At 48.7% G+C, this 57,671-nt stretch carries 46 protein-coding genes (1 of these 46 running past the window's edge); 20 read left to right on the top strand and 26 right to left on the bottom strand.

Features of this window, described 5'->3' with window-relative positions; genetic code table 11:
* The 12 genes from CHL74_RS03790 to CHL74_RS03735 form a co-directional block, all read left to right on the top strand.
* Nucleotides 1-581: the 3' portion of a glycoside hydrolase family 25 protein gene (locus CHL74_RS03790; RefSeq protein ID WP_094879838.1), read on the top strand. It extends 127 nt beyond the left edge of the window; 581 of the gene's 708 nt are visible here — the last part of the coding sequence; the start codon falls outside the window, past its left edge; it ends in the stop codon at nt 579-581.
* Between the two features lie 61 nt (nt 582-642).
* On the top strand, nt 643-1,749 hold the full coding sequence (locus CHL74_RS03785; protein WP_094879837.1) for a zinc ribbon domain-containing protein: 1,107 nt from the start codon (nt 643-645) through the stop codon (nt 1,747-1,749).
* Between the two features lie 240 nt (nt 1,750-1,989).
* Entirely contained in the window at nt 1,990-2,427 is a 438-nt protein-coding gene (locus CHL74_RS03780) for a Fur family transcriptional regulator (RefSeq protein ID WP_094879836.1), read from the top strand.
* A 35-nt stretch (nt 2,428-2,462) separates the two neighbouring features.
* Nucleotides 2,463-3,023, top strand: coding sequence for an NADH peroxidase (locus CHL74_RS03775; RefSeq protein WP_094879835.1), 561 nt, complete (start codon nt 2,463-2,465; stop codon nt 3,021-3,023).
* Nucleotides 3,024-3,247: 224 nt separating this feature from the next.
* Nucleotides 3,248-6,580: a glycosyltransferase family 117 protein gene (locus CHL74_RS03770; protein ID WP_094879834.1), complete on the top strand. Its 3,333-nt coding sequence runs from the start codon at nt 3,248-3,250 to the stop codon at nt 6,578-6,580.
* On the top strand, nt 6,577-7,188 hold the full coding sequence (locus CHL74_RS03765) for a polysaccharide deacetylase family protein (protein ID WP_094879833.1): 612 nt from the start codon (nt 6,577-6,579) through the stop codon (nt 7,186-7,188). Before CHL74_RS03770 ends, CHL74_RS03765 begins: the two co-directional genes overlap by 4 nt.
* A 142-nt stretch (nt 7,189-7,330) precedes the next feature.
* Nucleotides 7,331-8,287, top strand: a complete 957-nt coding sequence (gene ftsY / locus CHL74_RS03760; RefSeq protein ID WP_094879832.1) for a signal recognition particle-docking protein FtsY — start codon at nt 7,331-7,333, stop codon at nt 8,285-8,287.
* A gap of 15 nt (nt 8,288-8,302) precedes the next feature.
* Nucleotides 8,303-9,601 (top strand): 30S ribosomal protein S12 methylthiotransferase RimO, encoded by a 1,299-nt coding sequence (rimO, locus tag CHL74_RS03755; protein WP_094879831.1) that lies wholly within the window; start codon nt 8,303-8,305, stop codon nt 9,599-9,601.
* A gap of 14 nt (nt 9,602-9,615) precedes the next feature.
* A complete protein-coding gene (locus CHL74_RS03750) occupies nt 9,616-9,915 on the top strand; it encodes an HU family DNA-binding protein (RefSeq protein WP_094879830.1) in 300 nt (99 codons plus the stop codon).
* Nucleotides 9,899-11,227: an HU family DNA-binding protein gene (locus CHL74_RS03745; RefSeq protein WP_094879829.1), complete on the top strand. Its 1,329-nt coding sequence runs from the start codon at nt 9,899-9,901 to the stop codon at nt 11,225-11,227. Before CHL74_RS03750 ends, CHL74_RS03745 begins: the two co-directional genes overlap by 17 nt.
* 71 nt (nt 11,228-11,298) lie before the next feature.
* Nucleotides 11,299-11,667: a CidA/LrgA family protein gene (locus tag CHL74_RS03740; protein ID WP_094879889.1), complete on the top strand. Its 369-nt coding sequence runs from the start codon at nt 11,299-11,301 to the stop codon at nt 11,665-11,667.
* A gap of 35 nt (nt 11,668-11,702) precedes the next feature.
* On the top strand, nt 11,703-12,395 hold the full coding sequence (locus CHL74_RS03735; protein WP_094879828.1) for an LrgB family protein: 693 nt from the start codon (nt 11,703-11,705) through the stop codon (nt 12,393-12,395).
* A 97-nt stretch (nt 12,396-12,492) separates the two neighbouring features.
* On the opposite strand, the gene CHL74_RS03730 is transcribed toward CHL74_RS03735, so the two are convergent.
* The 6 genes from CHL74_RS03730 to CHL74_RS03705 form a co-directional block, all read right to left on the bottom strand.
* Nucleotides 12,493-15,042, bottom strand: coding sequence for an ATP-dependent Clp protease ATP-binding subunit (locus CHL74_RS03730; protein WP_094879827.1), 2,550 nt, complete (start codon nt 15,040-15,042; stop codon nt 12,493-12,495).
* 63 nt (nt 15,043-15,105) lie between these two features.
* On the bottom strand, nt 15,106-15,660 hold the full coding sequence (locus tag CHL74_RS03725; protein ID WP_094879826.1) for a tetratricopeptide repeat protein: 555 nt from the start codon (nt 15,658-15,660) through the stop codon (nt 15,106-15,108).
* Between the two features lie 68 nt (nt 15,661-15,728).
* Nucleotides 15,729-17,012: a M64 family metallopeptidase gene (locus CHL74_RS03720; RefSeq protein ID WP_094879888.1), complete on the bottom strand. Its 1,284-nt coding sequence runs from the start codon at nt 17,010-17,012 to the stop codon at nt 15,729-15,731.
* Between the two features lie 11 nt (nt 17,013-17,023).
* Nucleotides 17,024-17,431: a 2-amino-4-hydroxy-6-hydroxymethyldihydropteridine diphosphokinase gene (locus CHL74_RS03715; protein WP_176452161.1), complete on the bottom strand. Its 408-nt coding sequence runs from the start codon at nt 17,429-17,431 to the stop codon at nt 17,024-17,026.
* Complete coding sequence (locus CHL74_RS03710; protein ID WP_094879824.1) at nt 17,424-18,314, bottom strand: hypothetical protein; 891 nt, start codon at nt 18,312-18,314, stop codon at nt 17,424-17,426. Before CHL74_RS03710 ends, CHL74_RS03715 begins: the two co-directional genes overlap by 8 nt.
* Before the next feature lie 18 nt (nt 18,315-18,332).
* Nucleotides 18,333-19,109, bottom strand: a complete 777-nt coding sequence (locus tag CHL74_RS03705; RefSeq protein ID WP_094879823.1) for a TrmH family RNA methyltransferase — start codon at nt 19,107-19,109, stop codon at nt 18,333-18,335.
* Nucleotides 19,110-19,225: 116 nt separating this feature from the next.
* Between CHL74_RS03705 and tamL the strand changes: the two genes are divergently transcribed.
* Complete coding sequence (gene tamL / locus CHL74_RS03700; protein WP_094879822.1) at nt 19,226-21,442, top strand: translocation and assembly module lipoprotein TamL; 2,217 nt, start codon at nt 19,226-19,228, stop codon at nt 21,440-21,442.
* A 74-nt stretch (nt 21,443-21,516) separates the two neighbouring features.
* Here tamL and CHL74_RS03695 read toward each other — a convergent pair whose 3' ends face one another.
* The 4 genes from CHL74_RS03695 to CHL74_RS03680 are packed head-to-tail and all read right to left on the bottom strand — an operon-like array spanning nt 21,517 to nt 28,680.
* A complete protein-coding gene (locus CHL74_RS03695; protein WP_094879821.1) occupies nt 21,517-24,429 on the bottom strand; it encodes a PD-(D/E)XK nuclease family protein in 2,913 nt (970 codons plus the stop codon).
* Entirely contained in the window at nt 24,426-27,680 is a 3,255-nt protein-coding gene (locus CHL74_RS03690; protein ID WP_094879820.1) for a UvrD-helicase domain-containing protein, read from the bottom strand. Before CHL74_RS03690 ends, CHL74_RS03695 begins: the two co-directional genes overlap by 4 nt.
* A gap of 27 nt (nt 27,681-27,707) precedes the next feature.
* Nucleotides 27,708-27,953 (bottom strand): hypothetical protein, encoded by a 246-nt coding sequence (locus CHL74_RS03685; protein ID WP_094879819.1) that lies wholly within the window; start codon nt 27,951-27,953, stop codon nt 27,708-27,710.
* Nucleotides 27,943-28,680, bottom strand: coding sequence for a peptidylprolyl isomerase (locus CHL74_RS03680; protein ID WP_094879818.1), 738 nt, complete (start codon nt 28,678-28,680; stop codon nt 27,943-27,945). The genes CHL74_RS03685 and CHL74_RS03680 overlap by 11 nt, the downstream gene beginning before the upstream one ends.
* Nucleotides 28,681-28,841: 161 nt before the next feature.
* Here CHL74_RS03680 and CHL74_RS03675 point away from each other — a divergent pair, with 161 nt between their 5' ends.
* Nucleotides 28,842-32,717: an AlbA family DNA-binding domain-containing protein gene (locus tag CHL74_RS03675; RefSeq protein ID WP_094879817.1), complete on the top strand. Its 3,876-nt coding sequence runs from the start codon at nt 28,842-28,844 to the stop codon at nt 32,715-32,717.
* Between the two features lie 664 nt (nt 32,718-33,381).
* Here CHL74_RS03675 and CHL74_RS03670 read toward each other — a convergent pair.
* Entirely contained in the window at nt 33,382-34,290 is a 909-nt protein-coding gene (locus CHL74_RS03670; RefSeq protein WP_094879816.1) for an RluA family pseudouridine synthase, read from the bottom strand.
* 77 nt (nt 34,291-34,367) lie between these two features.
* On the opposite strand from CHL74_RS03670, the gene CHL74_RS03665 reads away from it, so the two are divergent.
* Both CHL74_RS03665 and CHL74_RS03660 read left to right on the top strand, forming a co-directional pair.
* Nucleotides 34,368-34,751, top strand: coding sequence for a rhodanese-like domain-containing protein (locus CHL74_RS03665; protein WP_094879815.1), 384 nt, complete (start codon nt 34,368-34,370; stop codon nt 34,749-34,751).
* Nucleotides 34,752-34,754: 3 nt separating this feature from the next.
* A complete protein-coding gene (locus tag CHL74_RS03660; RefSeq protein ID WP_094879814.1) occupies nt 34,755-36,407 on the top strand; it encodes an ABC transporter ATP-binding protein in 1,653 nt (550 codons plus the stop codon).
* Between the two features lie 101 nt (nt 36,408-36,508).
* Here the strand turns inward: CHL74_RS03660 and CHL74_RS03655 are convergent, their stop codons facing one another.
* Nucleotides 36,509-38,026 carry a DUF4301 family protein gene (locus tag CHL74_RS03655; protein WP_176452160.1) on the bottom strand — a complete coding sequence of 506 codons (1,518 nt, stop codon included), beginning with the start codon at nt 38,024-38,026 and terminating at the stop codon, nt 36,509-36,511.
* A 131-nt stretch (nt 38,027-38,157) separates the two neighbouring features.
* Between CHL74_RS03655 and CHL74_RS03650 the strand changes: the two genes are divergently transcribed.
* On the top strand, nt 38,158-40,377 hold the full coding sequence (locus tag CHL74_RS03650) for a RelA/SpoT family protein (RefSeq protein ID WP_094879812.1): 2,220 nt from the start codon (nt 38,158-38,160) through the stop codon (nt 40,375-40,377).
* Nucleotides 40,378-40,472: 95 nt separating this feature from the next.
* The gene (locus CHL74_RS03645) at nt 40,473-41,168 is read left to right on the top strand and encodes a DnaJ domain-containing protein (RefSeq protein ID WP_094879811.1); all 696 of its coding nucleotides are present in this window, start codon (nt 40,473-40,475) and stop codon (nt 41,166-41,168) included.
* An 84-nt stretch (nt 41,169-41,252) separates the two neighbouring features.
* Here the strand turns inward: CHL74_RS03645 and CHL74_RS03640 are convergent, their stop codons facing one another.
* From CHL74_RS03640 to CHL74_RS03600, 9 genes are all read right to left on the bottom strand, one after another.
* Nucleotides 41,253-42,191 carry a ribose-phosphate pyrophosphokinase gene (locus CHL74_RS03640; RefSeq protein WP_094879810.1) on the bottom strand — a complete coding sequence of 313 codons (939 nt, stop codon included), beginning with the start codon at nt 42,189-42,191 and terminating at the stop codon, nt 41,253-41,255.
* Nucleotides 42,192-42,217: 26 nt separating this feature from the next.
* A complete protein-coding gene (locus tag CHL74_RS03635) occupies nt 42,218-42,823 on the bottom strand; it encodes a thiamine phosphate synthase (RefSeq protein ID WP_094879809.1) in 606 nt (201 codons plus the stop codon).
* A gap of 97 nt (nt 42,824-42,920) precedes the next feature.
* Nucleotides 42,921-43,643, bottom strand: a complete 723-nt coding sequence (locus CHL74_RS03630; RefSeq protein WP_094879808.1) for a tRNA 2-thiocytidine biosynthesis TtcA family protein — start codon at nt 43,641-43,643, stop codon at nt 42,921-42,923.
* 15 nt (nt 43,644-43,658) lie between these two features.
* A complete protein-coding gene (locus CHL74_RS03625) occupies nt 43,659-44,024 on the bottom strand; it encodes a DMT family protein (RefSeq protein WP_094879807.1) in 366 nt (121 codons plus the stop codon).
* A gap of 120 nt (nt 44,025-44,144) precedes the next feature.
* Nucleotides 44,145-46,499, bottom strand: a complete 2,355-nt coding sequence (locus tag CHL74_RS03620; protein ID WP_094879806.1) for a bifunctional dihydroorotate dehydrogenase B NAD binding subunit/NADPH-dependent glutamate synthase — start codon at nt 46,497-46,499, stop codon at nt 44,145-44,147.
* Nucleotides 46,500-46,685: 186 nt separating this feature from the next.
* Nucleotides 46,686-47,975, bottom strand: a complete 1,290-nt coding sequence (gene serS, locus CHL74_RS03615; protein WP_094879805.1) for a serine--tRNA ligase — start codon at nt 47,973-47,975, stop codon at nt 46,686-46,688.
* Nucleotides 47,976-48,168: 193 nt separating this feature from the next.
* On the bottom strand, nt 48,169-48,432 hold the full coding sequence (gene rpmA / locus CHL74_RS03610) for a 50S ribosomal protein L27 (RefSeq protein ID WP_094879804.1): 264 nt from the start codon (nt 48,430-48,432) through the stop codon (nt 48,169-48,171).
* Nucleotides 48,433-48,450: 18 nt separating this feature from the next.
* On the bottom strand, nt 48,451-48,768 hold the full coding sequence (gene rplU / locus CHL74_RS03605) for a 50S ribosomal protein L21 (protein ID WP_094879803.1): 318 nt from the start codon (nt 48,766-48,768) through the stop codon (nt 48,451-48,453).
* Nucleotides 48,769-48,941: 173 nt separating this feature from the next.
* Nucleotides 48,942-51,986, bottom strand: a complete 3,045-nt coding sequence (locus CHL74_RS03600; RefSeq protein ID WP_094879802.1) for a C10 family peptidase — start codon at nt 51,984-51,986, stop codon at nt 48,942-48,944.
* A gap of 162 nt (nt 51,987-52,148) precedes the next feature.
* Here CHL74_RS03600 and CHL74_RS03595 point away from each other — a divergent pair, with 162 nt between their 5' ends.
* A complete protein-coding gene (locus CHL74_RS03595) occupies nt 52,149-52,907 on the top strand; it encodes an SDR family oxidoreductase (protein ID WP_094879801.1) in 759 nt (252 codons plus the stop codon).
* Between the two features lie 98 nt (nt 52,908-53,005).
* Nucleotides 53,006-53,548, top strand: a complete 543-nt coding sequence (locus CHL74_RS03590) for a hypothetical protein (protein WP_094879800.1) — start codon at nt 53,006-53,008, stop codon at nt 53,546-53,548.
* 8 nt (nt 53,549-53,556) lie between these two features.
* Here the strand turns inward: CHL74_RS03590 and CHL74_RS03585 are convergent, their stop codons facing one another.
* From CHL74_RS03585 to CHL74_RS03565, 5 genes are all read right to left on the bottom strand, one after another.
* Nucleotides 53,557-54,063: a methylated-DNA--[protein]-cysteine S-methyltransferase gene (locus CHL74_RS03585; protein WP_094879799.1), complete on the bottom strand. Its 507-nt coding sequence runs from the start codon at nt 54,061-54,063 to the stop codon at nt 53,557-53,559.
* Between the two features lie 7 nt (nt 54,064-54,070).
* Nucleotides 54,071-55,096 (bottom strand): CNNM domain-containing protein, encoded by a 1,026-nt coding sequence (locus CHL74_RS03580; RefSeq protein WP_094879798.1) that lies wholly within the window; start codon nt 55,094-55,096, stop codon nt 54,071-54,073.
* Nucleotides 55,097-55,302: 206 nt separating this feature from the next.
* Complete coding sequence (locus tag CHL74_RS03575) at nt 55,303-56,085, bottom strand: ZIP family metal transporter (RefSeq protein ID WP_094879887.1); 783 nt, start codon at nt 56,083-56,085, stop codon at nt 55,303-55,305.
* Nucleotides 56,086-56,170: 85 nt separating this feature from the next.
* Nucleotides 56,171-56,557, bottom strand: a complete 387-nt coding sequence (gene gloA2, locus CHL74_RS03570; protein ID WP_094879797.1) for an SMU1112c/YaeR family gloxylase I-like metalloprotein — start codon at nt 56,555-56,557, stop codon at nt 56,171-56,173.
* A 7-nt stretch (nt 56,558-56,564) separates the two neighbouring features.
* The gene (locus CHL74_RS03565) at nt 56,565-57,329 is read right to left on the bottom strand and encodes a YaaA family protein (RefSeq protein WP_094879796.1); all 765 of its coding nucleotides are present in this window, start codon (nt 57,327-57,329) and stop codon (nt 56,565-56,567) included.
* Between the last annotated feature and the right edge of the window lie 342 nt (nt 57,330-57,671).

Genomic DNA, 57,671 nt, shown 5'->3' with positions numbered 1-57,671 from the left:
GTCACTATCAGAGAGACGTGTTCTGGGAGACAATCGGCAACAACACCAAGATGGCATTCGTATACATCAAAGCCACGGAAGGTGGCGACAGAATAGACAGCCGATTCGAGCAGAACATACAGACGGCGCACAGTTACGGACTGAAGGTGGGCTCTTACCATTTCTTCCGTCCGAAGACAGACCTTACCAAGCAATTGCAGAACTTCATGACACAATGCCGTCCGAAGGAGCAGGATCTTATTCCGATGATTGACGTGGAGATGAAGCAGGGAATGTCCACAGACGAGTTCTGCGACTCCCTTCTCACATTCCTTCACATGGTGGAGAAGGCTTATAAGCAGAAACCTCTGGTTTATACCGGCACCAACTTCTACAACAACTATCTCTCTGGAAAGCTGAGGGGATATAAGCTGATGATAGCCCAATACTCATCACGTATGCCGGTGCTTAACGACGATGCCGACTACATCATCTGGCAGTATACGGGAAAGGGACACATCGACGGAATAAACGGATATGTGGACAAGAGCCGATTTGTGGGACGGCATAGTCTGAGGGAGATACGCTTCATACATCATTGACGGGGCGTGATGTTACAAAAGATAGATTAACACGAATTATCACAACAATACATACATATATATGGCAATGATTAAATGTCCGGAGTGTGGTCATGAGATTAGCGACCAGGCTCCATACTGTCCGTCGTGCGGCGTGGCTATCAAAGACAAACTGACGAAATGTCCTGCTTGTGGACAGGTTTACTTCAAAGATCAGCCCGCATGTCCGAAATGCGGACATCCAACCAATGGACAAACCGAAAACGCTGGCATAAATACGTCTGCGACTGTCACGGAAAATATGACGACGCCGACGAAGCGAAACAATCTTCTGGTAGCAGCCGTGGCTGTGTTTGCCGCCTTGCTGATAGGTGGCATCTGCTACTTCTTCTATCATCAGTCGAGCGTGGAGCGCGAGAATCAGGCTTACGAGTACGCCCTCTCGAGCACGGACGTGCAGGTGGTGCAGAACTATCTCGACACCTATATGGACGAAGCCTCAGAGGAGCACATCCAGAATATGGAAAAGCATCTTTCAGAACTGAAGCAGTCGGACGAGGAATGGACCAACGCCTTGGTAAGCGGTTCGAAGTCGGCACTTGAACAATATCTTGAGCAGCATCCCGACTCGCCCTTCAAGTCGCTCGCCATACATAAGATTGACTCCATCGACTGGGCTGCCGCACAGGCTGCCAATACCGTGGAGGCTATGGAAACCTACCTGGAGCAGCATGCTGACGGAGAGCACGTGGATGAGGCCAACCAGAACATAAAGGGCATCAATGCCAAGACCGTGCAGCCAGAGGACAAACTGATGGTAAGGAGCATTTTCGACTCGTTCTTCAGCAGTATCAACAACAAGGACGAGGATGCCGTAACAAGCGCATTCGGTTCGCTCATCAATTCGTTCCTTGGCAAGACCAACGCCACACGAAACGACGTAGTGACATTCTTGCACAAAATCTATAAGACGGATATTGCGTCAATGGACTGGAGTACTGTAGGTGACTATACCATCAACAAGAAGGAGGTGGGCGACGGACAATATGAGTATAGCGTAAGCTTTACGGCAGGTCAGAACGTGTCGCATACAGACGGCACAAATGTGCAGAACAAGTATCGCATTTCGGCAAAGATAAATCCCGACGGCAAGATAACGGATCTTAACATGGTGAAGTTGCTGGAGTAGGAGATACATGGCAATATATAAAGGAAAGACCATAAAAAATCAAGGCTAATACACTTTGTCCTTGGCTTTTATGGTCTTTTCGTGTATTATGTAAAGCCATTGGTCTGCTATATATAATAAGGAATACAACTATTGTTTAACAATTGTTACACTTTAAACTTTGTAATTTTTCCAACTTTTACTTGCACGGTAAAATATAAATGCTTACCTTTGCAATGTGAAATAGAAAAAGTGAATGAGATGAAACAGAAAGAAGCCTACACAAGACTTACAGATCATGGAATCAAGCCTTCTGTACAGCGCCTTGCCATCATGCAATATCTGCTTACTCATGCAACCCATCCTACGGTGGACGATGTGTATCGCGGCTTGTGCTCGAAGATTCCTACGCTGAGTCGCACGACGGTTTACAATACGCTACGTTTGTTTGCAGAAAACGATGCCGCGCAAATGATAACCATCAACGAACATCGTGTATGTTATGACGGTGATATATCGGCGCATGCCCACTTTTACTGCACCAAGTGCAACAAGGTGTATGACATCTTCGACGAAGTGTCGCCCCTCCTGAAGCAGGACTCTATAGCCGGGCATAAGGTCACGGACGTGCAGCTCTATTATAAAGGAATATGTAACGAATGTCTGGAAGAAGCAGCTTCTTCCGACGAAGTAAAATAACAATAACATTATTAATATACAAAACATTTAGCATTATGAAGAAGAAATTTATTTGCACAGTTTGTGGTTACATCTATGAGGGAACAGAGGCTCCCGAGAAGTGTCCGATCTGCAAGGCTCCCAAGAGCAAGTTCCAGGAGCTGAACGACCCGACTGAGGGTCCCGCTTTCGCAACTGTTCATACCCTTGGCGCTGCCCGTATGGAGGGTGCCACAGAGGAGATGATCAAGGATCTTGAGACTCACTTCCATGGTGAGTGTGGTGAGGTTGGTATGTATCTCGCTATGAGCCGCCAGGCTGACCGCGAGGGCTATCCTGAGATTGCTGAGGCTTACAAGCGCTACGCTTTTGAGGAGGCTGAGCATGCCAGCAAGTTCGCTGAGCTTCTCGGCGACGTATTGAGCGACACAAAGGCTAACCTTGCTGCTCGTATCGCAGCAGAGCGCGGAGCTTGCGAGGATAAGTTCAGAATTGCAAAGAACGCTAAGGCTGCCGGTATGGACGCCACACACGACACCGTACACGAGATGGCTAAGGACGAGGCTCGCCATTGCGCAGGCTTCATGGGCCTTTACAAGCGTTACTTCGGCGAGTAATCACACTCTAAGGCTTTCTTGGCGTCATTCTTGCGCCGGGAAATGACGAGATTTTTATAACGGATGCTGACGGATTGACAATAGACAATCTGTCGGCATCCGCTTTTTTATGTGCTAAAATTTATTAACTCTATATGTAAGCCAATACCCTTTAACGATATTTTTGTAACTTTGCATCTAATACATACGACAGAATATAAACAATTTCTTTTTATAACACTTAAATGAAACAGTACAATTTAGTGAACAATGTGCTTGGATGGCTGACGTTTTTCGTCGCCGCCTTCGTGTATTGTTCCACAATTGAGCCGACAGCCAGTTTCTGGGACTGTCCTGAGTTTATTACTACTGGTTACAAGTTGGAGGTGGGCCATCCGCCTGGAGCACCGTTCTTTATGCTTACCGCCAACCTCTTCTCACAGTTGGCAAGTGATCCGTCGCAGGTGGCCCGAATGGTCAATACCATGAGTGCGCTTCTTAGCGCCACAACCATTCTGTTCCTATTCTGGAGTATCACCCACCTTGCACGCAAGCTCATCCTTCGTGACTGGGAGGATCTTACAACAGGAAAGCTCATTGCCATTCAGGCATCCGGACTTGTGGGAGCGCTTATCTATACATTCTCTGACACATTCTGGTTCTCAGCTGTAGAAGGAGAGGTGTATGCTTATTCGTCAGCTTTCACAGCCATCGTGTTCTGGCTGATCCTGAAGTGGGAAGACCATGCAGACGAGCCTCATAGCGACCGCTGGCTTGTGCTTATAGCCTATATGACCGGACTCTCCATCGGTGTGCACCTGCTCAACTTGCTGTGCATCCCCGCCATTGTCCTCGTCTATTGCTATCGCAAGTTCCCGAACATCGAACTGAAGGGTTCTTTGTTGGCATTGGCAGCCAGTTTCGTCATCGTTGCAGGCGTGCTCTACGGCGTTGTGCCGGGCATCATCAATGTTGCAGGCTGGTTTGAGCTGTTGTTTGTCAATGTGCTTAGCTGTCCGTTCAATACGGGCGAGATCATCTATATCATCCTCCTTGTTGCTATCGTCATCTGGGCAATCTGGGAGTCATATACAGACCGTAACTTCAAGCGTCAGAACCTGGCGTTCGTGTTGTCTGTAGGTATGCTCGGCATTCCGTTCCGCGGCCTTGGCTGGGGAGCAGGTATTGTGGGTGTACTGATTCTCGTAGCCTTGTATCTCGGTCTTAACTACCGCAAGAAGGTGGACAAGAAGATGGTGTCTTACGTCAGCGCACGCTTCAAAAACACCACGCTCCTCTGCTTGCTGATGCTTATGATCGGCTATTCCAGCTATGCAGTAATCGTTATCCGCTCTTCTGCCAATCCTCCGATGGACCAGAACTCGCCTGAGGACGTATTCACACTCGGCTCATACCTCAGCCGCGACCAGTATGGCGACTCTCCGTTGCTCTACGGACAGGCTTACACGTCGCAGGTGGCATTCGATGTTGACGGCAACATGTGTGTGCCCAAGCGTACAGAGGGTGCCCCGATCTGGCAGCGTAAGGAGAAGGCCAGCGACACGGAGAAAGACTCTTACTTCATAGTTTCGCACAAGGATAAGCTCGTCTATGCACAGAACATGTTGTTCCCGCGTATGCACAGCTCGGCACACGCTCAGGCTTATGAAAGCTGGCTTGGCGGTGTGAAGGGCAATGAGGTGCATTATGACCGTTGCGGCGAAGACGTTATCGTAAAGGTACCGACACAATGGGAGAACCTCCGCTTCTTCCTCTCTTACCAATGCAACTTCATGTACTGGAGATACTTTATGTGGAACTTTGCAGGACGTCAGAACGACCTTCAGGGTTCGGGAGAACCTGAGCATGGCAACTGGATTACCGGTATTTCGTTTATCGACAACTGGATGCTCGGCGACCAAAGCAAGATGCCTTCTGACCTTAAGGCCAACAAGGGACACAATGTCTTCTATTGCTTGCCGCTTATCTTGGGTCTTGTCGGACTCTTCTGGCAGGCATGGCGTGGACGCAGAGGAATCCGCCAGTTCTGGGTGGTGTTCTTCCTGTTCTTTATGACAGGTCTTGCCATCGTCCTCTACCTGAATCAGACACCTCAGCAGCCACGCGAGCGCGACTATGCTTATGCAGGTTCGTTCTACGCTTATGCTATCTGGTGTGGTCTCGGAGTGCTCGCCATTTATGACCTTCTGAAGAAGAAGCTTAAGGGCAATGACGTGGCAGTAGCTGCTGTCGTAGGCGTGGCATGCCTCGCCGTACCTGTGCAGATGGCTTCACAGACTTGGGACGATCATGACCGTAGCGGCAGATACACATGTCGCGACTTCGGTCAGAACTATCTCAATACCCTGCAGGATAAGGGCAATCCGATTATCTTCACCAACGGCGACAACGATACGTTCCCGCTTTGGTATAATCAGGAGGTGGAAGGCGTGCGTACAGATGCCCGCGTCTGCAACTTGAGTTATCTCCAGACCGACTGGTATATTGACCAGATGAAACGTCCGGCATACGATTCGCCCTCTGTGCCTATCACATGGCCGCGTATTGATTTCTGCTCAGGCACCAACGACTACGTGGAGGTGAATCCGTCGCTCAAGCAGCAGGTTCTCAGCTTCTATGCCGAGCACCCGAAGGAAGCAGCCGAGCAGTTCGGTAGCTCACCATTCGAGCTGAAGAACATCATGAAGTATTGGGTTCGCTCAAAGGATGCTGACATGCACGTCATCCCGACCGATACCGTATACATCACCATTGACAAGGATGCTGTTCGTCGTAGCGGCATGATGATGGCAAGCGACACCATACCTGACCGAATGGTCATCTCGTTGGCAGGCAAGAGAGCACTCTACAAGAACGACCTTATGATGCTTGAGATGCTTGCCGAGTGTAATTGGAAGCGTCCTCTTTACGTAGCAACAACCGTAGGTTCGGACAACTATATGAACCTTGGCGACAACTTCGTGCAGGAGGGTCTTGCTTACCGCATCACACCATTCACCACACGCAACCCCGGCGTTCGCAACTTTGATACGGAGAAGACATATAATAATGTCATGAACCGCTTCAAGTTCGGCGGTCTGGAAACGCCCGGACTCTACATTGACGAGACCGTAATGCGTATGTGTCTCACACATCGTCATCTCTTCGCTCAGCTGGCTCTCGAGCTTATCGCCGAGGGTAAGAACGACAAGGCGCTGAAGGTTCTGCGTAAGGCAGAGAAGGTGCTTCCTGAGTATAACATTCCGCTTTCGTTTATGTCTGGAGCACCTGACATCGCAAAGGCTTACGCTCTCCTTGGAAAGAAGGCAGATGCAAAGCGTGTGCTCGACAAGGTATGGAACCGCGAGAAGGAGTATGCTGACTACTACATCCAGCAGACCGGTTCGCGCTTCGACATGTGTCAGGACAGCATGATGCGTCAGATGTATATTCTTAAGAACATCTCTGACATCACATCGCTCTTTGACGTGAAATCAGCCAAGAAGCGCATGGACGCTGTGGACAAGTACTACAGCATCTATCAGTCTAAGGGCGGAGCAATATACGAAGGCCAATGATAATCGAACAACCGGCAATATGGTTGAGGTGGCTGTTCCCACGTGCCACCTGGAGGATGGATCACAATGAGCGTTCCGTATATCTGACCTTTGATGATGGTCCGATACCGGAAGCCACGCCGTTCATTCTCCAGACGCTTGCACGTTATGGCATTCGTGCTACCTTCTTTATGGTGGGTGACAATGTCCGCAAGTATCCGCACCTATATCAGCAGATAGTGGACGCCGGACATCAAGTGGGCAATCATACCTTCCACCATCTTGGAGGTTTCAAGCACCTTACCAAGACGTATATTGACGATACGGAGAAAGCCAACGAGCTGATAAAGGCGCATCTCTTCAGACCTCCACACGGATGTATGACACACATGGAGTATCTGTTTCTGCGACGTCGTTATCGCATCGTGATGTGGGATCTGGTGACGCGCGACTATTCGAAGTGGATGACCGCTGACGATGTAGTGGCTAACGTGAAGAAATATGCCAGAAACGGCTCAATCATCACTTTCCATGACTCGCTTAAGAGCATCGAGAAACTGCATAAGGCACTCCCAGAATCGTTGGACTGGCTTATAAGCCAAGGCTACACTTTCAAGGTATTTGATTGATATAATACTGAAATTTATAATTATAATAAACGCCGGGACTGATTCTCTCGGCGTTTATTATGTATATACACCACTTTTTTGAAAAAACAGGCGAATAATTCACCAAATTTATGTAAGTTTGCAAGATAATTAGAAATCGCATATGGGAATATTTGGACTTTTTAGTAAAAACAAGAAAGAAATCCTCGATAACGGACTTGAGAAGACCAAGCACAGCGTGTTTGATAAGATTGCGCGTGCCATTACCGGCAAGTCTACCGTAGATGAAGAGGTGCTCGACAATCTTGAGGAAGCCCTTATCACGTCAGATATAGGTGTAGAGACAACATTGAAGATCATCAAGCGTATAGAAGAACGTGTGGCTCGCGACAAGTATATCTCCACAAAGGAACTTAACGGCATTATGCGTGACGAAATTGCGGCTCTTCTTACTGAGAACAATACTGGTGAGAATGACGATTGGGACATTCCCTCTGACCATCGCCCGTACGTCATCCTTGTGGTTGGTGTTAACGGAGTAGGCAAGACCACTACCATCGGCAAGCTGGCTTACCAGTTTAAGAAAGCCGGCAAGAAGGTTTATCTCGGAGCTGCCGACACTTTCCGTGCTGCTGCCGTGGAGCAGATATGCATCTGGGGCGAGAGAGTGGGAGTGCCCGTCATCAAGCAGCAGATGGGTTCTGATCCCGCTTCCGTAGCTTTCGATACGCTTTCTTCTGCAAAGGCAAATAATGCAGACGTTGTAATTATAGACACAGCCGGACGTCTCCACAATAAGGTAGGACTCATGAACGAGCTGAAGAAGATAAAGGACGTGATGAAGAAAGTGTTGCCTGAAGCTCCTGACGAAGTATTGCTCGTGCTGGACGGAAGTACAGGACAGAACGCCTTTGAGCAGGCCAAGCAGTTCTCGCAGGTTACGCAGATTACGTCACTTGCCATAACCAAGCTTGACGGAACAGCCAAGGGCGGTGTGGTAATCGGCATCAGCGACCAGCTGAAGGTGCCCGTGAAATACATCGGACTGGGAGAGTCGATGGAGGCATTACAGCTTTTCAATAAGCGACAGTTTGTAGATTCTCTTTTCAAGAAAGACTGATTTTAGACAATAAGAATGAAGAAAGGACTTGTAAACGTTATAACGATGGGTTGCTCAAAGAACCTTGTGGACAGCGAGGCACTCATCGATAAATTTCAGAAAGCCGGCTATCTGTGCAAGCACGATCCGAAGAGGATTGACGGCGAGATAGTTGTTATCAATACTTGTGGATTCATAGAGGATGCCAAGCAGGAAAGCATCGACACCATCCTGGAGCTTGTTCAGGCTAAGGAAGAGGGACGCATAGGCAAGCTCTTTGTCATGGGCTGTCTCTCGCAGAGATATAAGTCAGAACTGGAAGAGGAGATTCCGCAGGTGGACAAGTATTATGGCAAGTTCGACTTCCGTCAGCTAATCGACGATCTCGGTAGTCCGGCACAGCCTTGTCAGGACGTTAAGCCTTGTGTTACTACACCGTCGCATTATGCCTACGTTAAGATTAGCGAGGGATGCGACCGTCGTTGTGCCTATTGTGCCATTCCTCTGATTACCGGCAAGCATGTAAGCCGTCCTAAGGAGGAAATCCTTGACGAGGTGCGTAGCCTTGTGGCTAAGGGAGTGAAGGAGTTTCAGATTATCGCGCAAGAACTGACATATTATGGTGTAGACCTCGACGGCAAGCGTCATATCGCAGACCTTATCTCGGATATGGCTGCCATAAAGGGCGTAGAGTGGATACGTCTGCACTATGCTTATCCCAACCAGTTCCCCATGGAGTTGCTTGACGTCATCCGCGACAACCATAATGTATGTAAATACCTTGATATAGCCCTTCAGCACATCTCTGACAACATGCTCACACGCATGCACAGACATGTGACCAAGGAAGAGACTATTGCTCTTATTGAGCAGATTCGTAAGACTGTTCCTGGTTTGCATATTCGTACCACTCTCATGGTGGGCTTCCCTGGCGAAACAGAAGAAGACTTTAAGGAGCTTGTTGATTTTGTCAAGTGGGCAAAGTTTGAGCGAATGGGAGCGTTTGCCTATTCCGAAGAGGAAGGCACATATAGCGCTGAACATTATGAGGATGACGTTCCTGCAGAAGTGAAGCAACGCCGTCTGGACAAACTTATGTCCGTACAGCAGGCTATTAGCGCAGAAGTAGAGGCAAGCAAGGTGGGAAGCACGTTGCGTACCATCATAGACCGCAAGGAAGGCGACTACTATATCGGCAGAACCGAATTCTGCTCGCCGGAGGTGGATCCGGAGGTACTTATCAAGTCTGACAAGCGTCTCCGTACAGGAGCCTTCTATAATGTCCATATAACGGACAGCGACGACTTTGACCTCTATGGTCATGTCGTGAAATAAAACTATAAAAGTAGATGAACAATAAGGAATATATTTCAGAACTCTCGCAGCGTTGTGGTTATTCGCTCGATGATACACAGAAGCTCGTAAGACGCGTAATAGAGTCGATGGCTCAGCGCTTCGATGACGGCGATGGCGTATCTGTGGACGACTTTGGCGTCTTCGAAGTGAAAAAACGCAATGAACGGATTGTCGTCAATCCGTCGACGGGACAGAAGATGATGGTTCCTCCAAAGATTGTTCTTGCTTTTAAGGCAGCGCCAGTAGTAAAGAGAATGTTAAACGATAAAAGCAGAAATGACAAGTCTGAATGAATTTGCCAAAAGTCTTACCGATAAATACGGTTTGTCCGATAATGACGCTCTGAATTTCCTGAAGGAGATGTTTGCTGTCATTACCGACGAACTCCGTAACGGTAGCGATGCTACGAGTGTCAAGGTAAAAGGCCTTGGAACATTCCGTATGCAATCTGTAAACCCTCGTGTTAGCGTTGATGTCAATACAGGTGAGAGAATTTTAATAGACGGACGCTATAAGATTGTCTTCACACCTGAGGCTATGCTGCGCGATAGGGTAAACAGTCCTTTTGCCCAATTCGAAACTTTTGTCGTTAATGAAGGAATCGATTTCTCGCAAGTGGACGAGGAAGAGAATGAAGGAATAACTTCTTTAGAAGAAACTTCTTCCGATGATGTACCTTCCGATGAAATTCTTTCAGAAGAGATTCCTTCTGAGCCCCCCGTTACCTTAGAAGAACCATCTTCTTTCGAGGAACCAGTTTCTTCAGAAGGACTTTCTTCTTCCGTGGAGCCGGTTTCTTCAGGAGAACCTTCTTCTTCCGATGAACCGATTTCATCAGAAGAACCTTCTCTTTCAGAGGAGTCTTCTTCAGAAGATATTCAGGAAGGTGAAGAAAATCCCAAAGATAATGTCCAGTTAGGCTCAGCACAGACTGCTGCTCATGCTGCAAGCGATGTTGCTGTCGCCTTGATGCGTAAACCCACGAAAGAATCAGAGGATAAAGCTGATGAAGCGGACAACTACGTTCTAGGTAACGAGTGTCATAGGCAACGTGTGAAGATGTGGCGTTACGTCTTGACGTTCTTTGTTGTAGTCTTGGTCGCAATAGCAGGAATAGTCTTTTATTTTAATAAGTTTGCGAACGACAATATCCGTCGCATAGAGCAACTTGAGAGCAAGGCACGCGTAAATGTTAGTCCTGCTCCGAAAGTTAAATCAAAGCCAGCCGCAGCTGTTAAGGCTGTATCACAAAAGGTTGATACTATGGCTGTAGTTCCATCTGTGCCTAAAAGCAAAGTGGTAACTGAGCAGGAACCGTCTTCTGTTAAAGAGATATCCATAGTTAAGGATGCTGGTGCGCAGGCTGCACACAAGTCTACGCTCTCCTACGATTCTGATCCAAGAATACGTACCGGAGCATATATGATTGTAGGCGTCAGCAAGCGCGTAAAGCTACAGAAAGGTCAGACATTGAAGTCCTTAAGCAAGTTCTATCTTGGTGAAGGAATGGAGTGTTACGTGGAAGCTGTCAATAACTATCGAGAGCTGAAAGCAGGCGATATGGTCAACATACCAGCCTTGAAGCTGAAGCCCAGAAAAAGATAACTAAAGGAACTTTTGGTGAGTTCCTGATTATGCAAGACATAATATAATTTTTTAGATTTTCAGGATATATGATGATTCGTCAGTTGGCCATAATCTTTGGCTGTCTCGCGTTAGGAGAATTAGTGATTTATTTAACTGGCATTCCGTTGCCTTCGAGCATCGTCGGAATGCTGCTGTTGACCATGTTGTTGAAGTTGAAGGTGATACGACTGGAATGGGTACGTAGTATTTCCGACTTCCTTGTCGGAAACATCGGTTTCTTCTTCGTACCGCCAGGAGTGGCTGTCATGCTTTATTTCGACTTGATAAAGGCCGAGCTTGTACCTATCCTTGCAGCTTCCGTTATCTCCACCATTTTGGTGTTGGCTGTAACCGGATGGATGCACCAGTTCTATGGAAAGGCAAAAGACAAGTCGCATGATATATTTAAGCATAAGTAATCGATATTCACATAAACAACCGAACATTCACAATCATGGAATATTTTTCAAACGACTTTTTCCTTATCTCCCTTACCTTCGGTACGTATTTTCTTGGTAAGTTGCTACGTCGTCGTACGGGTTGGGTGATAATGAATCCAATATTAGTGGCTATATGCTGCATGATACTTTTTCTGAAACTTACAGGAGTCAGTTACGATACCTATTATCAAGGTGGACGAATGATAGAGTTTTGGCTTAAGCCTGCTGTTGTAGCATTAGGAGTACCTTTGTATATGCAGTTGTCCACCATCAAGAAGCAGATTGTCCCAATCCTCTTGTCTGAGCTTGCAGGTTGCATCGTAGGTATTGTTTCCGTCGTGTTTATTGCCAAAGAGCTTGGAGCCTCAAGGGAGGTGGTATTGTCATTAGCTTCCAAGTCCGTCACCACTCCTATTGCTATGGAGGTGACGAAGGCTGTAGGTGGTATACCATCGCTTACAGCCGCAGTCGTTGTTGGTGTGGGGCTTTTATGTGCAATATGCGGATATCGTACTATGGGTTTTGCCCATGTTAAGTCGCCGGTAGCTCAAGGTCTATCTATGGGAACCGCAGCACATGCCTTAGGAACTGCCACCTGTATGGATAAGAACGAGGTGCATGGAGCTTACGCCAGCCTTGGCCTTACCGTTAACGGTATCCTTACCTCATTACTTACACCTATGATCATACCTATGTTAGGTGTCTGATTATACCTATGTTAGGAGTATTAACGTGTATATAAAAAATCACCATTAACCGTTCTATGGACGATTAATGGTGATTTTTCTTTTGAAACCTTATTGCTTATTCGCAGACTGAAATGTTCAGCTTGTCTGCATCTTCTGTTTTCTCTACTTTTACCGTTGCTCCCTTCTTGACATTACCGGAAAGGAGAAAGTCGCAGAGTTCGTCTTCGATGTAGTTTTGTATAGCTCGCTTTAGAGGACGAGCTCCAAACTGCTGGTCGTAGCCCTTTGTAGCAAGGAAGTCCTTCGCGGCATCACTAACTGTTATTGAGTAGCCGATTTCCTTCATGCGATCTATGAGGCGTGTCAACTCTATGTCTACAATCTTTCGGATGGCAGCGGCGTCAAGTTGTTCGAAGGTGATTATGTCGTCCAGGCGGTTGAGAAATTCTGGAGCGAACTGCTTGCTCAGACTCTTCTGTATTACAGAGCGAGCGTATTCCTTGCTCTTTTCGTCTGCTGCACCTGATAGCGATACTGCGTTGAAGCCGATGCCATGGCTGAAATCTTGCAACTGACGTGTTCCTGCATTAGAGGTCATGATAATGATGGTATTGCGGAAATCCACCATTCTGCCGTTGCCGTCTGTCATACGACCCTCATCAAGTACTTGAAGAAGAAGGTTGAAGACATCGCCATGAGCTTTCTCTATCTCGTCAAGGAGTACGATAGAGTAGGGATGGCGCCTTACCTTCTCGGTCAACTGACCGCCCTCACCATAACCGACGTATCCCGGAGGTGCACCAACGAGACGTGAAGTGTTGAATTTCTCCGAGTACTCACTCATGTCTATGCGGACAAGAGCGTCCTTTGTACCGAACATCGTTTCTGCCAACTTCTGGGCAAGGTAAGTCTTGCCGACACCCGTAGGTCCAAGGAACATGAACACTCCGATTGGCTTATTGGGATCCTTTAGTCCAAGACGGCTACGTTGGATGCATCTTGATATCTTGTCGATGGCTTTGTCTTGAGAGATAACGGACGACTTTAGAGTGTCTGAAAGATGGCGAAGCATGCCTTCCTCTGATTCTGAAATCTTCTGAACAGGAATCCCAGACATCTGAGCCACAACCGTAGCCACTTCTGCCTCGTCGATGGTTTCACGAACGCCGTTATCGTTCTGCATCCAGTCCTTGTTAAGCTTCTGAAGCTCATCCTCGAGCTGGCATTCACGATCGCGATAACTTGCTGCAAGCTCGAAATTCTGGTCTGCAGCGGCAGCGTTCTTCAGACGCATCGTCTCGCTCAGCAGTTTCTCTTTGTCAAGAATCTCCTGAGGAATTACGGCGTGCTGTAAATGAGCCTTAGCACCTACCTCGTCCATAGCGTCAATTGCCTTGTCGGGTAGTTGGCGTTCTGTGATGTATCGTGTGGTGAGCTGCACGCAGGCAAGCAAAGCCTCATCCGTGTAGCGTACGTGGTGGTAGTCTTCGTAGCGTTCCTTTATATTCTGAAGAATCTCTAACGTTTCTTTCTCTGTAGACGGTTCTATCATAACCTTCTGGAAACGGCGCTCCAAGGCTCCGTCCTTTTCGATAGAGTTGCGATATTCATCAAGTGTGGTAGCACCTATGCATTGTATAAGTCCTCTTGCCAAAGCCGGCTTCATGATGTTGGCTGCATCCATAGAGCCTGGCGTGCTGCCAGCTCCGATAATTGTATGAATCTCGTCTATGAAGACAATAATCTCAGGGTTGTTCTCCAGTTCACGAAGCAGAGCCTGAATGCGCTCCTCAAACTGTCCTCTGTACTTTGTTCCAGCTACGATGGACGTCATGTCCAGACGCAGTATTCGCTTGTTGAAAAGCAGGGGAGAGGTGTGGTGCTTGGCAATCATCTGTGCCAGTCCTTCGGCAATAGCACTCTTGCCCACACCAGGTTCGCCGATAAGAATAGGATTGTTCTTCTTTCTTCGGCACAGGATTTCCGTCACTCTTGCCATCTCTACAGCACGTCCTACGACGGGATCGAGCTTACCTTCCTTGGCAGCAGCCGTAAGGTCCGTAGAGAACTTGTCCAGCACTGGTGTTGAAGTTCCGCTTGAAGGACGACCATTACCTGAAGGGTTGTTATATGCGTTTCCGACAGAATGACGTGACGTTGACTCGTCCTCTTCTTCAGAAAGGCCGATACCGTTTGTCGGAGTGTTGTTGTGTTTTATTGTGGTGTTTGTCTGCATGAAAAAGTTCTTTACGGTTTCGTATGACAAGCCGTTATTCTCTAATACCTCTTTGGCTCCACTCGGAGTCTGGTCGTGAAAGATAGCCAAAAGCACATGCTTCAGTTCCACTTCCTGCGAGTGTTGGAGTCTTGCCTCCAGTACGGACAGCTTCAGTACGTTGCCCGCATGCTCGTCCATAGATATTGACGATACCGAATCTTCTGATGTATTAGTTATATTGTCAGAAGCCTTGGCTTCCAATTCGCGCTTGACCGACGCCTCATCAATATTCATTGTCTGTAATATTGGTGTCAATGGATTTGTGTTATCCCTTAACATTCCCAAAACAAGATGCTCCACACTAACTGTTTTGCAAGAAAGGCGTTGGGCTTCTTCTCTGCTGAATGCCAAAACTTGGGAAACTTTTGGTGAAAACTGGTTCATCATGTGTGTTTTTATATTTAAAAATGTATAGCTGTTTTGATTATAACTATAGCAAATCTTATGCCATTACTCGTCGTCGTTACGTCCGCCAATGCAACATCTGATTTCGCGTTCAAGCTTTTGCATCGTCCATTCGCCGCCGTAACTATTTATGTATGCCTTTGCGCTCAACAGGTATTCCTGCGCCACATCCACCTTGTCAAGACCAAGATAGCATTTCGCTATATGACCGAGAATATTGCCTTTTTCGTTGTCGTAACATAGAAGGAGCGTCTTTTCAAAATAGTTGATTGCTTGCTTTAGCTTCCCCGTTTCTAAGGAGCTGACAGCTGCACAATAATAATATACAGACCGCTCGTGTGGGGCGAATACCTCCAGCTTGTCTGAGACGGAACTGATGATGCTGTCACAAAGACGATATTCATGGTCGTAATAATAACATACGCCCATATATGCACGGAAGCGATAGTTGAGGTTGAATCTCTTTTCGAGTTGCTTGAAAAGGATAATTGATTCGTGATACTTGCCGCTTTGGAAGTAATCCACGGCTTTGTTCAGTTTTTCCTTGTCTGAAATATTGTCGTATTTGGTTTGCGAGTAAGAGGTTTGTGTGAATGCCAAAACCAATAAGAGCAGTATTATGCTTCTATGGTTCTGCCATTCTCTTAACATTTTATTCCATAATCTCGTCATTCTGTATAGAAGCGTATAAGATTTCGCAGATGGTTCTGGCAGATGGTGCAAAAATATGGTACGTTGTTACTTCTCATACGACAGTCTTCCTGACCTCTGTACATACCCTTCATCTGATAGCCAGCACCCTCATAAAGTCCAATCTTCTTCTTGTTGCCTACGACAGGTGTCGGCACCTCATATTTCTTCGGCAAGAGATTCTCCCATTTACCCTTGAAGTTTACGAGTGAAGTGATGTTGGGTTCCCAAGGCTCGATGTCGAGAGGATGTATTGACAGTTGTTCCTGCTCATAAGCATATTCGTCTGCCAATCCTGCGAAACTATGACCGAACTCGTGCACTACTACTTTCTGGAACAATGGATGATGGGTCATTGAGAGATTGTATGAGTTGAGAATACCACCTCCGCCATACTCGCTTGTATTCACAAGCACAATAATGTGCTCGTAGGGCGTACCTGCCAAGACATTGTGAAGGTCTTTGAGGTTAAGCGTTGTGAGATATCTGTCAGAATAGAACGTGTCGAAATGGCTGCCAAGAGCGGTCGACTTCCATACTCCCTTCGATGGTTCGCTTGTTCCGGATTCGGCGGAAGGCGAACATACAGCCACGACATTAAAGCGGTCGCGCAATTCCTTGAACGGCTCGTGGCTGAACATCGCTTCGTTGGCAAGTTTCACGTCCTTGAGGAATACGTCCATCTCTGCTTCTGTATAGCCCTCTGCTACGTAGGCTATGTGGATGCACTTGGTAGTGTCCTTGGCTGCCTGAATTGTGGTGTATGGTGTAACATGTGAGAAGCCGATATGTCTGATGAGGATGTCGTTGGGCACAACGGTATGTGTCATGCTGCACATCACCTGACGACGATTGTCCATCAAATCCACAGTTACCTTCACCGTGTTCTTAGGCATCGGAATAAGAAATACGTTCTCAAAAGCCTTGTCCACGTGCTTTGCCTCGTCGTATGTCAGCCACTCCTGGAAAAGCGTAGAGAAGGAGTTGCGGTATATCACGGCGTTGGTCTTAGCGTCACGTACTGTTATCTGTCCGTTGCCTTCCATAGGCAGTTCGTCCAGATGTGCTTTCTTGCCATACCATCGTGGCATAAGACAAAGTTTGTCAACGGAAATTTTCTGATGTGATGCGTTGCCTGAGAATATATAGTCAAGGCGAAGTGTAGAGTCGGCGAAGCATTCGTCGAATCGTGGCTGTGCTTTGATTACGTTGGCTGATGCTGTAATGACGAGCATTATGGCAGCCAGAATAAGTTTGTGCATAATATGATTTTTCATTGTTGTTTGATGTTGTTTACGTCCTGCAGAAAATGATGTATAGAATGTATCATCTCTTTAATATAGTCTCTTTGCCAGTCGGCGTCATGGTGGTGGCTGCTGCCATAGAGTAGAATGTCAAGGTCCATCGCCACCTTGCCTTTCCGGCGTTCCTCGCGTTTGTCGCCGCATGCCTTCTCTATGTCCTTCAGATGCTCACGAAGGCTGTCTATGCTGATGTCGGTATAGCCATAGGCGAGCAGGTTTGTGTAGTTGGCGCAAGGCAAGCTGACGCCGATTGGCGCAGTCTCTTTCTCAGGCGTGAATCCGGCATTATGTATTAGTCGTTGGAGCGACTTTTTTGCTGCCTCTATCCTCGGTCTGCTGTCATAGTTTGAGCCGATAGCTACAATCACTTTATTCATCCTTTGCTGCGTCTTGGGGTGATTGGTCTTTGGCTGTTCCGATGCGTTTTGCTTCAATGTTGCCATAAACAAAGCAGAACAGCAGGAAAATGCTGTATACGACGTAATATGTCAGGAAGCAGAATACGATGTTAGTTCCGAATACCAGCATGTTGAAGTATGAAGGAAGACCGCTTGTGTCGCCGTCCAATGTTCCGAGAAAATCGGCGAAACTTGAGAAGTGACATACTATGAAAGGTATTGAGAATAAGAATATTGACAATACGAGTTCAAGTAAAGCAACAATAACGGAAAGGATTATATATCCGCAGTTCTTCATACCGAAACTATATGGCTTGCCGAAACATGACGCATACTTTGAGCCGTTCTCAAGAATGTATTTTGTATGAGTGTAAGCTAATGGAGAAAGCAGAACGAAAAATACCGCCACTACTACCAATACACCCAAAGCGACAAGCACCTGTGAGGAAGCTGCACCAAGACTTGCCGTCCACTTTACCAGACTTTGCTGGCTACTGTATACAGCCGTAGTGGCTACGATAAGTGTTACTAATTGCGTGGCTGTTACAGCTGTGCATTTCGTTAGCGTGTGCTTATATGATTCTCCGTTCACCAGTTTGGCAAAGGTAGCCATGGCGCATGACGATACTATTACGAGCAAAAGCAAGTAGCATGCATATATGCCCAGAAACATCATTGGGCTTATCTGTCCCGGCATTACTGTTGTCGGCAGGAAAGAGATTGCCGAGAAACATATAGATGCCAAGAGGGTTATGAGCCATGTCTTCTTGAATATTGTGGAGAGGTTGTCCGAATAAAGCTTAGCCGAGGAGCTGATACATCCTGCGTGACTACGACTCTTTATCAATTCGTTTATAATCATATCGTTATGAGGTTTTGTTTAATATTTAATCGAACGTCTGAATTCTGCTGCTACAATAGCAGTTGCCACAGCCACATTCAGACTGTCAGCCGTCTCACGTCCTTCTGGATAATTGGGTATGCGGATGGCTCTGGTTATCTTTGAGCGGCTGAGAGCGGACAGTCCCTTGCCCTCGTTGCCCATTATGATAAGGCCGTTGTCCGTAAGCGGCTGTTCATATATGTTCTTGCCTTCCAACAGAGTTCCGTAAACGGGAAGGTCTGACGGTACGATAGCAAAGAGTTTTTCCATGTCCATGTACGTGATGTTCACCCTTGCCAGGCTTCCCATAGTTGCCTGCACCACCTTTGGATTGTATACGTCCACCGTGTCTGTGCTGCATATTATGTTCTCAATGCCGAACCAGTCTGCTATGCGTATGATGGTGCCAAGGTTGCCAGGGTCCTGCACGCCGTCGGTCATGAGTGTCAGCTTCTTAGCTATGTCGTTGATGTCTATCTGGGTGTTTAACTTTTCGAAGACAGCAAGTACCTGCTGCGGATGACAGAGCAGACTTGTCTTTGACAGTTCTTCGTTCGTTACTTCCACGATTTCGCATCCCGCGTTCTTCGGAATAAGCTTCATGTTATTGTCAAACCAATCCTTTGTGCCTACCAGCATGCGCAGCTTCTCTTTGTGTAATGCCAAAATGTCAGCCACCACCTTCGGACCCTCAGCCACGAACATTCCTTGTGAGTCGCGGCCCTTCTTGTTTTCAAGTGAATGGATATACTTTATCTTGTTCTTGCTAATCATAATCAGTACGAAAACTATAAATTATATTCTGCAAAGGTAGTAATTATATTTTTTATTTATTAACTTTGCAAAGATATTTAGAATATATTATTACTAATAAAAGTATAGGTTTTAGAATGTTTAGAAGTGGTAAATGGATTTTGCCCGTTTTTGTCTTCACGATATGTATCTTGGCATCTTGTTCTTCGCTCAAGTTTGTTCCAGAAGACCAATATCTCTTGAAGAAGACCACCATCCAGAGTGAGGATTCTGTTTTTGACGGTCGTACTCTCTATCCCTACGTCCATCAGCGCCCCAACACCAAGTGGTTCTCCGTCTTCAAGGTCCCCCTTTCTTTGTATAGCCTTTCAGGTCGCGACTCTACGGTATGGATGAACAGATTCCTGCGCCGTTTAGGCGAACCTCCTGTCGTTTACGATTCCATAGAAAGCAACCGAACTCTCCATGACATGACTTCTGCCATGCAGTCGAAGGGATATCTGAATGCTGAGGTAAGCAGAACCACCACGAGCAAGAAGCGTAGGGCGCACGTCAACTATACCGTGCGTCCCGGACATCTTTATACTATAGGTAATGTGGTATATGAGAGCGAGGATCCTACGTTGGAGGAGTTTCTTCATCTTAACGACCCTAATAGCCGCGGTCTTAAAACCGGTATGGATTTCTCAAGCGAAAATCTCGATAATGAGCGAAAGCGAATAGTGAAGATTCTTGCTGATAAGGGATTCTATAAGTTCAATAAGGATTTCATCCACTTCGATGTCGACTCCACAGGTAAGGGAGGAACCGTGGATGTAAAGCTTAGGATAATAAAGTATCGTGCTTCCAATAACGGCGTTGAGACCAATCACAAGCAATACTTCATAAACGGCATACGTTATGCCAGCGGCGATGGCAAGCCTTTCATTCCATTACGCCAGAAAGTCTTGGTCAACAATACGTATGTGGAGGAAGGACAGCCTTTCTCTGCCACAGCATTGCAGGACACATATAATAAGTTCGGACGTCTGCAAGCGGTTAAGTACACCAACATTCACTTTACGGAGCTGCCTGACACCAACCTTCTGAATTGCGACATTCAGATAAGCACCCGCAAGCCCAATTCCATTTCCTTCCAACCGGAAGGCACCAATACTGCGGGCGACCTTGGTGCTGCTGTGTCGTTGACTTATGAGAACAACAATCTCTTCCGTGGTAGCGAGCTTTTCAGTATCCAGCTGCGTGGAGCTTTCGAGGCCATCTCAGGTCTTGACGGCTATCAGAACAAGGATTATGAGGAGTATAATGTGGAGACCAAGCTGATGTTCCCCCGCATCATAGCGCCCTTCCTTACCAAGCGCTTCAAGAAAGAGCTGAATCTCCAGTCGGAGCTTCTCTTCAGCTATAACCTCCAGAACCGTCCCGAGTTTCACAGACGTGTCCTTACGGGTGCATGGCGATATCATTGGAAGAACAACAGACGACATCGCTCTTACCGATTCGACCTCCTTGACATCAACTACGTGCACATGCCTTGGATTTCGCAGACGTTCAAGACCAACTACCTTGACGATGTGTCGAGCAGAAATGCCATTTTGAAGTATAACTACGAGGATCTCTTCATCCTTAAGACCGGCATAAACTTCCATTATAATAACGGTAAGCATGCCGTAAGGTCTAACTTCGAGATCGGCGGCAATCTTCTTAGCGCCATCTCGCACATTCTTGGCGACAAGAAAAACGCCGAAGGACAGTATACGTTGTTCAACATTGCGTATGCCCAATACGTTAAGGGCGACTTCGATTACACGCGAGTGCTGACCATCGACACCAAGAACACGCTTGCCATGCATGTGGGCTTGGGCATAGCTTATCCTTACGGCAACAGTAAGGTGCTGCCTTTCGAGAAGCGCTACTTCTCTGGTGGTGCCAACTCTGTACGTGGATGGGGAGTGAGAGAACTCGGTCCGGGACGGTATAAGGGTACTGACGGCAACATCGACTTCATCAATCAGACCGGCGACATGAAGCTCGACCTTAATGCTGAGCTTCGGACCTTCCTTTTCTGGAAGTTTAATGGTGCCTTCTTTGTGGACGCCGGAAATATCTGGACTCTGAAGTATTACGAGGAGCAGAAGGGTGGCCAGTTCCGCTTTGACGAGTTTTATAAGCAGATAGCCGTATCGTACGGCTTGGGCTTACGTCTCAATCTCGACTATTTTGTCATAAGACTGGATATGGGTATGAAAGCCATCAATCCCGTATACGACAATAAGCGCCAACACTTTCCGATTCTTAATCCCAACTTCGGTCGCGACATGGCTTTGCATTTTGCCGTCGGTCTGCCGTTCTAAACAAAAAACTTGTGGAAAGTCTGCCCGTTACAGCAAACCTTCCACAAGTTTTTTTATCTTCTACGTATTCCTTTTTATCTTCCGCAAATCTTCTGGAACGCACACGTGTCGCATGTCTTCTTGTCCTTCGTAGGCGTAAAACTTACCGAAGGGTCAAATATGTCTTTCAGCACATCCTTCAGGTGCTCCGTATATTCCGTCTTGGAAGGCAGCACGTCCATAATTCTTTCCTTGTCGAAATACAGAATAGGATCGTAGTCCTTGTTGACGGTCTGCTTTATGAACATAAGGGCAGGCGCCACCTTCAGTCCTGCAGGATTCAGCTTCCTTGAACCTCTCACGTTAAGTGCATACATGAGAGTCTGAAGGTAATAGTCGGAGTGTTTGCTGCTTATGTTTGCAGCATTAAACACCTCTTCCACATTCTTCAATACGTATTTAGGTTGCCTACCTGTCTTGTAGTCGAGCACTCGTATGACGTCCTCTCCAGTCTTTCTGTCCTTCACCATATCCAGTCGGTCTATGATGCCGCCCACTTCTAGCTTCCTCTGCTTGCCGTCGCTTGGAGTGGTAAAGCTTACGTCTTCATACACGGCAGTTTCCAAAGCCAGAATGTTGAAGGGCGTATTTGCTCTGTCGTGACGCAGCATCTGCTGCAGGAAAGTCAGAATCACTTCTCTGTTGATAATCTGCAGTCCGTTCAGGCTTATCTTGCCCTTTGATATGTCAGTCTTGAAGAATTCTTCGCTGAACGCCTTGTCCACAACGTCTCCGAGCAATTCCTCATTATCTATATATTTGTCGATGAACGCGTCTGTCACCACATTGTTGTTATGGCTTGCTATATCCTCATATATGAATTGTGCAGCCTTATGGAAAATGTTTCCGAACATGCGGTTGTCTATATCCTCGTCGTTGCAGTCCGGCTCCTTCACGTTTGCCACGTACTGAAAGAAGAACTGTAGCGGACACCTTATATATTTGTTAACGGCAGAAGGCGACATGCTCTTCATACCGTCCAGCACGCTCATGACGTTCTTGTCCTTACAGATGCTTCTTCTCTTTATAGGCGTTGTGGCATTTGATGCTGACAGGCTGGCATGCTTTATCTGCTGGCTGCCGTCCACCATGAGTTGTAGCATGAAGCGGCTCATCTCTCCCGTATGTCCGTTCTCTGTAGCCTCGTTATACATAATGGTGACGTTTCCGGCTCTTTGTATGAGGCGATGGAAGTAATACGAATATATGGCCACCTTATTGTCTATGGTGGTCAGTCCGTAAGCCTTTCGTATGGCGTAGGGAATGAAGGACGAGTCGTTTACGCCCTTCGGCATGTTGCCCTCGTTGCATGAAAGGATGAGGAGGTTGTCGAAGTCGAGGTTTCGCGTTTCCAGCACACCCATTATCTGTATTCCCACGATAGGCTCTCCATGGAACGGGATGGCAGTAGTGGTCACAATCTGCCTTATCAGTCGTCGTAGCGTATTCTGGTCGACGTCCAAGTCGCCGTTGTCCGTCAGCGTCTTCAGTCGGTTCAGCACGGTATACATTCTGAATACCGCCTCTTGGAAGAAGGCGTCCTTCTCCTGCTGTGCCCCCGTAATGCCAATTCGCTTTACGATGTTCGATAGTTTGCCGAGCAAAGCCGAATTGAATGTCATGCCTTCGTTCGTCTTTGGCAGTTGGCTGAACATCACGTCCATGCCTTCGTCCTTCTCGTACGTAGCCAGATACTGCACGGACAGATATTGCAGGCGTCTCTCCTTTATCTCTTTCAGCAGGTCAGCCGCGCTTTCTGTTGCCATTCCTGCGTATGGATGTCCCATCACCTTGCTGAGAAGTGACGTGCCGTAGCTTTGTCCGTTCTGCCTCATACCCAAGGTGTAGAGGTCGTAGAGTTGTGACACGAAAGAGAATATTGGTGTCGTGGCAAGCGGATAACCGCTTGTGATGTTCACCTTGTTTATATCCTCCGGCAGACTGTGCATCAAGGGCAGCAGTATGTTTTCGTCGCACATCACTATGGCAGTCTTTTTGCCCGCCTTATATCTGTCGTTCTCCATCAGCCAGTTGCCGGCAAAGCGTGCCTGGGCATTCTCTGAGGAAGCCGATATGTAGGTCATGTGCTTCTCGCCCTTCATATTGTCATACACATCCTCTGACTTTATGTCCAGCTCGCAGGGAAAGTCGTCCAAGTATTGTGCTATGTATGTTCCTGCTGACGGATTGTGCTGTCTTCCGGGTTTCGGCATATAGTAGTTGTCGAAGTCCCAATAGAAGAGAGCCTTGCCCTGCTTCTTTATTGTCGAGAAAAGCTGTCGTTCTACGGTATGCAGCAGATTGAATCCCACAAAGACATATTGGTCGAAGTCGAGCTTCAGATCTTTGTTCTCCACCACGTCTCTGTAAAGCGCACCCTCATACATCAGTCCTTGCTTCTTCAGCCGGTCACGATAGTCTGCATAGATGTCGCCGAAGTGACACCATAGGCTGAGGAATTTCTTCTTCAGTTCCGTTTCCTTGTCCTCCGTGAAGTTTGCGAAGAATTTCTTCAGAATGTCGCGCTGTTCTTCGTCCAAGTATGATATGTCGTCCAGCTCGTGTATGTCCTTCAGGTTGCTGAACACCCGTTCGGCGTCAGCCATATTCTTGTCCACATCGTCAAAGTCGGAGAGCAGCAGCTGTCCCCAACCATAGAAGTGGTCGAGGTCTTCTGCCAGTCCCGTGCACTTTACGAACGACTTGTGTAGGTCGCATATCAGTTTTATCGAGTCGCCGAGAGCATATTCTGATTGCTTGCCGAACAGCTCGCTTATGGTCATATACGTGGGGCTCCATACCGGCTTCTCCGCATTACGTGCCAGAAACTCGTTCATGAAGAGCGCCGCACGCTTGTTAGGGAATACCACCGCCATGCGCGAAAGGTCGGTTCCGTGCTTGCTCAGCAGGTCTTTCGCCACATGTTCCAGGAAAGATGTCTCGTTCATAATCTTACCTCCTCTATAGTGTTAGAATAAACATACCACAGGTATCCCTTCACGTCGGCATATCCCATGTTCTTCATTATTGCCATATAGTTTCTTACTTGATCAATATATTCCGGAGCCGGATTGCCGAACTTGAAGTCCACTACTACAATCCTCTCGCCGTCCTTCATCACTCTGTCCGGTCGTCGTTCCGTCACGGTGTCCGTAGCCTTATCGTACAGCAGGATGGAGCATTCGTTGAAGAGCGTCCATTTGTCCTCGAACCATTCTGCCACCTGCTTGTTCGTCATTCTCTTCTCCACCATCTTCCTCAGCTGTTCAGCCGTCATGGTCTCGTCGTCCAGCACGCCTTCTGCCACCAGTTCGTCTATGGCAGGGCAGATGTCAGCCTTGGTCTTTATCGTGGCAAACAGCTTGTGCAGCAGTCGTCCCGTCTTGATGTACGTCTGTTTCTGCTTTTCCTCCACGTTGTCGTCGGGTGTGATAAAGTCCTGGCTCTTGTTGCTCTGTCGGAACTTTCCTTTTCCTTTGTAACTCCTGTATGCCGCCTCTATCTTCTCCTTCTTGGGAAGGAAGATGTTAGCCGACGCTTCATGCTTGTGTTCCTTGGCTATATAAGTTTCGCCGTACGTGAATGTCATGGTGCTCTTGTTGTCGCCTGGCGTTCCTTCTATGACGCTTCCAGGCAGATCCATCTTGAAGAGGGCTTGCTCCATTGACGATGATCTGCTGAGCGAGTTGCCACGCTTGCCGAAAACGATGAGGCTTGACGAAGCTCGTGTGAAACCCACATATAGCATATTCAGATTGTCCACCATGTTCTGCAGATGCTCCTCATAGTAGTCTTCCTCATATATGGTGCCCAGCATCTGCTTTGAGCTGAACGGTACGGGGAGCACGGGCAGGGCATCGAAGGGATCATCCTTTGGCGAACACCATATCGTTCCGCTCTTCTCTATCTGCCAGTCGCAGAACGGCATTATCACGTGCTCAAACTCCAGTCCCTTACTCTTATGTATGGTTATGAGTTGTATGCCGTCGATGGAGTCGGCAGGAATGGTCTTCTTGTAGAACGAGCTGTCCCATTCGTTTATGAACGTATTGATGTCAGCCGTATTGTTGACGATGAAGTCTGCCAGCAAGTCGAAGAACTTGAAGAGGTAAGCGTCTTCGCCCTCTATGGTCTGGAGGTGGAAGATGTTGTAGAGGTGCTCTGCCAAGTCGTATAGCGGCATGCAAGCCAGCTCCGTCAGGTTATTGAGATATTCTGCCGGAAGCGTTTCTGCGAACGATCCTTCCTTGGCAATAATGCTGTTGGCTTCTTCCTCCGTCTTTCCCATGATGTGTGTCAGTATGGCTTTCTGGAGGTATATTGCTGTCACGGCATTGTCCGTGTCCACAAGGTAACGCATGGCGTTTACGATTATCTCCACCGCCATAGAGCTGTCCAGCCTGTACGCCTCGTTCGACACCAGTCTGACCGTCGGCAGCTCCATCGCCAGATAGTCAGCTATGGCTTGCAATGTATTGTTTGATCTTGCTATGATGGCTATGTCCGCCAATGCCGCTCCTTGGCTGAGCAGGCTTTCTATGTTGGTCTTCACCATCTCCATCATCTCCTCGTTCGAGTTGTTGCCCTTATTGCCTGGCAGCAAGGTTATCTCCACACGTCCTAAAGCCTCCTTCTTCTTCTCCGCCACTTTCTGCTCCACGTCCGAGTAAGCCTTCTTCAGCTGTTCGGCACGTAGTATGCCGTTGTCCGAGCTGTCCAGCTGTGTCAGATTGTCATACTCCACGTCAGCCATAGCTTTGAAGAATGCGTTGTTGAAGACTATGACGTTACGTTGCGAACGCCAGTTGGTGTCCAGAGGTTCCAGTTTCAGCATGTCATTCTTGCCAGGAAATTCCGTCTCTATGTTGTTCAGCATTCGCCAGTCGCCCGATCGCCATCTGTAGATGCTCTGCTTCACGTCGCCTACGATAAGGTTGCCTTTAGTCTCGCCGTTACTCATACATTCTTCCAGCAGCACCTTGAAGTTCTGCCATTGTATGACGCTCGTGTCCTGAAACTCGTCTATCATGATGGTCTCCAGACGTGTGCCTATCTTTTCGAAGATGAAGGGCGAGTCAGAGTCCTGTATGAGCGAGTGGAGTAGGGAGTGGGTGTCGCTGAGCAGGAAGCGGTTGGTTTCCATATTCATCTCCCTCACCTTTGTATCTATGCTGTTAAGGAGTCGCAGCTGATTGATGTTTCGCAGGGTTAGTGCAGCCGACTGGTACGTACGCCATCTTTTCGATCTCACCTCTTCCGTCTCCTCCAGAATCTTCGCCAGCGTGCCTGTGGCGAAGTCGCGCAAGTCTTGCGGGGCGCTTCCCGTCACCCATTTGTCCGTTTCGCCGTTGAGCGCTCCGACAGCCGTTTTTGTCAGAATGCTGTCGTCCATCACTCCGTTCCTTATCTTGATGAAGTATCTAGCCACGCCTTTCGTTTTATTGCTCAGGTCATTCACCGTATATCCTCTTTCCTCCAGCGCCTGAAAGAAGCGTTCGGCTTCTGTCTGGATGTCTTTCTTGGCGTTGTCTCTGAGCTGGCGCAGCATGTGGGTATAACGTCCGAAAAATCCCTTCTCCGCCAGCTTCTTGTTCAGCTCCTTCGAGTGTGTCTTATAGAATTCCTTGAATATGTTCTTGCCGAATTCCTTGATGTTTCCGATGACGTTCCAGTCGTGTTCTTCGTCGATGTTCTCCTGGATGAAGTCCATTATCCATTTCAGAAAGTCGTCCTTCTCGCGCAGTTCGGTTATGAGCTGGTCCACGGCGTTCGACTCGATGTCCTCGTCGTTCAGCTCCACCTTGAGATTGGCTGTCAGGTCCAGCTCTCTTGCAAGATTGCGTAGCACGCTCTGAAAGAAAGAGTCGATGGTCTCTATTCTGAAGTAGCTGTAGTTGCTTACGATGTTGTGAAGGGCTATGCCGGCTCTCTCCGTAAGCATCTTGTCGCCTATGCCCAGCTCTTTCTTTATCTTGTCCGCATATCCCTTCGAGTCTGGCAGTTGTTTCCAGATGCCGTATAGCTGGCTGAGGATGCGCATTTTCATCTCCTCCGTAGCCTTGTTGGTGAAGGTCACGGCAAGAGTGCTTCGGTAGCTGTTAGGATTTAGGATAAGCAGTTTTATGTATTCTGCGGAAAGCGTGAATGTCTTTCCGCTACCAGCACTTGCCTTATATATAGTAAGAGCCTTGTCGTTCATATAATGTTTTGTTTTTAGAAAAAGGTGTCACATCATGTTTTCCAGGTCATGTAGGGCGCTTTGCATGTCGGAAGCGAACGTCAGGTGTTCGCACAGAAAGTCCTCCTTTCCGTGTGCTATATGGCTGTATAGCGCCTTGTCCATATCCTGCACGTATGAAGAGATGGCATACTCGATGTCGTCCTTCTGGGACGGTATGGTGGAGTGGGCATACACTCTCCACTTCTGGTGGAAGAAGCAGTATGCCGACTCTATGCTGTCTTTACAGTACATCTGTCTTCAATATCTTGATGTCCTCGCAGGGGCGGTCGCCACGCTGCGTCTCTACAGACTGGATTTTCTCCACCACGTCCAGTCCTTCTGTCACCTCGCCGAATACCGTGTACTGTCCGTCCAGGTGTGGAGTGCCGCCGATGGTCGTGTATGCCTCCATCTGCTCCTCGCTCAGTCCCACAGGATTAGCCTTGCAGATGTCCTGTGCTTCCTTCATCAGACGCTCCTGCATGTCCTGCAGGCCGGCACGGTCACGATTGCGGCGCATCTCCATTATCTCCTCCTTGTGGTATGTCACGAGGTCGTTGAAGGTGATGGTCACTTGGTTCTGCTTCATCTGCTTCTCCATCTGCTTCAGCTGCGAAGCCTTATACACGTCGCCCCAGACAATATAGAACTGGCTGCCGCTCGACTCACGGTTCGGGTTTACCTCGTCGCCCATGCGAGCTGCGCACAGGGCGCCGCGCTTGTGGAAGAGGTTGGGCTTTATCTCTGCCTTGATGGTATAGTCAGGACCTCCCATGCCCAACTGCTTTCCGGCAGGAGCGTTCTTCGAGTCGGGGTCGCCGCCCTGAATCATAAAGTTCTCTATCACTCTGTGGAACAGCACGTTGTCATAATATCCCTCCGAAGCCAGCTTTACGAAGTTGTCGCGATGGAGTGGGGTCTCGTCGTACAGGCGTACTGTGATGTCGCCCATAGTGGTTGTGATTTTGATGTTTGCCATTGTCGTTAATGTTTTCTTAAAATGTATGTTTTATGCAAAGTTACTACTTTTTGTCTAACCTCTTCTTTTAACAAACCATAAATTTTCGCCTATTATACGCCCGAAATTGAATGTTTTTTGTTATTTTGCAAGCTAATCATTAACCAAACCAATTTATTAAAATGAGCAATTTGCATTTTCTGAAAGTTAAAGTGGTCCGAATAGATGAAGACCGTCATAAGTTTATTGTTGAACATGAAGGCAAGATTTATCAGGTGTCGCAGTTGGCGTTCCAGCGACAACAACCCAAGCCTGATTTTATTGACTGCATTTATTATCAAACCGACAACGGGGGCATCTATATGTCGCAGAACATCCAGCGTCTTATGCAGGAGCGGTATAAGATAGGTGACGAAGTGGAATTTCAGATTAAGTATATAAAGGACGATAAGTTTGTGCTTGAGGACAATTATGGCTTTACGGCGCTGATGAACTGGATTCCTACCATCAATTCTGCTTTAACGCCACGCGTCAAGTGTCAGATACTTAATATCTTACAGAAAAACATGGAGGTGCGTTTTATCTCCACTCTGGGTGCTGCTGCGTCCGAGTTTTCGCTTAAGGATGCAGACATCGCATCCATTATTGGCGACTGCGTCTGGAACACTCCGGCTTTACGCACTCTTGTCCTCAGCGATTCTGACATCGAGACGTTCAGCACGGCGTTCGGCTCCTTCCTTCAGCACGTCGTAACGTCCACGCCTAAGGAGGAACTTCCCGAAGTGCTTTCTGACATCCGCCGCCGGTCTCTTGCCGCCCTTGCTTCGCCTGCCTTCCTTCCTAAGTGCACAATTGTGGAGCGCAGCCTACTGGAGCAACGCTTCACGGAGATAATAGAGCAGACTGGCTATTGCGTTCAGGCTATGGAGAAGGTAGATAGTGGCGAGGCTGTCGGCTATGTGGAAGATGTCCTCAAGACCCTCTCTGAGTCGGCTTTCATCTATCATCCCCGCAAGCATTTCGGCATCATCCTCGGCATCTTCATGTTTGACGCTTCCGTCATGCAGCGGACCATATCGCTCATCCTTTCCTCTCTCCGTTCGCAGCCCGATTCGTTGTGGCGCCGTCCGCCCTTCCAGCGTCAGCTACTTAAGATACTCGACCTCTATGTCTCGCGCCTCTATCCTGAGAACGACAAGCTCCAGACCGACTCTGCCGCTCGCGAGACCATGATAAGCACGCTTGCCATAGAGCTGATGCTGGCGAAGAACCTTACATCTCCCTATATCGACCTTCCCCTCAATCTCTCCACGCTTTATCGCCTCGTATCGCTCATGAACGTCAGCGAACCCGAGAAGACGCTCAATAAGGCTTTCCTTTCTCTCTTTACGGATGCCGACATCGACTTTTCCCTGCCTTTCGATTGTGACGACGCTTTCATTATGGCCAATATGCTTTGCTCGCAGATTGACGACAATAGCGTGGAAGACTTCGACGGGGCTGAGTTCCGTTCCGGCAAGACCCGCCTTCTTGTCAATCATTCGTCCATTACCCTCATGCCATCCACTCCTCCTATGATGGGCAGTCGTTACAGCGCATTACCCTCTGAACTCAAGTTGTGGCACGGACTCGGGGTGGAGCTTGACGAGAAGATTCCGTCCGACCTTCGCAACTGCACATACAAGACCATCGGACAGTATAAGAAGTTGTGGGAGTATCTTTACACAGCTGTTTTCTCAGCACAGTCTTCTCTCATACAGTCTAAGATTAATAGTCTCGACATCGACGACCAGACACATGTCATCATCTTCAGACGCATCCCCGGCACGTTGGTTTTCGAGTGTAAGATTGTCAACGACGAGGTGGAGGGCACAGGCACGCTGGACATCCGCACAGACTGCTCACCTTATTATCCCGGCGACATCGGCGTCTCCACGTTCGAGAAAGACGGCAAGCCGCTCATCCTCGACGTATACGTCAAGGCCATCAATCCTGACGGCACTTACGTCTTCGGCATGTCCGAATACATAACGGAGTTTATGGAGCAGTATCGTGAGGAACATCTCGGTTACGATTCTGTCCTTACCTGCATCGTCAATAAGGGTGCGGCTGGCGCCAAGTGTGTGCCAGCCATCAGCTATGAGGGACTGTCGGTTTCGGTATCGCCCAGCCCCGACATCACCATGGACGACCTCTATAAGGGAGCCGTCGTAGAGGTGGACTGCCTTGCCAAGGGCACCAACGGCTTCATCGCCTCCACCTTCAACGGCTATTCCGACCTTCGCCACATCTCCGTGGCTGAGGCTTTCCATCGTCTTATGGTCAATTTTGCCGGAGGCGAGGTTTATGACATCGTGACGGGCAGCTCTGCCGCTGAGGAGGAAGTGCGCACCATGGACAAGCGTAGCGTCCGAGAGCTGATGTTCATAATTGACGCCAAGGCCACTATCGAGAACGACAGCGTACGTGCCTACAATTATCTCTCTTACTGCCGTCTCATCGCCAAGCTCCTTGCCGATGACGAGCGAATCAATTATTACGCCAGCCGTCTGCGCCTCCTCGAACTCCTCAACGAGTTTGCCGTCTCTGACTCCATCAGCCTTGAGGCCATACATCGTCAGGAGGAGAACGATGCCGCATTCATATATCATAACGCCACCCTGCGCCACGACTTCGAGCAGCTCCAAATTATCGGCTGCATCAATAAAGACGACTATTATGACTATCTCTACGGTAAGTCGCTCAACAACGAGAATCCGCAGCTGCAGCAGCTTGCCTCCCTCGTCATGGCGCACAATACCGTGAAGAAGGCTGGGCTGCTCACTCAGGCGGGCGACATCCTTGACAAGATCAGGTCCCTGCTCAAACTCGACAAGAACCATTCAAATAAGAAGAATTACGGTTCGGAGGACTTCCATACGGAGTTCAAGACTTCCATCATTTATCCTGAGTCGTCCATGCGCGTGGACATCAAGGCGCAGCGCCTCAAGATTATGCAGGAGATTTGTGCCTTCCTGAATGCGGAAGGCGGCACATTATATATAGGTGTGTCTGACATCGGCTACGAGATGGGCATCGACGAGGATCTCAAGCATCCGCTCTTCTCACGATCTCGCGACAAGTATAAGGTCTACGTAGACAACTGCGTGGCACAAGACCTCGGTCAGCAGGCTGCCCATTACGTCCACACCAACTTTGACAATACCATCAAGGGGGACGTTCTCATCATCCGCATCGAGCCATGTCCCACGCCCATCATGGTGGATGGCAATTACTATGAGCGTATGGGCACCTCGGCACGTTGCGTCAACGACACCTATCGTGAGAGCTTCCTCTCGCAGCGTAGGGCATGGGCGGCGCAGCATCAGCCGCAGACCGATCTGCCGGTAGAGGAGGCGTCTCCGGCTCCCATAGCCGAGAAGCAAACGCCAGCCGACTCTTCCTCTTACGATGAGGCAGGGGAGTGGACGGTCCAGACGTCACGCTCACGCAACAACATCCTGCATGAGTATGACGATTACGACAATTACCTACCCGTTTCGGCTGTCATCAGCATCATGGCGGACGGCAACTATAAGGTGCTGGACGAGGACGACTATCAGCCGGCGCTCCTCAAGATTGCCGTACACGAGGAGGAGGAAGACCGTTGGCTGGTAATGGTCTACGACACGGGTCGTGTATGTCGCATCCCCGTCTCGCAGCTTCTCAAGCGTGACCGCGACCGCATCTTCAAGCGCAGCTCTGCCGCCGAGGTGGTCTATGCCTCCATCGGTGGTCAGGACGATATGCTCTGCCTTGGTCTCACCGACAGCAAGGGAGTGCGTTACGTCCGCTTTGACGATCTCTCCGCCTTCAGCCAGGGAGGAATGCAGGACGACGGCGACTGTCCCGTCGATTGTTCCTTCGACAGCCTCTTCTTCGCCGAGATAGTTCCTGCCGCTGCTGCCCAGGACATACGCCCGACATCCCGAAAGTCCATCGGCATCAACCTCCGTTCCGCCGACGCACACCGCTGCCTCGAAGCCATACCTGGCGTAAAAGCAGAGAATCTGGAGTGATATTGTGTACGAAAATATTGTAATACTTTAAATAAATCACTATTGTTTGACCAATTCAAGGCATCTACCAAGAGAAGACATGGCTGGAGCTTTCTTTGTTGTGATCTCCTAAGTTGTTGTCCTTTAGCCTTTTAGATGAATTTTGATTGGGAGTCAGATGTATCAAGCGTTTCAGTTTCAGTTGTTTCAGTTGTTTTTTAAAGGGTATCACTTTTCCTTTCTTTATATATAATATATTGATTATTAATTAGTTATAAGTGTATAAAAGAGTGTTTCGGACATAACTGACCCTTAAAAAACGAACTGAAACTGAAACAACTGAAACACCTTACGCTTTTCCCCTCAGTTTACCTTCCTTCTCCAAGGCCTGTGGCGACGCCGCTCGCCACCTTGCATGCACTTTTACAGTGTCAAAGCGGCGCTATTGCAAGGCAATAGTTGAGGTTTTAGGAGGTAAAAGCGGCACTATGACACCATAAAAGCGCCACTTTGACAGCACGTTTGTTTACGAACTGGGGTGCGAGTAGTTACTTATAATAAAAGATTACGGATTTCCCTGATTAGTCTGATGCTAACGCCATTTTGCGCATAAAATCAGAATAATCAGAAAAATCCGTAATCCTATAAATCGTCTGCTTAATCCGCTATCTGTGGGACACCTTTCTTAGAACAAACTGCGGAACGATGTTGGAATTGGCGTAGAAAACTCCATCCGTTCCTTTGTGATGGGATGCACGAAGCACAGCACGTAGGCGTGGAGGCAGAGACGGTGCAGAGGATCGTCGCCGTTGCCATATTTCGTGTCGCCGCAGACAGGATGTCCCATGTCTGCTGAGTGAACACGAATCTGGTTCTTACGACCCGTCTCCAGCTTATATTCCACCAGCGAGTGCTCAGTAGTCCTTGCCAGCACATGGAAGTGCGTCACAGCCAGCTTGCCGCCATTGTCAGTCGGCGACGAGTAAGTGACGTATGCCTTGTTGTCCTTCAGCCAGTTACGGACGGTGCCGTTGTCGTCCTCCATCTCGCCGCTCACTACAGCCACGTAGCGGCGGTCATACACCGTTCCGTGCCAGTCGTGCTCCAGAATCTGCTCCGTGTCGATGTCCTTGGCGTAGATCATCAGACCACTTGTGTCGCGGTCGAGGCGGTGCACTACGTGCGCACGGCAACGCTGACGGGTCTTCAGGAAATAGTCGTCCAGCACCGACTTCACGTTCAGCGACGAGTGACCTGCCGCCATTGAGAGAATGCCGATGTTCTTTTCCACCACCACTATCCATCTGTCCTCATACACAATCTTCACGTAGCGACTCTTAAAGGCGCTGTTGTTCTTGTGTCGTGCCACCTGAATGCGGTCGCCCTTACGCAGCGGCGCGTCAAACTGCGTCACCACCTTACCGTTCACCTTAATGCCGCGTCCTTGCAGCGTCGCCTTTATCTTGTTGCGGCTCTCCTTGGCGTGAGAGAGCAGATACTGAAGGAGAGCGTCCGGGGTCTGTTCGCTTACCACATACTCCGTGCAGTCTCCTCCACGGCTACTGTAATAGTTTTGCTTATTTGGCTGTTTCATCTTTCTTTTTCCTTTTTTCAGTCACAAAGTTACTGATATTTTCGCTAATACACTAAAAACAACGTAATTTTGCAACCATGAAAACATTATTAGCCACTATCATCCTCGCAGGACTTCTCTCCTGCCAGTCCTCTAAGCCCGGGTTCCGTAGCGTCTCCGTGGACGATTTCCAGCATCTCATCGCCGACACCTCCGTCATACGCCTCGACGTACGCACAGCCAAGGAGTTTGACGAGGGACACATACCCAACGCCGTCAACATCGATGTCCTACAACCCGACTTCCTTCAGAAAGCCCTCTCTTCTTTACCACGCAAACGCACCATAGCCGTTAATTGCAGAAGCGGAAAACGAAGCAAGAAGGCTGCTGAATTAATCGCAAAGAAAGGATACAAAGTTGTAGAACTCGATGCAGGGTTTAACGGGTGGATAGAAGAAGGAAAGGAAGTGACAAAAGAGTAGAAAATGAAGAAAGCTATTCTTGGGAATGGAAGGAAGTGGCAGCTACATGCTGTCATTAGATACCTTGTCCTCACGATACGCAACTGTCGTCTGCTGGTATTTATGGCTTTGCTTCTTGGTATATTAGAGGTGATTGTCAGTCTGTTACAAGTATGGACTGTAAAAAGAGTCATCGATTCGGCATCCATAAATACAGGCGAATCCATCATTCGTTCAATCGGTATTCTTACATTGTTAATAGTATTAGGCTTCGCTTTGACGGCCTTCAGCACCTGGGTAGGCAATATTGAAGGAACACGTGCAAAGAACAATATGCGGCAACGTATATTGCATAAACTGTTATTAAGTAAGGATAGTGGCAAACTTCATTCCGGTGATATCGTCAACCGTATAGAGATCGATGTGTCTACTATCTTAAATTTTGTAGGCTACAAGATTCCAGAGTCAGCATCAGGATTGATAATGTTTGCTGCCGCAATGGTTTGTCTGTATCATTTAGACCACTATCTGCCTATCTTGGTCTTTGGGGTAATTGTCATCTCTTTGGCTATTAGTAGAATATATATCAAGAAGATGCACAAACTTATAAAAGACGTACGTGAATCAGAGGGCAATATTCAAGCAGTCATTCAGGACAGTATCCAGAATAGATCTCTCCTCAAGGTGCTTGAAGCAACCCAAACTATAGCAGAACGCTTTTCTTTCGTCCAGTCTAACTTGTTTGGTAATATGAAGAAATCCACGTCGTTTTCTATACGTGCGAGTGCTATAGTAAGCGCAGGAGAATCATTTGTCTATATTCTAACCTTCCTATGGGCTGCATTGCGAATGTCTGCTGGCACACTTACTTTTGGTGGAATGACAGCCTTTCTGCAATTAATTAATAAGGTGTATCGCCCTCTACGGAATTTGTATGGTATATTACCTTCTTTCGTCGGAGCCGTAACCTCCGCAGAACGTCTTATGGAAATGGAGAATTGGGATAAGGAACTCAATGACAATCCGATTAAAATGGATGGACCATGCGGTATTATGTTAGATAATGTATCGTTCCGTTATGACGATTCTTCGGAAGACGTAATTAGCAATCTTTCGTTTGATTTCCATCCTGGAACATCAACCGCCTTGATCGGGAAAACGGGTACGGGAAAAACGACGATACTTAGACTGTTAGTGGCACTTGCTGTCCCGCAGAAGGGACATGTGAGAGTGTATAACGAAAAGGAAAGTTCCGAGACATCGTTATCCATGCGTTGTAATTTTATTTATGTTCCACAAGGCAATACACTTATGCATGGTACAATAAGGGATAATCTGCTATTAGGCAATCCATCAGCAACTGACGAAGAAATATACGAAATGCTGCATGTTTGCTGTGCAGACTTTGTACGCTCCATTCCTAACGGGCTTGATACACTATGTCATGAAAATGGAGGAGGACTTTCGGAAGGTCAGGCACAACGCATAGCTATAGCACGTGGTTTGTTGCATGGCGGAGAAATTCTTATTCTTGATGAGGTAACATCCGCTCTTGACGAAGAAACGACAAAAGAGTTACTTGACAATCTCTATGAGAATTATGCTGACCGCACGCTAATCTTTGCAACGCATGATCCACTGGTAATAGAAAGATGTCAGAGAAGCTGTTCTCTTTAGATATAACTTTTTAAAATAAAAAGGTGTGGCAGAAATATTGAAAAAGGATAATCCCTGTTTCTTTACTTCTGCCACACCTTCTTTATTATCTTTTCATAATATTACTGGTGCTGTTCTCTAAGCAAGTCGTTAACTGTCTTAACGGGATTGAAAGTTCCGATGGGCACTTCCACGAAGATGGTGTTCCAGTTGCTCATGGCACCATTCCAGAGACCGGGAAGTTCGAGCGCCTTCAGCTCCTTGCCGTTCTTGCTCTTCGAGCTGATGAAGCCCGTGTTCTTGTCGACGAAGTCGGGGAGCTGGTAGTGGTTGCCGTCCTTGTCCTTTGTGGCGCAAACGAGGTCAACGGGATTGAAGTGAGTGCCGTTCTTGAACATCTCCATATACTCAGCGTTGTTCTTGTCTATCTGGCTTGACTCGAGGATCTGCGGGCTGACTGTGCCGTCCTGATTGTAGCAAAGGAACGGGCCGCCACCCGGTTCGCCCACGTTCTTAACGACGCCGCAGACACGGATAGGACGAGAGAACTTGGTGCGGAGATAGTCGGCAAGCTGCTCACGAGAGAGGCTCTTGACGTCGTGCTTGCGGCAGCAGAGTCTGCCTTCGAGGAAGCTGACCATCTCTTCGAGCTGAGCGTCCGTGTAAGCGCCGCTCTCGAGGAGGCGGAGATAAGCGAACACCTGCTTCTGCGTGTCGACGAGGATGCCGGCGATGAGTTTCTTATAGAGAACCGTCTCGTCCTTGATTCTGTCAGGAACCACGTTGTCGATGTTCTTCACGAACACAACGTCAGCGTCAATTTCGTTAAGGTTCTGTATGAGCGCTCCGTGACCACCCGGACGGAAGAGTAACGAACCGTCCTCATTGCGGAACGGCGTGTTGTCAGGATTGGCAGCGATGGTGTCCGTGCTAGGCTTCTGCTCAGAGAAGCTGACATTATACTTGATGCCGAACTTCTGCTCATAGTAAGCAATCTTCTCAGCCACCTTCTTCTTGAACAGTTCCAGATGGTCGTGAGAGACGGTGAAATGGATGTTGGCATTGCCGTTGGTGCTGGCATAGAGAGCAGCCTCTACGAGATGCTCCTCCATAGGAGTGCGCGGTCCGTCCTCATACTGATGGAAGAGGAGGAGGCCCTTGGGCTGCTGACCGTAATTGAGGCCCTTAGCCTCGAGGAGGTTAGCCACGACAGCCTTATAGTTGCCAGCCTTGGTAAGGTCGCATACGCAACCGCCGTCGTTCTTCTTGCACTCGGCACAAAGAGCCTTCTTAAAGGCGAATTTCTTTATATTGTCGAAGAAAGTCTTCTCAAAGTCGGTGGTGGGTAAGTCGTATGGAGCGCTGAGGAAAGCGAAGAGATCCTTGAACATTCTGCTGGCAGCACCGCTTGCCGGCACGAACTTTACGACGCTGTGGTCAGAAGAGAGATAGTCGGTCCAGTCTGCCACGTACTTCTTTACTTCCTCCTCTGTGGGCTTGAAGATGCCGTTGCCGATGGCGGCAGCAGCCTCAATCTTAAGGAACGGGAAACCCTGCTTGAAGTTCTGGAGCTGGTGCTCCACCATCTCCTCAGAGATGCCTCTTGCGGAAATCTGGTTTAAATCTTGTTTGGATAACATAATATTTGATTTTATGGTTACATAAATTGTCTAATAACCCTACAAATGTAAAGACTTTTTCGTGAAATAAGAAATGTTATACGGAATTTTTGTACCTTTGTCTTGCAAATTAATTATTAAAGGTGTGAATTATGGAAGAAAAGTTCGAATTTACATTGGAGGAACGTCGTGAGCTGGGAGAGATAACCCAGCGCCTCAAGGCTCTCGTCGGCGACGAGATAAGTGAGGAGGACGAAGCGAAGGTGCGTAAGCAACTGGAGGAAGAGATTGACGGCAATAAGATAAGAAGAGACGTTTTCGGGCAAAATCCTATACTTCTCAGTTTTCAGACTGCCGAGCTGGAGGTGAATGAAATTGGCATGAAGCGCGACTGCGTGCTTGCCATACTCCTATATAACAGCGTGATCTGCGGCTATATGACCGTGGAGGATGCGGAGAAGATGTTCGGCAAGAGCGTGGCGCAGATCATCCACGGCTTGGTGCGCATTCATGAGCTTTACACCACAAGACCTGTCATAGAGAGTGAGAACTTCCGCAGTCTGCTGCTGTCGTTCGCGGAGGACATGCGCGTGGTGCTGATAATGATTGCGGACCGCGTGAACCTTATGCGACAGATTCGCGACACGCAGAACACGGAGGCGAAGACCCGCGCGGCAGAGGAGGCCAGCTATCTGTATGCCCCGTTAGCACATAAGCTGGGACTGTATAAGCTGAAGAGCGAGTTGGAGGACTTGAGTCTGAAGTATCTGGAGCATGACGCCTACTACATGATCAAGGAAAACCTCAACGCAACAAAGCGGTCACGCGACGCATATATAGAGAAGTTCATAGCTCCGCTGGGCGAGAAGTTGGCGGGCATGGGCATAAAGTGCCACATAAAGGGACGTACGAAGAGCATCCACTCGATATGGCAGAAGATGAAGAAGCAGAAGTGCGGATTTAACGGCATTTACGACCTCTTTGCCATCCGTATCATCATTGACTCGCCGCTGAGCGAAGAGAAAATGCAATGCTGGCAGGCTTACTCGCTCATCACGGACATGTATCAGCCTAACCCGAAGCGACTGAGAGACTGGCTTTCGGTGCCGAAGTCGAACGGCTACGAGAGCTTGCACATCACGGTGCTTGGACCCGAGAACAAGTGGGTGGAGGTGCAGATAAGGACGGAGCGCATGGACGAGATAGCCGAGAAGGGCTTGGCTGCGCACTGGAGATATAAGGGCATCAAGAGCGAATCGGGACTGGACGACTGGCTGAAGAACATCAGAGCTGCGCTGGAGAACAACGACAACCTGCAACTTATGGACCAGTTCAAGATGGACCTTTACGAGGATGAGGTGTTCGTGTTTACGCCGAAGGGCGACTTGCTGAAGTTTCCGAAGGGTGCCACCATTCTCGACTTCGCCTACCACATCCATTCTGGTGTGGGCAACAAGTGTGTGGGCGGCAAGATAAACGGCAAGAATGTGCCCATACGTGAGGTGCTCCATTCGGGAGATACGGTGGAGATACTGACGCAGAGTAACCAGACGCCGAAAGCGGACTGGACAAACATCGTGAAGACAGGACGTGCAAGGGCGAAGATACGCCAGTCGCTGAAGGAGCTTCAGATAAAGGACGGTCTGTACGCCAAGGAAATTCTTGAACGTAAGTTCAGAAACCGCAAGGTGGAGATGGAAGACAGCGTGATGTCGCACCTTGTGAAGCGTCTGGGCTTTAAGGAGATGTCTGACTTCTACCGTCAGATTGTGGACGAGAAGCTGGACGCCAACGACATCGTGGACAAATACATAGAGGAGCGCGATCATGAGGCTAACCTCAAGTATGCTGGCGTTGTGCGTAGCGCGGAAGGATTCAGCCTCGGAGGGCAGAACGCAGAGGGAAGCGGTTTTCGTTCTTCGGACGATGAGCTGGTGATTGGTCAGAATCTGAAGGGGGTGGACTTCTCACTCGCTAAGTGCTGCAATCCCATATACGGCGACCCAATCTTCGGCTTCGTGACGGTTTCGGGTGGCATTAAGGTGCATTGCCAGAACTGCCCCAATGCTCCGGAGATGCGCAAGCGCTTCGGCTATCGCATCGTGAAGGCCCGTTGGAGCGGTAAGGGACAATCGAAGTATCAGATTTCGCTTCGCATTGTGGGCAACGATGATATCGGCATCGTGAACAACATCACCAACATCATATCGAAGGAGGAGAAGATTGTGATGAGGTCGATAAACATCGACAGCCACGACGGACTGTTCAGCGGCAACCTTGACGTGCTCATCGACGATACGCTGAAGTTGGAGGCGTTGTTGAAGAAGCTGCGCACGGTAAGAGGCGTGAAGTCGGTGGAAAGACTGTACTGATGTCTCCAAGGTCAAATAATAAATATCAAACAAAGCAGGTGTTCGGCATGTAATTTGCTCTGAGGATTATAAAAAATAATAGGAGGATACGAATTATGGCATTTATTGATTATTACAAGATTCTCGGTGTGGACAAGAACATCCCTCAGGACGAAGTGAGGGAAGCTTACCGCAAACGCGCCAAGCAATTCCATCCCGACCTGCATCCTAACGACCCGAAGGCAAAGGCTAAATTCCAGGCTCTGAACGAGGCTTATGACGTAATTTCCGATCCGGAGAAGCGTAAGAAATATGACCAGTATGGTGAGAAATGGCGTGAGGCTGGTGCCTTCGAACAGGGAGGTCCGGGTGGAGGCAGCTACTACTACTCTGGTGGCGGTGACGGTTCGCCTTTCAGCGGCTTCGACTTCTCTGGCTTCAGCGGAGAGGGCGGCGGCTTCTCAAGCTTCTTCGAACAGCTGTTCGGAGGTGCAGGAAAGGGATCACGCAGTCGTGGCACTCGCAGTCGCAGCGCAAGGACTAATGCGGGCGAGATGAACGCCAACGTAAACATCGACCTTTACACGGCGTTGCTCGGCGGCGAGGTAATCCTGCAACTCACGGGTGGTCAGAAGATTAAGCTGAAGGTAAAGCCGGAAACGCAGAACGGTACGAAGGTAAGGCTGCGTGGCAAGGGCTATGACCGTGGCGACGGTACGATGGGTGACCTCATCATTACGTATAACGTTATGCTGCCGACGAATCTTAGCGAGAGACAGAAACAGCTGCTGAACGAAATGAGAAATGCTTAAAAGCATAGACATAAAAAAAGCGCTCTTTGAAGAAAAGAGCGCTTTTTTTGTGTCTATGTGTATAAAGAATGAATGTCGTACGTGTTATACGAGGTATTGTGAGCTGATGCTCTCGTTGCTGATAACTCGACGGATGGTCTCGGCGAACATATCGGCTACAGAAAGCTGCTTAACCTTTGCACAGCGGTTAGAGTAGGGGATAGAGTCTGTGAAGACAATCTCCTCGAGGGCAGAATTCTGTACTCTCTCTGAAGCGGGACCTGACATTACGCAATGTGAGGCACATGCACGTACGCTGAGAGCGCCGGCTTCCTTCATTACGTCGGCAGCCTTAGTGATGGTTCCGGCTGTGTCTACCATGTCGTCAACTATGATGACGTTCTTGCCTCTTACGTCGCCGATAATCTGAATGCTCTCTACGACGTTGGCACGAGCGCGGGTCTTGTTGCAAAGAACGAGCGGACAGCCGAGGTACTTGGCAAAGGTGCTGGCACGCTTAGAGCCGCCTACGTCAGGAGAAGCGATGACGATGTCCTTGAGGTGCAGGCTCTGGAGATATGGGAGGATGACGCCCGATGCATAGAGGTGGTCAACTGGAACGTCGAAGAAGCCCTGAATCTGGTCTGCATGGAGGTCCATGGTGATAAGGCGGTCGATGCCAGCTGCCATAAGGAGGTCAGCTACGAGCTTTGCGCCGATGCTCACTCTCGGCTTGTCCTTGCGGTCCTGACGAGCCCAACCGAAGTAAGGGATAACGGCATTGATGTGACGTGCAGAAGCGCGCTTTGCAGCGTCAATCATCAACAACAGCTCCATCAAGTTGTCTGAATTGGGGAATGTGCTCTGAACGAGGAATACGTCGCGACCACGGATTGACTCCTCATACGAGACTGCGAACTCGCCATCAGAGAACTTGGTTACTACCAAATTGCCTAACGGACAACCCAGGCTTGCGCAGATTTTCTCTGCAAGGTATCTCGTGCTTGTACCTGAGAATACCAAAAAAGAGTTCTGTTCACTCATTGCTTTTTGTTGTTATGTGTTACGGATTAGTATACTAGTTTCCTTAGTTTTTCGAAGTGTGCTATAAGTTCTTTATAGTCCATCTGGTTATGTATGTTGAACTTGCTCCATAAGTCGTCGCAGATGACGACACCTCCGAATCCCAACTCTCTGACGAGCTGTATGTTATCAGCATTGATGCCTCCGATGGCAAAAACCTTCTTGTCTATCAGTCCTCTTTCGGCAGCATACTCCAGCTCATTAATGTTGAGCGTCGGGGCTGCGGGGTCTGACTGGCTTTGGAAGATATTTCCAAGAAATACGTATGCTGACTGCTTCTTCATTTCCTTCAGCTCGGTAAGGTCAGAGCATGTGCGGCTAATCTTTCCCTTATAGCCTACGGGTATAGGCTCTGAGGTACTGTCGAGATGGATGCCGGCGAGCCGATATTCTTCCTTAAGATAGAAATGGCTGTGAACGGTTATCTTATTGTATGTTTCCTCGGGTAAGAGGGAGAGCAATCTTTCTGAATATATTGGGGAGGTATCAGGCTTATAAAGATGCAAGTTGTCTAACCCCTCCTCGAATAAGGTGGCAAGAATCTTGTCCTCTTCCACGAAAAATGTGGATTTAGTCATTATTGCTAACTTCATAGTCTGTATTTTTTAATTGCAAATGTATGAATTTTCTGTCAAACGGACAATTATATTGAGAACAATTTTTAACTATATCGTAATTTGCTGGCTTTTCTCATGTAAGTTTGCCCTCTTTCTGTAGTGCCCGCCATATTGAATAGCGTATTTCGGGGTTGGCTTTCTCCATTTGCTCGTATATCTGCCTCATGTCTTCACGCTTTGAAGCTTTCTCGTAAGGACACGTCTTGTTCTGCTTATGATAGTCCAAGAGCTGTGCCAACTGGGCGATGTCTGCCTCGTGGACAAGGCATAGTGGACGGATGATGGTAAGGGGCATCTTCTCCATGCGCATGACGGCGGGCATTGTGGAGAACGTGCCTTCATAGAAGAGATTGAGAAGTGTGGTGTGGAGGATGTCGTCCATGTGATGGCCAAGAGCTATCTTGTTGAAGCCATTGTCGAGGGCGAAACGGAAGAGGGCTTTGCGGCGATACCATGAGCAGAGGAAGCAGGCAGGCTTGTCGCGGAGTCCTTCCTCATCGAAGCTGGTGGTGATGATGTGCAGAGGGACGCCATGCGAGCGTGCAAACTCCTCAAGATATGACGCATCACTCTCGTACTGTATGTTTCCCATACGTACATGGAGGGCTTCAATGCTGATGTTGGGCTTGAATATACGGGATCTTTCGGCAAGAAACTGCAGAAGGCATAGCGAATCCTTGCCGCCTGAGAGTCCTATAAGGATGCGGTCGCCGTCCTCCAGCATGCCGAAGTCTGTTGTGCCTTTATTGAATTTCTTGCGTATCTTATTAAGGAGAAGCTGTTCTGGCGTTTTCATGTAGGGGAGAAATTTTTACTTGAATACCAGATAAACGGCAGCTATGAGAAAACAGAATGCCAGCAAGTGGTTCCATCGCAAGGCTTCGCCCTGAAACATAAAGTGGGCGATGACGGCGAAAACAATAAGGCTGACGCATTCCTGGATGACCTTAAGCTGGACAAGGGAGAATGGACCTCCGTTGCCTACGAAGCCGATACGGTTGGCAGGAACCTGGCAGCAATACTCGAAGAAGGCGATGGCCCATGAGAAGGCGATGACGCCGATGAGAGGCCAATGAAGAGACGTGCCGGTCTGCTGAAGCTTGAGATGACCATACCATGCGAGGGTCATGAAGATGTTGCTTAATATAAGTAGTGCGATGGTGTATGTTCCTGACATTGAAGATTTTGATTTTATTAATTGAATGAAGGGGCTAACTGTTATTTTATTATAGAAGGAGGTATGGCTCTGAAGCCATACCTCCCACTGTTTATTGTTTTGTATTCCTAATCAGAATTTTTATTTCTGATCCTTGATGTATTCGTTCATGCTCTTTGCTGCACGTCTGCCGTCGCCCATTGCGAGGATAACGGTTGCGCCGCCACGAACGATATCGCCTCCGGCAAAGATTGTCGGGATGGAGCTTTGCATATTTTCGTTAACGCTGATGGTGTTCTTGCGGCCAAGCTCAAGTCCTTCCACAGACTTGGGTACCAACGGATTGGGCGATACGCCTACTGCTACGATAACTTGGTCTACCTCCAACTCTACGGTCTTTCCTTCTACAGGAACCGGTGATCGTCTGCCGCTTGCGTCAGGCTCACCAAGCTCCATTACCTGAAGGATGGCAGACTTGACAGCGCCCTTCTCGTCAGCCACATACTCGATGGGGTTGTGGAGAGTGAGGAAGCGAATGCCTTCTTCCTTGGCGTGCTTCACCTCCTCAAGACGTGCCGGCATTTCTGCCTCCGAACGACGATAGACAAGGGTGACGTCGCCACCGAGACGCTTGGCTGTACGGCATGAGTCCATAGCTGTGTTGCCACCACCAACGACGATGACGTGCTTGCCGATGTTGAGCGGTGTGTCGGTATTGGGATTGGCAGCGTCCATGAGGTTCACGCGTGTGAGGTATTCGTTAGACGACATGATGTTGATGGCGTTCTCGCCCTTGATGCCCATAAAGTTGGGCAGACCTGCACCCGAGCCTACGAAGATGCCCTTATAGCCTTTTTTCTCGAGCTGTGCGATGGTGATGGTCTTGCCGACGATGCAGTCAGCATGGAACTCAACGCCCATCTTCTTGAGGTTCTCAATCTCGACGTCAACGATGTGGTTAGGCAGACGGAATTCGGGGATGCCATACTTGAGCACGCCACCAATCTCGTGGAGAGCCTCAAAGACATGCACTTCATATCCGAACTTTGCCATCTCGCCAGCGAAGCTCAGACCTGAAGGACCTGAACCGACGACAGCCACCTTCATGCCGTTCTTCGGCTCCATCTCTGGGATGGCGCTGACGCCGCTCTCACGCTCATAGTCGGCTGCGAAACGCTCCAAATAACCGATGGCAACTGCCGGCTCGTTCATCTTGAGGTGTATACACTTGCTCTCACATTGCTTCTCCTGAGGACAAACACGACCGCAGACAGCAGGAAGTGCGGATGTGGCTTTCAGTACCTTAGAGGCACCGATGAAGTTGCCGCGCTCGATGTTCTTGATGAATGACGGAATGTTGATGTTAACAGGACAGCCTTCCACGCATTGCGGGTTGGGACAGTCAAGACATCTGTGAGCCTCGTTGATTGCCATTTCTGCTGTCAGACCGCAGTTTACTTCTTCGGTACGTGATGTGGCACGATACTCAGGATCAAGCTCTGGCATGATGACACGCTTGATGGCTTTTCTTTCCTTCGGCTTCATTGCAGCTCTGAGCTCTTTACGCCATTCTGCGTCACGATCGGTAAGCTGCTGGAGAGTTTCGTCAGCACCCTCTGTCATTCCGCCCGCAGCCTGAGCCTTATGCTCATTCTTGGCAGCAGAATAATTCATGTGCTCCTCGAAGTGCTCCATTTCCTTGCGCTCCTCGTCGCGGAAAGTGCCCATACGCTTGAACATCTCGTCCCAGTCAACGAGTGCTCCGTCAAACTCGGGACCGTCGATGCAGACAAACTTGGTCTTGCCGCCGATGGAGAGACGGCAAGCGCCGCACATACCGGTACCGTCCACCATAATGGTGTTGAGCGATACCTCCACGGGGATGTTGTACTTCTGAGCCATGAGGCAGCTGAATTTCATCATGATTGGAGGGCCGATAGCGAACACCTTGTCCACGTGGCCTTCCTGAGTGATGAAGCGCTCGATGCCTGCCGTTACGACACCCTTATCGCCGTAGCTGCCATCGTCGGTCATGATGATGACCTCGTCGCTGCTCTCACGGATTTCGTCCTCGAGGATGATGAGGTCGCGTGAGCGTGCTGCTATGACGGAGAGGATGCGGTTGCCAGCTGCCTTAAGGGCACGGATGATGGGGAGCATAGGAGCTGCGCCGACACCGCCACCGGCACAGATTACCGTACCGTAGTTCTCGATGTGAGTGGGGGTGCCGAGCGGACCAACAACGTCTGTTATATAGTCGCCTTCGTTAAGGTCGCAAAGTTTTGTGGAAGAAAGACCCACCTTCTGCACAACAATAGTGATCGTACCACGCTCGATGCTGGCATCTGCGATGGTCAGAGGCATACGCTCGCCACCTTCACCGACTCTTACGATAACGAAGTTGCCGGCTTTTCTGCTCTTTGCGATAAGCGGGGCTTCAATCTCGAAAAGAAATACCTTTTCAGAAAATTGTTTCTTAAGGATGATTTTGTTCATAGGATAATTGTTGATGGTTGGTAGTGTTTGAATGGATTTTTATGATAACATATTTGTTTTAAATGCTATTGATAAAGGTTCAGCAGTTTGTAGGAGGTGCTGGCTGGAAAAGCCCGCACCTCCTACAGTTTGCCTATGTTCTATACATATTTAAATGTATCGGTCTTTACAATGGTTGGTATCTTCTTAGAAGTTCTTGTCGTCGAGCATGTCGAATCCGCAGTACGGAACGAGAACCTTCGGTACGCGAATGCCTTCCGGAGTCTGATTGTTCTCGATAATGGCGGCAACGATACGCGGAAGAGCGAGAGCCGAACCGTTGAGAGTGTGGCAAAGCTCGGTCTTTCTGGTCTCGGCGTTGCGATAACGGCAATGCAGACGGTTGGCCTGATAGCCTTCGAAGTTGCTGACAGACGATACCTCGAGCCAACGCTTCTGAGCGGCGCTCCATACCTCGAAGTCGTAGCAGATGGCTGACGTGAAGCTCATGTCGCCACCGCAGAGACGGAGGATGTGGTAGGGGAGCTCAAGCTTCTGGCAGAGACCCTCCACGTGCTGGAGCATCTCTTCGAGAGACTTGTATGAATGCTCGGGCTTGTCAATGCGTACAAGCTCCACCTTGTCAAACTGATGGAGGCGGTTCAGACCTCTTACGTCCTTGCCGTACGAACCTGCCTCACGACGGAAACAAGCCGAGTAAGCACATCTCTTAATAGGAAGCTCCTTCTCATCGAGGATGACGTCACGGAAGATGTTTGTTACGGGCACCTCAGCAGTAGGGATGAGGTAGAGGTTGTCCAACTGGCATTGATACATCTGAGCCTCCTTGTCAGGCAACTGACCTGTACCGTAACCTGAAGCCTCGTTCACTACGAACGGCGGCTGTACCTCCAGATATCCGCTCTTGCGAGCCTCATCAAGGAAGAATGCCTCGAGCGCACGCTGCAGGCGAGCCATCTTTCCGATGTATACGGGGAATCCGGCACCTGTAATCTTAACGCCAAGGTCGAAGTCGATAAGATTGAATTTCTTGCAGAGATCCCAATGGCAGAGAGCGTCTTCCGGAAGATCGGGGATTACGCCACCCTCCTTAACCACTACGTTGTCGCTGGCATCCTTGCCTTCGGGTACGTCGTCGTTAGGAATGTTAGGAATGGTGCAGAGCTTTGCTATAAGATCCTTCTCTGCCTGCGCCTTGATTTCCTCCAACTTCTTGTTGGTTTCCTTTATATTGGCCACTTCTGCCTTTATGCTATCAGCCTCTTCTTTCTTGCCTTCCTTCATCAGACCTCCAATCTTTGCTGCCATTTTCTTGGCTTCCGAAAGATTACTGTCCAGTTCTTGCTGTGTCTCGCGACGACGAAGGTCGATGGCGAGAACTTCCTTGATGGCTTCTTCGGCATTAGGGAAATGCTTTTTGTTCAATCCCTTGATAACACGTTCAGTTTCCTCACTGATGAGTTTAAGTGTAAGCATATGCTAAATCAATTAATGTATTAAATGCGATATCTATAATGTTTGTCAAATACAAAATTACATAATTTTCGGTTAGCGGCAAAATCGAACAGAAGTTTTTTATGCTTACAGGTATAAAAGCATTAATCCCAACCCTCAAAATGCTATGAGAGTTGGGATTAATATGTTTGTTTGGAATAGTTGTTTTGTTTTGTTAAGCCTCTGCTTCTGGTATTACTGAAACTGTGCTCTTGTCGTTACGACCCTTGCGGAAGTTTACGATACCATCAACGAGTGCGTAAAGGGTGTCGTCCTTACCGATACCCACGTTCAGGCCCGGATTGTGCTTTGTACCGCGCTGGCGAACGATGATGTTGCCTGCGATGCACTTCTGACCGCCCCAAATCTTAACGCCTAATCTCTGAGAAGCTGATTCACGTCCGTTCTTAGAACTACCTACACCTTTTTTATGTGCCATTTCTTGTTCCTCCTAAATTTAAGCGGTTACTTCCTTGATTAATACCTCTGTGAACTGAGCACGGTGACCGTTCTTCTTGCGATAGTCCTTGCGGCGCTTCATCTTGAAGACGATAACCTTCTCGCCCTTAACGAGCGGGTTCACAACCTCACATACGACTTTTGCACCTTCTACGGCAGGTGCACCTACCTGTACTGAACCTTCATTGTCAACAAGCAGTACCTTGTTGAATTCAACAGTCTGGCCTTCCTGAGCGTCCTTGATGTGGTGAACAAAGAGTTTCTTGCCCTGCTCTGCCTTAAACTGCTGACCGTTAATCTCTACGATTGCGTACATTTAATTATTTAATATAAACGGGTTTTTCCGGGAGGCGACCGATAACGTATCGATGCTTTTTCGAGCCCCATCGGATTAAAATCGGCTGCAAAGGTAGTGATATTTCGTTTACGAAAGTAATAAATGTGTGACGTTTTTGTAAAGATTAACAAATAACGCCTCACTTTTAACTATTAACGTATAATACTTGGTTCGTTTATCCATATTAGGCTCTCGCCTTGGGGCAAAGTCAGGGTGCTTCTAAGGGTGCCGTTAAGGCTATAGATGCAGACGGTTCGGGCTGTGTTGAGCCTTATCGTGACATACTGTCTGCCTACGGTCTTTATGGGTGGCATCTCGGAGCGTGGTGTCGTGGCGTTGCCTATGGCCGTAACGTCTGCCGAAAGGTCGTCCGTTACGTTGCTGAAGCGTGTCCAGAAGCCCGTCGTTCGATAGAGGTTTTCTGTTCCTGAGGGCACGTGCAACATGACGTTCTGAGGACGGCATTGGGCGAAGGGATAATTGTCTGCCTCGCTTCCTGCCGGCGGAACCATTGCATAGCAATATATGTCGGTAAGGAACTGGCAACCGCAGAAGGCGTTGTCGCCAAGTGCCTCAAGGCTTGCCGGAAGGCTTATCTGTGTGAGCATCGGACAGTTGCGGAAACATTCATCTTCGATGTAGCGCAGGGTGGAGGGCAGGCTTAGCGAGGCAAGCTGCGTGCATCCCATAAACTGCATGCGACGGAGCGTGTCGATGTGGAGCTGAAGGTCCAGCGAGGTAATGAACGGATTGCCCACAAACGGTGAGAGTCCGTCTGTCTGGTCAAATCCGCTTACCACGTATTCCACGTCCTGATAAGTGACTGTGGCGGGGATTACGATGGCGCCTGAATACATCTCGCCACTCGGTATTGTCACTTCAGCAAAGTTGCCGTCGCCTTGATAGATGGCACGATATTCTATGCCGTCGCAGGCGAATCTCTTTGGCAGGGCGGGAAGGTCGTCAGTTATACGGCTGAACATGCTCCACTTGGCATTGGATCTGAACACGTCGCTCAGTCCCTGCTGAACGTGTATGCAGACCTCTTGAGGATTGGGCAGACCACGGAAAGCGTCCGTAGCCACACAGTCTGGTGACGATGGGCGTACGTATATGTCTGTCATTTTCTGGCATCCGCTGAGGATGTCGTTGCCTGTGGCTTGCAGGCTGACGGGTAGCGATATTGTCTTCAGCGATCCGCATCCCTTGAACGTCTCGCTTCCTATCTGCTTCAGGGAGCGTGGCAGCTCGCATGTTTCCAGGCGACTGAAGTCCTTGAAGGGAGCGCCGAAGAGTCCTTGCTGTATGGTGGCGTTCTCAAGGTTGAGCTTTTTGAGCGTCTGCAGGGTGGAGAGATACGCCAGGTCGTTGTCGTCAAGGCTTCCCGTAATGGTGAGCGACTCCACGGCGTCAGCATCCGGTGTGGCTTTCAGAAGCGTTGCCTCCAGCTGTCCCGGCTTTACCACATTGACCTGACATTCCTGCACAAGTTGCGAACGCTCGTATGCCTTAGCCTTTATATATAATGTGTCGGCTGTGAGCATTACGCTCTTGTCGGATTTCTGCCAATAAGCCTCGCCGCAGAAACGCTGCTGCACGATGTTTTTCACCGTACTGCTCTTCCATGCTATATTATATGTGTATGTTGATCCGAGCAAAGGCTTGCCTTCGAAGCATACGTTGCCTTGGTTCTGGTCGTTGAGAGTGGCGTTCTCCATGTCGCTTATGATCTCCACCACGGGCACCCTACGTTCGTAAGCATCCATTCTTACTTCCTGTCCCTTGGCATTGAGCACGAATGTCCATTCCTCCTTGCCGTTCTCGCAAGCCATAAGTCGCAGATAGCTGCCCTTGGTGGCTGTGGTTGAGGGGTCGAAACTGAAGTCAATGGGCTGCGAGTTGCCTCCGTTAATGCTTACCGTCTTGCTGTCGAACGCTTCCTTCACATTGCCCTCAGCATCACAAAGCTCCCATCTCAGCTTGCCGTTCCATTGGCGAAGAGCTGTAAGCGAGGAGAGGTGTATGCTTACTGAGGTGTTGGCTGTTAGCGTGGTAAGGTCAGAATAAAATCCCTCATACTTTCCTTCGCATTCCAGAGTGAGAGGAGCGCAATTATCCTCTCTGAGTGGCTTGATGCCAATGACAGCCTGCTGCTGGTTGGCAAACTCGAACGCCGTACTTGTGGAGCTAAAGGCAGAAATGGCGAAATATCCGTTTCCGCTACCGTTCCATCCGAAGTTGAAGTGGAAGAGATTGTCGCGATATCCGTCCAGCACGAAGCCATGCGACCCGCGTCCCATCGTGCTCTCTCCCGTATAGATGACGGGGCGGTCGGCGTCAATCTCGCTACGCATCATCTTTTCCCACGTAGCTGCATCATAGTCGGCTGCTGATACGAGGCGCGTCGTGGTAGCATAACGGAAGTGTTGCGTGAGCGCTCCCGGCACCAACGACTGGCGTGCTCCGCTACTTTCAGCCGCATAATACATCTCAACGGCTATTCCGGCATGACGCATCAGCAACGATACAGCCTCGGCTTGAGCTGTCGTGTATGAGTCGTAGCTCATGGGCATGTTGTCCCAGTCATAACGTGTATGTTCGAAGTCGGCTGTCATCACGGAGTCTTTCCATATATGCGTCTTGCTGCCTTGTCCCATGACTGGCCATTGATGGTAACGCATGACGATAGACATGGCTGTGGCTGCGCAGCCCGTAGGATAGGAGAGTGGCGTACGCAGATTAAAGGGAGCCCATTGTCCCCAGTCAGGAGTCTTCAGCAGTCGTTCTCCCTTGTTTAAGTTTGATTTGCATACTGTCTGACAATCTGGCGAAAGAGCTGCGTATTGCCTCTTGTACGTAGTGAGCAGTTCGGCAAGTCCGTCTGGCATCATATTGTCCTCTATGGCATTGTCTGTATATCCGAGGATGCTTTGCATGCGCTGGTCGCCTGAGATGACTACCAGTCGGTTGTCCTCCTTGTTTCTGAACATGTAATAGGCGTCTGAAGTATAGTCCATGACCTTCTTCTGCAACCTTCGGCTTCCTTCTTCCTCTTTCATCTGCATGGCGTCCACCTCTTCTGCATGGAAAAACCCGGTTGCCACCTTTGCCGCCTCAGCCAACGAACGCTTCTGCGCATTGGCTGGAAGCCCGATGAACAGCAACGCGAATACCGAAACTGTAAATAGATTTCTCATAATCTTAGGTTTTGAGTATTGTTTGTTTTTTGTCCTGTTTTCGTAGATTTGTCTGAATAGTTTGCGAAAGTACAAATTATTCTCTGATTATTAGAAGAAAATCCTTATTTTTGCACACAAATTTATAATACCATTTAACATAAACATCTAACTTAAGCATTTATTATGAAAATAGCATTGATCACGGGTGCTACAAGTGGCATCGGAGAAGCCTGTGCAAGACGATTTGCAGAGGGAGGTTACAGTCTTATTCTTACAGCCCGCCGTGCGGACAAGCTGGCTGCTGTAAAGGCGGAGCTGGAGGCAAAAGGCACGAAGGTGCTCACGCTTGTCTTTGACGTTCGCGACGCTGAAGCTGCAAAGCAGGCTGTCGATTCCATTCCGGCTGAATGGCAGAAGATTGACGTGCTCATCAATAATGCTGGTCTGGCGCTTGGACTGGACAAGGAATATGAGGGCGACCCGGAGGACTGGAACACGATGATCGACACCAACATAAAGGGACTCCTCACCATGACCCGCCTCATCGTTCCTGCTATGGTGAAGCGCAATGAGGGACACGTCATCAATGTGGGTAGCGTAGCTGGCGACGCTGCTTATGCTTGCGGCAATGTGTATTGCGCCACAAAGGCAGCCGTAAAGTCTATCTCGGACGGTCTGCGCATCGACGTGGCTGACACGGCTGTACGCGTCACCAACCTCAAGCCGGGACTCGTAGAGACAAACTTCAGCAACGTGCGCTTCCATGGCGACAACGAGCGTGCCGACAAGGTGTATAAAGGCATCAAGCCGCTTACCGGAGCCGACATCGCCGACGTGGCTTTCTATGCCGCTTCGGCTCCGAAGCACGTCCAGATAGCCGAAGTGCTGGTACTTGCCACACATCAAGCCAACGGCAACGTCATTCATAGAGAAGCATAGGCTGAATCATAACAAGCAAAACCGGTCTTCAGAACATGCATTTCATAAATGCGTTCCGATGTAATTTTGCGGATATATTCACTAAATAAGATATCGTTATGACCACAGGAGATTGCTTCATTCTGACGGGTTCTAATCAAGAAGAACCGATGACCATATATAAAATTGAGGGTGTTAGAGGTGACAAAATTGACGCCTTAAGCATTCTTATAAAGAAAGGGCAAATCATGGGGTGGGATTTCCCCGATGAGTATGATAATGACATACCTGAAGAGGCAATACAGCTTCCTTGTGATACTTATGCCAAAATCAAGCAAGAAATGGAAGACTTCTATGTCAAATCTTCCAAATTCATTCAAGAAAATCTTGTAAAGGGGGATTTTGAGATAGAAATAGGAAGACATTACTATGGACGTTCTATCAACACTGTTACAAAGATTGAAAAAGATCGTGTGTATTACAAAGTGTTTAGAATTGATCCGGAAAACATATCACCATGTTGGACTGGTAGTGAACGAATGGAAGGGATAAGAGAGAGCTGGCTGCCTGTTACAGACGAGATTTATGAAGAGTTGTTGAGACGTTACAAAATGTTCGTATCACAACTACAAGAACATCTCTTCATTCTCGCAGGAAAATAATCGGGAGGTTAGATATTCTCCATCCCGAGCAACCCTCTCTTAGCCTCCAGCCCTCCCGCATAGCCAGTCAAAGAATGGTTGCTGCCTATTACGCGATGGCAAGGGATTAGGATGCTGATGGCGTTTGCGCCGATGGCTCCTGCTACGGCCCTTACAGCTTTGGGCTTGCCTATGCATTGGGCTATATCCTTATAGCTCTTTGTCGATCCGTACGGAATGCTTCGCAATGCATTCCACACTTCATGCTGAAAATCAGTACCCACCAGGCGTAACTGTATGTCGAAAGCCTTGCGCTTGCCTGCAAAGTATTCGTCAAGTTGTCTTTTGGTCTCTTCCAAGACAGAGGTTGTCTCTGTCTTGGAAGTGGCCTTCAAGTATTTCTCAATCCGGCGTCTATTGCGCTCTGCAAAGGGATTGTCGCTCCAATCGCAAAGGCATAGTCTGTCAGCAAAAGACGCCAAGACCAGCCTGCCGCATGGCGAGTCGTAATGTTGAAGGCTGATTGAATTTTCCATTTACTATTTACTTTTTCAACATCCTGCGCGACTTTTCCTTGGCGAAAGCCTGCATGTCCACAGCCACGTCGTCCTCGTCCACAATCTCCACGCCGGTCATGGTCTCTATGACGTCTTCCATCGACACCACGCCACGCAGACAGCCGTATTCGTCAAGGATGATTGAGATATGCTCGCGCTTCTCCAGCATCTTCTCCCATATCTGATACACCGAATCGTCCTCGTTGAAGGAAAGGATGGGGCGCATAATGTCGGAAAGCTTGGTATCGAACTTGTCTTCTGACAATTCCTTCAGCACCATGTCCTTCAGCACGTAGCCGATGACATAATCCTTGCTCTTGTCGTATACCGGAATGCGTGAGAAGTTCCATGTCTGCTGCTCGTAAAACTCCTTGATGGTAAGGTTCACGTTGGCAGATTCTATTACGATGGAAGGAGTCATCACCTCCCTTGCCTTTACTCCAGCTAGACGGATACAGCTCTTGATGATCTTGCTTTCAGATTCGCGGAAGATGCCCTCCGTGGTGCCGACGTCCACCATTGCCGACACTTCTTCGCGGCTCACAGAAGCCTGATGCGCCTTCGGGGTGAACACCTTTGTGATTAGCTCGGAAAGCAGAACCAGCGGATAGGTGATGAAGATGAGCACACGGATGATTTTTGTGGACGGCATAGCTAACGAACGCCAATAGGAAGCGCCGATGGTCTTGGGAATGATTTCGGAAAGCACAAGAATAAGCAGCGTCAATATGGCTGATATCAGTCCGAAGTATTCTTCGCCGAAGAGCTTTATTGACTCCGCTCCCACGCCTGCCGAACCGATGGTATGTGCAATGGTGTTGAGCGAAAGAATGGCGCCTACGGGACGGTCCACATTGTTCTTATACTGTTTCATCAAGGAAGCTGTCTTGCTGCCTTGACTCTCCTTCATCGAGATATAAGATACAGGAGTGGATAGGAGTACCGCCTCAAGGACGGAACATAAAAAGGATAGTGACAGAGCACCTAAAAAATATAATATGATTAAGCCCATTAAAAATATGATTCGTTAATAAATAAGTTGTCTGAGGGGGTGCTTTCGGACAACTTACTATAGACGAAGGGCCTTATGGTGTATGTATAGTTGATATGTCATTTACATCACAAAGATATCCAATTCGTAAGCATTTTGATGTTTTGAACGTCAATTATTGATAATCTTTAACTAAATACCGTAGATTTTCTGTTTTGTTAGTATTTTTACCCCATTACCACATCCAGCACCATCATCAGCACGAAACCTATGGCGAAGCCGATAGTGCTGAGATTGCTGTGCTGGCCGCTTGAGGCTTCTGGTATCAGTTCTTCCACCACTACGTAGAACATGGCTCCTGCTGCAAAGGCGAGCATGTAGGGGAGGGCGGGCATAATGAGTGAGGCAAGCAGCAGAACGGCAATGGCTCCTATAGGCTCTACCACTCCGCTCAGCGATCCTAACATGAAGGATTCCCATCGGCTGTTGCCTGCCGCACGCATAGGCATGGAGATAATGGCGCCTTCGGGAATGTTCTGAATGGCAATGCCCAACGAAACGGAAATGGCTCCGGCTAAGGAGATGTGCGAAGCGCCGTTTTCGGCTCCTGCAAACACCACGCCTACTGCCATTCCTTCGGGCAGGTTGTGGATGGTTACGGCAAGGGCAAGCATAGCTGTCTTTGACAGGTGCGAGCGTATGCCCTCAGGCTTGTCGGTTCCGATATGGAGGTGGGGCGTCAGCTCGTCAATAAGCAGCAGGAAACCTATGCCCATCATGAATCCTACAGCTGCCGGCACTACCGACCATGCGCCGCTGTCAGCCTTCATCTCCATAGCGGGAATGAGCAAAGACCATACGGACGCTGCTACCATCACTCCTGAGGCAAAGCCCAACAATGTCTTTTGCAATCGCGCAGACATCTCGTCTTTCATCATGAATACGAAAGCCGAACCAAGCATCGTTCCCAATAGCGGAATCAGAAGTCCAATGATTATTGTTGCTGTCATTTCTGTCATAGTCTTTTATCTGTTAGTTACGATGCAAAGATACAATTTAGTTGTGAGTCGGGCAATACCTATAAGTGATGTTTCTTTACTCTTCATATAGTTCTATCGGCAGTCCGTCGGGGTCGCTGAAGAACACAAACTGCTTTCCAGTATATTCGTCCGTACGTATCGGCTCGTGCTTTACGCCCTTGCTGTCAAGCTCGCTGACGGCCGCCGCGAGATTGTCCACCTCGAATGCAAGGTGGCGCAGACCGGCTGCTTCGGGATAGGAAGGACGTGCAGGAGGATTGGGAAAGGAGAACAGCTCCACTACGTATGTGTCGCCCATCCAGCAGTCTGCCTTCCATGATTGGCGTTTCTCACGATAATGTTCGCTTACGATCTTCAAGCCCAGCACTTCTGTATAGAACTGCTTAGACTGCTCATAGTCAGAGCAAATCACGGCTACATGATGTATTTTGTTTAGTTTCATAATATTTTTACTTGATAATTTCTCTTACGAAATGCGGATTGTTCGAGTCGCCTAATAGCGGAGCGTATTCAAAGCCTTCGTAGCTGAAAGCGGAGAGCTCTTCGGGACAGACGAGGCGGTTGTTAAGAATGAAGCGTACCATAGCTCCGCGGCACGACTTTGCCCAGACAGCCAGCATCTTCAGTCTGCCGTCTTTCTGCCGCACATAGAAGAGAGGCTGTACGACCGTCACTTCTTTGCAAACCCTCTTCCAGTCGAACAGATGCTCATATTCCTCCGTGGATAGATGCAGGATGATGCCGTCGTCTGCCTTCACGCTATCTATTAGCACGTCTGTCAGCCGGTCTTTCCAGAACTGATTAATGGGCTTGTCGTTTGTGGCTTCTATCGTGACGCAATGCTCCATACGATAGGGCACAATGCCGTCCATAGGGCGGAGCAGACCATAGAGGAAACACGTTATCCAAAGATGCTTCTGGGCATACTCCAATGCCTCGTCGCTCAAGGTGTCGGCACGCAGATGCTTGTATGCCTGACCGTTGTAGGCAAGCAGGGCAGGCATCTTCTCGGTTGCCATAAAGTTCTGGTATCGTCCCCAGTTCTCAGCCGCTATCTTCTTGCTGCAATCCAGCTGCCGGGCCAACTCCTCCACGTCCATCCTTGCCATTTCCGCAGCCAAGGTTTCTGCCACGCTCTGGAAGAGTGGGGCAGACACCGGCTTTCTGTCCGCCTTGCCGAACATTATCTTGGCGTTTGCTAATAATATCTGCATGTTGTGTTTCGCTTGTAATTTTGTGCAAAAATACACCATTTATTTCGAAATAACCAGCTTTTAGCGATATATATATACACAATATGCACATTACGTGTGCGCCAAGGATAGGGAAAAGCATTGGAACGATGGGCTGGTGCATGTCTTTTGAGACTTGCGAGAGCAAAAGTGCTGCGCTTTCGAGTCCGCGACCGAGTTTTGGCATCTTCGGGACGATGGTTTTACTGATATCGTACTTCATGTTCATCTTGTCATTTAAAGATTAAACCGTTGATAATGAGCCTTTTAGAGGAAAGAGGGTGTGACGATTCTTCCAATTCCAGTTCTTCCAATTAATTTTCA

It is taken from the genome of Prevotella sp. 885 (genome assembly GCF_002265625.1).
Lineage (GTDB): Bacteria > Bacteroidota > Bacteroidia > Bacteroidales > Bacteroidaceae > Prevotella.
Note: the sequence above shows the minus strand (reverse complement) of the source record. Positions and strands in the feature narration are given on the sequence as shown.

What these genes read in the sequence shown, in the direction of transcription:
- CHL74_RS03785 (WP_094879837.1), top strand. Translation starts at nt 643, where the DNA reads ATGGCAATGATTAAATGTCCGGAGTGTGGTCATGAGATTAGCGACCAG.
- CHL74_RS03780 (WP_094879836.1), top strand. Translation starts at nt 1,990, where the DNA reads ATGAAACAGAAAGAAGCCTACACAAGACTTACAGATCATGGAATCAAG.
- CHL74_RS03775 (WP_094879835.1), top strand. Translation starts at nt 2,463, where the DNA reads ATGAAGAAGAAATTTATTTGCACAGTTTGTGGTTACATCTATGAGGGA.
- CHL74_RS03770 (WP_094879834.1), top strand. Translation starts at nt 3,248, where the DNA reads ATGAAACAGTACAATTTAGTGAACAATGTGCTTGGATGGCTGACGTTT.
- CHL74_RS03765 (WP_094879833.1), top strand. Translation starts at nt 6,577, where the DNA reads ATGATAATCGAACAACCGGCAATATGGTTGAGGTGGCTGTTCCCACGT.
- ftsY (WP_094879832.1), top strand. Translation starts at nt 7,331, where the DNA reads ATGGGAATATTTGGACTTTTTAGTAAAAACAAGAAAGAAATCCTCGAT.
- rimO (WP_094879831.1), top strand. Translation starts at nt 8,303, where the DNA reads ATGAAGAAAGGACTTGTAAACGTTATAACGATGGGTTGCTCAAAGAAC.
- CHL74_RS03750 (WP_094879830.1), top strand. Translation starts at nt 9,616, where the DNA reads ATGAACAATAAGGAATATATTTCAGAACTCTCGCAGCGTTGTGGTTAT.
- CHL74_RS03745 (WP_094879829.1), top strand. Translation starts at nt 9,899, where the DNA reads ATGACAAGTCTGAATGAATTTGCCAAAAGTCTTACCGATAAATACGGT.
- CHL74_RS03740 (WP_094879889.1), top strand. Translation starts at nt 11,299, where the DNA reads ATGATTCGTCAGTTGGCCATAATCTTTGGCTGTCTCGCGTTAGGAGAA.
- CHL74_RS03735 (WP_094879828.1), top strand. Translation starts at nt 11,703, where the DNA reads ATGGAATATTTTTCAAACGACTTTTTCCTTATCTCCCTTACCTTCGGT.
- CHL74_RS03730 (WP_094879827.1), bottom strand. Translation starts at nt 15,042, where the DNA reads ATGATGAACCAGTTTTCACCAAAAGTTTCCCAAGTTTTGGCATTCAGC.
- CHL74_RS03720 (WP_094879888.1), bottom strand. Translation starts at nt 17,012, where the DNA reads ATGCACAAACTTATTCTGGCTGCCATAATGCTCGTCATTACAGCATCA.
- CHL74_RS03715 (WP_176452161.1), bottom strand. Translation starts at nt 17,431, where the DNA reads ATGAATAAAGTGATTGTAGCTATCGGCTCAAACTATGACAGCAGACCG.
- CHL74_RS03710 (WP_094879824.1), bottom strand. Translation starts at nt 18,314, where the DNA reads ATGATTATAAACGAATTGATAAAGAGTCGTAGTCACGCAGGATGTATC.
- CHL74_RS03705 (WP_094879823.1), bottom strand. Translation starts at nt 19,109, where the DNA reads ATGATTAGCAAGAACAAGATAAAGTATATCCATTCACTTGAAAACAAG.
- tamL (WP_094879822.1), top strand. Translation starts at nt 19,226, where the DNA reads ATGTTTAGAAGTGGTAAATGGATTTTGCCCGTTTTTGTCTTCACGATA.
- CHL74_RS03695 (WP_094879821.1), bottom strand. Translation starts at nt 24,429, where the DNA reads ATGAACGAGACATCTTTCCTGGAACATGTGGCGAAAGACCTGCTGAGC.
- CHL74_RS03690 (WP_094879820.1), bottom strand. Translation starts at nt 27,680, where the DNA reads ATGAACGACAAGGCTCTTACTATATATAAGGCAAGTGCTGGTAGCGGA.
- CHL74_RS03685 (WP_094879819.1), bottom strand. Translation starts at nt 27,953, where the DNA reads ATGTACTGTAAAGACAGCATAGAGTCGGCATACTGCTTCTTCCACCAG.
- CHL74_RS03680 (WP_094879818.1), bottom strand. Translation starts at nt 28,680, where the DNA reads ATGGCAAACATCAAAATCACAACCACTATGGGCGACATCACAGTACGC.
- CHL74_RS03675 (WP_094879817.1), top strand. Translation starts at nt 28,842, where the DNA reads ATGAGCAATTTGCATTTTCTGAAAGTTAAAGTGGTCCGAATAGATGAA.
- CHL74_RS03670 (WP_094879816.1), bottom strand. Translation starts at nt 34,290, where the DNA reads ATGAAACAGCCAAATAAGCAAAACTATTACAGTAGCCGTGGAGGAGAC.
- CHL74_RS03665 (WP_094879815.1), top strand. Translation starts at nt 34,368, where the DNA reads ATGAAAACATTATTAGCCACTATCATCCTCGCAGGACTTCTCTCCTGC.
- CHL74_RS03660 (WP_094879814.1), top strand. Translation starts at nt 34,755, where the DNA reads ATGAAGAAAGCTATTCTTGGGAATGGAAGGAAGTGGCAGCTACATGCT.
- CHL74_RS03655 (WP_176452160.1), bottom strand. Translation starts at nt 38,026, where the DNA reads ATGTTATCCAAACAAGATTTAAACCAGATTTCCGCAAGAGGCATCTCT.
- CHL74_RS03650 (WP_094879812.1), top strand. Translation starts at nt 38,158, where the DNA reads ATGGAAGAAAAGTTCGAATTTACATTGGAGGAACGTCGTGAGCTGGGA.
- CHL74_RS03645 (WP_094879811.1), top strand. Translation starts at nt 40,473, where the DNA reads ATGGCATTTATTGATTATTACAAGATTCTCGGTGTGGACAAGAACATC.
- CHL74_RS03640 (WP_094879810.1), bottom strand. Translation starts at nt 42,191, where the DNA reads ATGAGTGAACAGAACTCTTTTTTGGTATTCTCAGGTACAAGCACGAGA.
- CHL74_RS03635 (WP_094879809.1), bottom strand. Translation starts at nt 42,823, where the DNA reads ATGAAGTTAGCAATAATGACTAAATCCACATTTTTCGTGGAAGAGGAC.
- CHL74_RS03630 (WP_094879808.1), bottom strand. Translation starts at nt 43,643, where the DNA reads ATGAAAACGCCAGAACAGCTTCTCCTTAATAAGATACGCAAGAAATTC.
- CHL74_RS03625 (WP_094879807.1), bottom strand. Translation starts at nt 44,024, where the DNA reads ATGTCAGGAACATACACCATCGCACTACTTATATTAAGCAACATCTTC.
- CHL74_RS03620 (WP_094879806.1), bottom strand. Translation starts at nt 46,499, where the DNA reads ATGAACAAAATCATCCTTAAGAAACAATTTTCTGAAAAGGTATTTCTT.
- serS (WP_094879805.1), bottom strand. Translation starts at nt 47,975, where the DNA reads ATGCTTACACTTAAACTCATCAGTGAGGAAACTGAACGTGTTATCAAG.
- rpmA (WP_094879804.1), bottom strand. Translation starts at nt 48,432, where the DNA reads ATGGCACATAAAAAAGGTGTAGGTAGTTCTAAGAACGGACGTGAATCA.
- rplU (WP_094879803.1), bottom strand. Translation starts at nt 48,768, where the DNA reads ATGTACGCAATCGTAGAGATTAACGGTCAGCAGTTTAAGGCAGAGCAG.
- CHL74_RS03600 (WP_094879802.1), bottom strand. Translation starts at nt 51,986, where the DNA reads ATGAGAAATCTATTTACAGTTTCGGTATTCGCGTTGCTGTTCATCGGG.
- CHL74_RS03590 (WP_094879800.1), top strand. Translation starts at nt 53,006, where the DNA reads ATGACCACAGGAGATTGCTTCATTCTGACGGGTTCTAATCAAGAAGAA.
- CHL74_RS03585 (WP_094879799.1), bottom strand. Translation starts at nt 54,063, where the DNA reads ATGGAAAATTCAATCAGCCTTCAACATTACGACTCGCCATGCGGCAGG.
- CHL74_RS03580 (WP_094879798.1), bottom strand. Translation starts at nt 55,096, where the DNA reads ATGGGCTTAATCATATTATATTTTTTAGGTGCTCTGTCACTATCCTTT.
- CHL74_RS03575 (WP_094879887.1), bottom strand. Translation starts at nt 56,085, where the DNA reads ATGACAGCAACAATAATCATTGGACTTCTGATTCCGCTATTGGGAACG.
- gloA2 (WP_094879797.1), bottom strand. Translation starts at nt 56,557, where the DNA reads ATGAAACTAAACAAAATACATCATGTAGCCGTGATTTGCTCTGACTAT.
- CHL74_RS03565 (WP_094879796.1), bottom strand. Translation starts at nt 57,329, where the DNA reads ATGCAGATATTATTAGCAAACGCCAAGATAATGTTCGGCAAGGCGGAC.